Source organism: Anaerolineales bacterium (genome assembly GCA_025808555.1).
Classification (GTDB): Bacteria; Chloroflexota; Anaerolineae; order Anaerolineales; family UBA11579; genus JAMCZK01.
The window spans coordinates 1928381-1983013 of record CP075526.1 but is presented as its reverse complement, the minus strand read 5'-3'; the positions used below and the strand labels follow the sequence as shown (position 1 = coordinate 1983013).

Below are 54633 nucleotides of genomic sequence, written 5' to 3'. Positions count from 1 at the left end.
TATTTTGATTTCACGCGCAGCAGCATCGGCTACCGCTTCACTTCGGAAACCGGCCAGCCGGTTACAGATATGAACACCGGCGAATACTTGCGCCGCGTAGCCATCCGCCTGTGGGAATATGTTGGCGACGCGCAAATGCGCCAAAGCCTGTGGAATATCTGGCTCAATAGCGACTTCACCAGTTACCTCGAAGGCAAGGGCCAGAACCCCAGCCTTGAAGCCTGGTCGCCCGGGCGCACCATGCGCGTCTACATCCGCAAGGATGTGGCCGCCCAGATCTGGGACTATGGCGTGCAGGGCGTGACCAGCGAAGATGTGCTGGCCGACCCGTACGAAGGCAAGGGCCGTGCCCTGGCTCCGCAGTTCACCATCGGCGGTTTCGGCAGCGAGCCGGGGCAATTCATTGCCCCGCGCAACGCCGCCGTGGCGCCGGATGGCACGCTGTACGTGGCCGACACCGGCAACCACCGCATCCAGCGCCTGGCGCCGGATGGCAGCGTGCTCAGCGTCTGGGGCAGCTTTGGCGATGTAGCCAGCGGCAACCTGGACGGCGGCGTCTTCAATGAGCCTTGGTCGGTAGCCGTCTCGCCGGACGGACAGTCAGTGTATGTGGCCGACACCTGGAACCATCGCCTCCAGCAGTTCACCGCTGATGGCCAATTTGTGCGCACGTGGGGCTACTTCGGGCAGGATGAGAGCGCTGGCGCCCTGTGGGGCCCGCGGGATGTCATCGTGCTCTCAGACGGCAACGTGGTCGTGACCGACACGGGCAACAAGCGCCTGCGCATGTACGATGCGCAGGGCAACCATGTGGCCGACTATGGCGAGTTCGGTTTTGAGCCCGGCCAGTTTGATGAGCCCGTGGGTCTGGCTTATGATGCCGCTCTGGAGCGCGTATATGTGGCCGACACCTGGAACCAGCGCGTACAAGTGCTGGAGTATCGTGATGGCCGCTTTATCCCGATCACCCAATGGGAAATCGCCGGCTGGTATGGCCAATCCTTGACCAACAAGCCCTACCTCAGCGTGGGCAAGGGCAGCCAGGTCTTCATTGCTGACCCGGAAGCAGGCCGCGTGTTGGTTTACAACTCGGATGGCACGCTGGCTTACTTCTTCGGCGGCTATGACCAGGAGGCCGCCAACATTCTGGTAGCCCAAGGCGCAGCGGCCGACCCCAACGGCGGGGTCTGGGTGGTCGACAGCCAGAACGCCACCATCATGTGGTTTCCTGAACAATAGCTTGAGCTAAACTAAAAAAAAGACGCTGCAGTCGCAGCGTCTTTTTTTATTCCGAGTCTTTGATGTGCAAACTGTGGAAAGCGCGGTGCAGCATGGGCGAAATGATGATGCCAGTGGTGAAGGCAAACACCAGCCCGGAAACCAGCGCATACGCCGTGGCAAACAGCTTCCCCGCGTCCGAGGTAATAGCATCCACTGGCCCCATACCCGACAGGATCATGGACGCATTCAGCAGCGCGTCCAGCATAGGCAGATTCGCCAGCCAGTGATAACCCAGCGTGCCCAGCAGCAGGAATAGGGCCATCACACCCAGCGCCAGCAACACATGCCGCCCCACCCTGATCAAAAACAGCCTATGTGGCAGCAACGGCTGGCTGCGGTGCTCATAGCGAAACATCCAGCCATTATATGCCCGCTCATCAGGCGCCAAAATTGGCGCAGACTGCCCTCTGTTATAATGCCCCCGTTTTGGCGGCTAAGCCGCTGCATCCTTAAATCCGCTCTCTTTCGAAGGAGCATTTCCCTGATATGAAGCTGCACGAGTTCGACTCCAAGAAGATCTTTGCCCAATATCGCGTGCCTGTGCCCAAGGGCAAAATTGCCAAAACACCCAAAGAGGCTGGCGAAATTGCCAAGAAGCTGGGCGGCGCAGTCGTCGTCAAAGCCCAGGTTTTGGTGGGCGGCCGCGGCAAAGCCGGCGGTGTGAAAGTGGTCAAGACCGCCAAGCAGGCCCAGGACGCCGCCAAGCAGATCCTCGGCATGGACATCAAGGGCCTGCCGGTGCGTAAAGTTCTGATCGACCCCGCCATCGGCATCGCCAGCGAGATCTACCTCGGCATCACCAATGACCGCGCTGCCCGCCAGCCGGTGATGATCGCCTCGGCCGCCGGCGGCGTAGACATTGAAGAAGTGGCCGCCACCAACCCTGAAAAGATCATCCGCGTCCACGTTAACCCGCTGCTGGGTCTGCAGGACTACAACATCCGCGACCTGGCCGTAGGCATTGAGCTGGACCGCAACCATTGGGCCGCGTTCCACACCATCTGCAAGGGCTTGTGGGAAGCCTACAAGAATTCTGACGCCACCCTGGCCGAGATCAACCCGCTCGTTATCACCAAGGACAACGAATTACTGGCAATCGACGGCAAGATGCTGATCGACGACAACGCCATATTCCGCCAACCCAAGCTGGCCAAGCTGCGTGACATGGACGAGGAAACCCCCGCCGAAACGCAGGCGCGCAAGAGCGGCCTGACCTACATCCAGCTGGATGGCGAGATCGGCTGCATGGTCAACGGCGCTGGTCTGGCCATGGCGACGATGGACATCATCAAGCTCTTCGGCGGCGAGCCGGCCAACTTCCTGGACATTGGCGGTGGCGCCAATGCTGAGAAAGTGGCGGCCGCCCTGCGCATCATCCTGCAGGACAAGAACGTGAAGGCCGTGCTATTCAATATCTTCGGCGGCATCACCCGCGGCGATGAGGTGGCCAAAGGCATCCTCGCTGCGCTCAAGACGATCAAGACCGACGTGCCGATGGTTGTGCGCCTTGCTGGCACCAACGCCGCCGAAGGCCGCGCCCTGCTGGCCGATGCCAACATGATCACGGCCGAAACCCTGGCCGAAGCCGCCCAAAAAGCTGTTGAGGCGGCCAAGCGCTAAGCGCTGGCAGTCGAAAGGAAATTACGAATGGGAATTCTGGCTGATAAAAATACCCGCGTGGTCGTCCAAGGCATCACGGGCAACGAGGGTCTGTTCCACTCCCAGCGCATGCTGGAATACGGTACCCAGGTCGTGGGCGGTGTGCGCCCCGGCAAAGGTGGCGAATGGGTGCTTGACGGCAAAGTGCCGGTGTTCGACTCGGTCAAGGTCGCCGTTGACGCTACCGGCGCTGATTGCAGCATGATCATCGTCCCGTTGGCTGCCGCCGCAGACGCCATGCTGGAGGCCGCTGACGCTGGCGTACGCCTCATCGTGTGTCTCACCGAGGGCATCCCCCTGCAGGACATGATGCGCGTGCGCGCCTATCTTGACTCCAAGGGCGTGCTGCTCATCGGCCCTAACTGCCCGGGCCTGCTTACCCCCGGCCAGACCAAGATCGGCTTCATCCCCGGCGACAACGCCATCCCCGGCAACATCGGCGTGGTCTCCCGCTCCGGCACGCTGACCTACGAGGTGCTGTACGCCCTCAAGCAGGTTGGCATGGGCTCCAGCACCACGGTGGGCATTGGCGGCGACCCGGTCAAGGGCCTCAACTTTATCGACATCCTGCAGATGTTCGAGGAAGACCCGCTGACCGACAAGGTCGTGATGATCGGCGAGATCGGCGGGAGTGACGAAGAGAAGGCCGCAGAGTACATCAGCAAGCATATGACCAAGCCGGTGGTCGGCTTCATTGCGGGCCGTGCCGCTCCTCCGGGCAAGCGCATGGGTCACGCTGGCGCCATTGTTGAAGGCAGCGCCGGCGGCGCCGAGGAGAAGATCGCCGCGCTCACCAAGGCTGGCGTGCGCGTAGCCGATTACCCTGAGCAGATCCCAGACATGCTCAAATAAGCAAACAAACAAAAAGAGCGGCAAATGCCGCTCTTTTTTGTTTGTGTTTAAAAAACGAGACTACTTCTTACCTTCGATGTAGTCAACCGCGCCACCCACAGTGGTAATGCTCTGCGCGTCTTCATCAGAGATCTCGATGCTCAACTTGTCCTCGAGAGCCATGATGAGCTCCACGATGTCCAGAGAGTCAGCTTCGAGATCCTCACGGAAACGAGCCTCACGGGTGACCTTGGCAGCGTCTACGCCGAGCAGCTCGACGACAGTAGCCTTCACTTGTTCAAATGTATCCGACATGTATGCCTCCAGAAGTTTTGACTGCGTTATTCTACCTTCAGTAGCCGCTAATCAGGCGCTAAATTGACAGCCTAATTTGCGGCTGGTAAACTAGCCATCACTCCACAGGAACACTACTACATGGCGAAAGTTACGGGTACCGGCGCCCGAAAAGCCGACCACATTCGCATCAATCTTGAAGAAGATGTACGCTCTGGCCTCACCACCGGGTTTGAAAAGTATTCCTTCCTTCATAACGCCCTGCCTGAGCTGAATCTGGATGAAGTAGACCTGTCTGTGCAGGTCTTCGGCAAGCAGCTCAAGTCCCCCATCCTCATCTCATCCATGACCGGCGGCACCGACGAGGCTGGCAAGATCAACCAGGCCCTGGCCGAAGCCGCTCAGGAAACGGGCATCGCCCTCGGCTTGGGCAGCCAGCGCGCCGCCATTGAGGACCCCACCCTCGAGACCACCTTCCGCGTGCGCAACGTGGCGCCAGACATTCTGCTCTTCGCCAACGTCGGCGCCGTGCAGCTCAACTATGGCTACGGCCTGAACCACCTACAGCGCGCTGTGGATATGGCCGAGGCCGACGCGCTGATGCTGCACCTTAACGCCGTGCAAGAGGCCGTGCAGCCGGAGGGTGATACCAACTTCGCCGGTCTGCTCAAGAAGATCGAGATCATGTGCAAGCAGCTGCCCGTGCCGGTTGTGGTCAAAGAGGTCGGCTGGGGCATCTCCGGCGAGTTAGCCAAGCAGCTGGCCCGCGCCGGCGTGCAGGCCATTGACGTGGCTGGCGCCGGGGGCACCTCGTGGAGCCAGGTTGAAATGCACCGCGCCAAGAATCCCAGCCAGGCCCGCTTGGCCGCCGCTTTTGTGGATTGGGGTATCCCCACATCCGAAAGCATCATGCAAGTTCGTCAGGCCGTGAAGACCATGCGCATCTTCGCCTCCGGTGGGCTGCGCAGCGGCGTGGACATTGCCAAGGGCATCGCCCTCGGCGCCGAGCTGGGCGGCATGGCCGGCCCCTTCCTCAAAGCGGCGGTCAAGTCCAGCAAAGCGGTAGTCGAGACCATCAACGAAGTCAGCCGTGAGCTGCAGGTGGCCATGTTCGCCGCCGGAGCCGGCAGCATCAGCAGCCTGCAAGCCGTGCCGCTCATCTACCGCGGCGAGTAACTCCCCTCGTTCCATTCAATATGGCGCAACGCGTTCAGCTGGGTCTATAATCCAGCTCTATGTCGCTTGCCTCATACCAAGACGAACTGCTCCCTGCCATCGAAGACGCGCTGCAGACCGCCGTGCAGCCCGCACGCCTCACCAACTCACAATCCCCGCAGGAATTACAGGCCATGCTGCGCTATCACATGGGCTGGGAAGGCGAAGGCGCCGGCCCCAAGGCCAGCGGCAAGCGCGTCCGCCCCACCCTGGTACTGCTCAGCGCCGCCGCCGCCGGCGCTGATTGGCGTGCGGCCCTGCCGGCCGCGGCCGCGGTCGAGATCTTGCATAACTTCTCGCTGATCCATGACGACATTCAGGACAACAGCGAGCAACGCCGCGGTCGCCCCACCGTGTGGGCCAAATGGGGCATGCCCCAGGCTATTAACGCCGGCGATACCCTCTTCGCCCTGGCCCACATGGCCCTCGAAGGGCTGTCGGAAACCACCTCTGACCAGGCCTACATCCAGGCCGCCCGCTTGCTCCCACGCACCAGCCTGCAGCTCACCCAGGGCCAGTATCTCGATCTGGCCTATGAGTCCATGCCCAACATAACCACCGAAGATTATTGGCCCATGATCTGGGGCAAGACCGGCGCATTGATCGCCGCCTGCGTGCGCATGGGCGCCCTGGTGGGCGGCGCCGAGGGCACCGCGCTCAAAGCCTACATGGTCTTTGGCGAGAAGCTGGGCCTGGCCTTCCAAGTGCATGATGATCTGCTCGGCATCTGGGGCAATCCGGATGCGATGGGCAAATCTGCCCATACCGACCTGCTCAGCGGCAAGAAATCGCTGCCGGTGTTATATGCGCTCCAAAAAGACGGCGAGTTTGCCCACGGCTGGCGCGCCGGTGTCACCTCGCAGAATGTTGACGCCCTGGCCGAGCAACTGGAAGCCGAAGGCGCTCGCGAATACACCCAGCAGCAGGCCGAGAAGCTGACGCAGGAAGCCATTGACGCCCTGCACGCCGCCAAGCCACAGGCCGAGCCGGGTGCGGCGCTGGCCGAGCTGGCTGAAGAGCTGGGCCGCCGCGAGATATAGCCAGCCCCTGTTTGATTTTTGCATGAGTTTCATGCGTCCTCATAACGAGCATTTTGCCTCCTCGTTCCCTGCCACAGGAGGCAGCCATGACAATGACCTTGGATTCGCACGAGAAGTTGTTCATTCATGAACTGAAGGATCTCTACAATGCAGAGAACCAGTTGATCGAAGCGCTTCCCAAAGTGATCAACGCCGTCAACAAGCAGGAAGTCAAAGATGCCCTCTCTTCCCACCTTGCAGAAACGAAAGAGCACGCCAAGCGAATTGAAGGCATCTTCAAAACGCTCGACTGGGAAGCCGGCGGCGTGAAGTGTGTGGGCATGGAAGGCCTCGTCAAAGAAGGCGACGAGATCATGAAAGAGAAGGAGTTACCCAAGGATCTCCTTACCGAGGTTTTGGTCACCGGTGGGCAGAAGATCGAGCATTACGAGATCGTTGCCTACAAGTCGGCCATCAAAGCCGCTGAGGAACTGGGGCACACCCAGACCGCTTCGATCCTGGCGCAATCCCTGCGTGAGGAACAAGCTGCTCTTGAAAAGCTCCAGCAGCTCGCCTAGTACTTGCCTGTAAGAAAAAAAGAGCGCCCCGTTCGGGGCGCTCTTTTTTAATGGACGGCAATGTTGTTGTTTACGCCAACATTGGCACGTACGAAACCTCAAACAGCACACGGCCGAACAGCAGCGAGATGATCAGCAACACCACAAAGATGGTGAAGATCAACTGCGCAATGTTGGCCGCCGTCACTTCAACGCCACGGAAGCCCAACAAACCGGCAATGATGGCGATGACAAGAAAAGTGAGTGCCCAAGTTAACATGATTACCTCCGTTGGTAGTGGATTGTTACCACCGACAACGGCTTCCCACGGGATGTATCACTGACATAAACGAAAGGCACTGGCTTTCGCCAGTGCCTTTAACTTTTCTCTAAGAAAATTACTATTCCCTACTCGTAGGCAGGGATCTCGACCTCACGCCCGCCCACGCTGACGCGGTGATACGGCAGCCACACCACGCCAAAGGTGCTGACATAGATATCTTTGCGCGCCGCCGCGATCGGGATCTGGCTGATCTTGTCAGCTACCGCATCCCAACGCGCATCAATTGCTTCCAGCGCCTGCTGCACTTCATCCCCCATCGCTTCCATCTCCTTCTCCAGGCTGGTGATGGTGGCCTTGCTGTCTTCCACGCGGGCCTTCGCCTCGCTGGACATGCGATGCTTGGTCAGCGAGGTGGTCAGGCGCCGGCTTCTGCCGGCAAACAGGCCAATGACATTCTCCAGATGCGTGCCCATCGCCTCTATATTTCGCTGGTTGGCCTTCTGCTCATCCTGGCCCAGGTCGCGGCGCTCTTTTTCCAGCTTCTTCTGCAGGTTCTTGATCTGGGTCTCGAACTTTTGCTTGGCCTTGTCAACTTCCTGGTTGCTCTTGCTCTGCGCTTCCTGCGCGCACAACGCCGCAAATTCCTCGCGGGTCAATTCCGGCCCGGCATATAACTTCAGCTCGTCATTGGCCCACACCTGCACTTCGCTGGCCCGGTACACCCAGTCGGCGAAATCGCGCTCCATGATCTTGAGCTGCGCACCGTCGGCGAGAGTCCCGCTCAGGTCAGCATATACAGCTTCATCGTCCTGCGGGCGGCCCTCTAGGCTGCGCTCCTCCACCGGGTCATGCTCAAAATCTTCCCAGCGCAGGTTGCGCGCCGGCACATCCGTCACCAGGGCGGCTTTGTAGGTTTCCAGGTCGAGGTTGTACTTGCGCTGCAGAATGCGCACTTGCGCCTGCGCCAGAAGGGCTGGGTGGTACGCCAGGCCGATGCGCTTGGCATCCGCCGGCAGGCTGCGGCGGCTGAGCTGCGCCGCCGCCTCCAGGCCCAGCGCGGCGGGCATGAACAGCTCTTGCACACCAGAGGGGACGATAGGCCGGTGGCCCAGGGCGCCAGTTTGTGAATTCATTTGCGGCTCCTCTTTTGAAGATGATGACGGCTTGCCAGCCTTGGCCGCCGGAGCGGCGCCTGAGGCCAGCTTGTTGAGCGCAGGGATCTGGCTGCGCGTCAGCGGGCCAGCCAAATAGTTCATGGCCCATCGAGTATAGAAGATGACGGGCTGCTTCTCATGCACATTGTGGAGCAGGAACACGCGCTTATCCAGCGCGGAGATCTGCTTGTCGTAGTCAGAGCGCTTGAACGCGCCGGGGGCTGCGCCCTCCAACCCATCCAGCAGGCGCTCCTTGTCGCGGTCGGTTTGCAGCTTGCCAATGAACCACGAGCCTGCGTTGGAGAGCGCCTTGTAGTCGACATCCACCGGATTTTGCGTGGCCAGCAACTGCCCCACGCCAAAGGCGCGCGCCTGCTTCAGCATGCGCAGCATCGGCGCCTTGCTGGGCGGCTCTTTCACCGGCGGCAGATAGCCGTGGATCTCGTCGAAGTACACCAGAGCGCGCAGCGAGCCGGTGCCGCGCTGGTTGCGCATCCAGGTTTCCACTGCCGAGTACAGCAGCGTAATGAAGAACATACGCTCCGCATCCGAAAGATGCGAGAGCAGGAAGATGCTGTGGCGCGGCTTGCCGTCCTTGGTGAACAGCAGCTTCTCGATCTCCAGCGGCGTGCCCTCCAGCCAGGTCTGGAAGCTGGGCGCGGCCAGAATATTGTTCAAGCGCAGCGCCAGCGCACCGCGGTCTTTGGCCGGGAAGAACTGGTCCAGATCCAGCACGCCCAGCTTGCTGAGGGGAGGGTTCTGCACCTGGCGGATCAGGTCGCCCAGGCTCAGATCGCGCCCGGCCGCCCAGGCTTGCTCGAACAAATTCGCCAGCAGGATATGCTCGCGGGATTTCACCGGGTCTACATCATCAAAGCCCACCAGGCCCAGGATGGCCGTGGCAGTCGAAGCGATCCGCTCGCGGATGGCTTCGCGGTGCTCGTTCCAGTCCTCTTGCGGTGCCTGCAGCGAAGCCAGGATGCTGACCGGGTAACCAGCATCTGAGCCCGGCGTGTACACCGCAAACTCAGCCGAGTCCGTCAGGGCCTGAATGCGCTCCGGCCCAATGCCCCAGTCAGCCAGGCCTTTGCTCCACAGCTGGGCGGTAGCCGCCGCGGCCGTTTGCACGTCCTGCCCGGCCCGCTTGGCTTCGTCAGGGTTGATCCAGGGCTCAAAATCCGCCGGCTGCAGATTGGGGAAGTGCAGCAGTAGGTTGGTGATGTCACCTTTGGGGTCGATCATCAACGCTGGGATGCCCTGCAGCGCAGCCTCTTCCAGAATACCGATGCACAAGCCGGTCTTGCCAGAGCCGGTCATGCCGAAGACCACACCGTGCGTGGTCAGGTCAGCCGGGTCGTAAAGCACCGCTTCGTCGGTGGTTTGGTTCTTCTTTAGATCGTGGACTTTACCAAGGTAGAACTTGCCCTTGGTATTCAGCACATCTGCAGCCTTGGTCTTGCTGGGCGCAGTCTTTTTGGTTGCCGCTTTTTTAGTAGACGTTTTCTTGGTTGCTTTCTTTGCCATAAGCGAATAATAACATCGGCCTCAGACAAACTCCATAAAAACCTGGTTGCCTAGCAGGCGGCCTTGGTGCGTCAGACGCAGTGCGCCCGACGCGGTTTCCAGCAGACCGCGCCGCTGCAGCACAGAAATGCTGCGCCCATACGTCTGCTCCAGCGTGCTGCCAAAGCGTTCGGCAAAGCCCGCCTGCGATACGCCCTCGCGCACCAGGCGCAGGCCCATCATCATCGTCTCGCCCATCTCTCGCCGGGCGTCCACGCGTTCGGCGCTGGCCGTCACCGGCGTGCGCGGGTACTCCAAGGCCGGCGGCTGCGCCGCGGCTTCGCGCATGCGCTTGATGTAAGCCGCCGGGGCCAGCACATTGGCCGTGCGGTGGCCGGCCAAAAAGCCATGCGCCCCTGCCCCCAACCCTGCGTAAGGCAAATTGCGCCAGTATTGCAAGTTATGGCGGCAAACCCGCGGCTGCCCATCGCCGCCCAATTTTGCCCAGTTGGAGATCTCGTACTGCACGAAACCGGCGTCCGCGAGCATGCGGTCAGCCAGCTCATACATCTCAGCGGCTGCATCCCCATCCGGCAGGGCCAGCAGGCCGCGTGCATCCAGTTCCCTGAACGGCGTGCCGTGCTCAATGCTCAACGCATACAGCGAGAGGTGCTCAGGCGCCAGGCTGGTCGCCAGCTCCAGGTTGCGCTGCCAGCTGGCCAGGCTCTGCCCGGGCAGGCCAAAGATCCAGTCCAGGTTCAGGTTGTCGAAACCGGCTTGCCGCGCCCACTTGACCGAATTGACCACATCCACAAAGTCGTGCTCGCGCTCCAGTACCAACAGCTCGTGCGGGCTGGCCGACTGCACGCCCAGGCTGATGCGGTTGAAGCCCGCTGCCCGCAGGCCAGCCAGGTACTCCGGGCTGAGCGTGCCGGGGTTAGCTTCCAGCGAGATCTCGGCATCCGCGGCGACATCATAGGCGTCTTGCAGCGCCTGTAACAGGCGCTGCATCGCTTCCAGCGGCAGCAGCGAAGGCGTGCCGCCGCCCAGAAAGATCGTGTGCACCGGCAGCCGCTCGCCCGCCTCCCTGGCCAGCCAATACGCCTCAGCGATCAGCGCATCCGTGTACGCCGGGATGAGGTTATCCAGGCCTGCATAGGTATTGAAATCACAATAGCCACACCGGTGGCGGCAAAAGGGAATGTGCAAATACAAGCTGGTGGGCTGCATCACAAACAGTATAACCAGTGCGCATTTTGAAAGCAGCGATTTGTATCCTTATGCGCCTGTTCGCTGCCATCTTCGCTACTCATCCATTATTCATTCGGTCAACCCACCCCTTGATATAATCGCCCGAGTTTATGGCAACCGACAAACCTCGCTCCACCCCCACCAAAATTTGCCCCAGCTGTGGCACCCGCGTCAGTGAGAATGCGCCCCGCTGCCTGGTGTGCGGTCACCAGTTCGTGGCTGGTAGCACGCCTATTACTAAAAAGGCCGCCAAGGCAGACGCACCCATCGGCGGCCGCACCAGCCTGCCTGAGCTGCGCCTCAGCCTGCCGATCGCCATCGGCTTGCTGGTGCTCCTGCTCCTGGTCGGCAGTGGCGTAGCCTACGCCGCCCTCTCACAGACCGGGCGCCTCTTGGCGCCTGAAGTCGAGGGCACCGCCACCGCTACGCCTACCGTCACGGCTACCGAAACGCCGGAGACGCCCACTGCCACCTCCACCCCTGAGCCTACCTACACTCCCCTGGCTTATACAGTGCAGCAGAACGATACTTGCGGTGGCATTGGCTTTGCCTTCAACGTCAGCGCTGCCTCGATCATTTTACAAAACTCGCTGGATGCGAATTGCAGCCTGTTCATCGGCCAGGCGCTGCTCATCCCCCAGCCTACCTTCACCGCCACGCCGCAAGCCACCGCCACCCTGGGCGAGATGGAAGCCACCATTGCCGCCTGCGATGTGCAGAGCTATGTGGTGCAGGCTGGCGAATCGCTCAGCCTGATCGCGGTCACCTACGGCGTGCCGATGGAAGCCATCATGAGCTGGAACAACCTGACCTCAGACGGCACCTTTGAAGGCCAGCGCCTTGCCATCCCGCTGTGCATGCGTACTTTTGTGGGCGTCTCCACGGTGACCCCCACCGTAGCCCCGCCTTATCCGGCCCCTGAGCTGCTGCTCCCGGTGGACGGCGACGCCTTCACCTCCAGCAGCGACACCATTGCGCTGCAGTGGGCTTCCGTGGGCGCGCTGCGCAACAACGAGTACTATCAGGTCACCATTGTGGATGTGACCAGCGGCCGCAACCTGCATATCACTGACGAAGTGAAAGACACCACTTTCTCGGTACCCACCTCCTTCCGCCCCACCGATGGCCGCCCGCATATCTTCCGCTGGTACGTGGTCACCGTGGCGCAGATCGGCGTGGATGCAGACGGCCTGCCCGTCTACATCCAAGGTGGCCCGGCAAGCCTGGTGCGCACCTTCACCTGGAACGGCAGCGGTGCTCCGGCCCAGTCAACGCCTACTCCGTAGTCACATCAAAACAAAAAAGCCCGCTCAATGAGCGGGCTTTTTTTATCTTTGTAGTCTGGGCAGCTTATTTGCGCTTGTTCATCGGCACAAAGTCGCGTTGATCCTCGCCCAGGTAGACCTGGCGCGGGCGGGCAATCTTCTGCTCATCGTCCAACAGCATCTCCTGCCACTGTGCCAGCCATCCCACGGTGCGTGGGATGGCGAACATCACCGGGAAGAACGCCACCGGCAGGCCCATGGCCTGGTAGATGATGCCCGAGTAGAAGTCCACATTGGGATAGAGCTTGCGCGAGATGAAATACTCATCGCTCAGGGCGATCTGCTCCAGCTCGACGGCGATGTCCAGAAGCGCATTGCGGCCGGTCACCTTGAAGACGTCCTCGGCTACCTGTTTGATGATCTTGGCGCGCGGGTCATAGTTCTTGTAGACGCGGTGGCCGAAACCCATCAGGCGGCCTTCGCCCTTCTTCACTTTTTCAACAAAGCTGGGAATGTTCTTGACGTCGCCGATCTGGCTCAGCATGCGCAGCACAGCCTCGTTGGCGCCGCCGTGCAGCGGGCCGTACAGGGCCGCTGCCGCGCCGGCCATGGCGGAGTACGGGTCCACCTTGCTGGAGCCGATGGCGCGCATTGCATTCGTGCTGCAGTTCTGTTCATGGTCTGCGTGCAGAATGAACAGCACGTCCAGCGCGCGCTCCAGGACCGGGTTGGGCTCGTAGTTCTGCTCCATCATCTTGAACATCATGCTCAAGAAGTTGCCCGGGTAGCTCAGGTTGTTGTCAGGGTAAATGAACGGCAACCCGCGGCTGTGGCGGTACGAGAACGCCGCGATGGTGGGCACCTTGGCGATCAACCGCTGGATCTGGATGGTGCGCACGCTGGTGTCGTTGATCTGGTTGGCTTCAGGATAGAAGGTGGAAAGCGCCGCTACGGTGGCGATGAACATGCCCATCGGGTGGGCGTCGTAGCGGAAGTTCTGCATGAAGTGCTTGATGTTCTCGTGGATGATGGTGTGGTGCGTAATATCGTGCACCCACTGGGCCAGCTGGTCCTTGTTGGGCAGTTCGCCGTACAGGATGAGATACGCCACTTCCAAATATGTGCACTTTTCGGCCAGTTGCTCGATCGGGTAGCCGCGATAACGCAGGATACCGTTGTCGCCATCCAGGTAGGTGATCTCGCTCTTGGTGCTGGCTGTGTTCATGAAGGCCGGGTCGTACGTCATCAGACCGAAGTCCTCAGGGCCGGTTTTAATCTGGCGCAGGTCAATGGCTTTGATCGTGCCTTCCCAGATCGGCAGTTCGTACTCCTGCCCGGTGCGGTTATCTTTGATGCTTAGCGTGTCTTTTGCCATGCCTGCTCCGATCCGTGTTTACAGCTTCAGTGCGGCGGTCAGCTCACGCACTTCAGCGGCAGAGTTATCCAGCATTGCTTTCTCTTCGTCGTTCAAGGTGTACTCGATCACCTTCTCCAGGCCCTTGCGGCCAAGCTGGGCCGGTACGCCAAAGAAGATGTCTTTCAGCCCGTACTCGCCGTTCATCCATACTGCGCACGGGGCAATCAGTTGCTTGTCCTTCAAAATGGCCTCGGCCATTTGGGCAACCGCCACCGAGGGTGCGTAGAAGGCGCTGCCCTGCTTCAGCAGGGCCACGATCTCGCCGCCGCCCTTGCGAGTGCGGTCGACGATGGCCGCCAAGCGGTCCGCTGGCATGGTCTCGTTGAGCGGCACACCGGCCACGTTGGAGTGGCGGGTGAGCGGCACCATGCTGTCGCCGTGGCCGCCCAGCACGTAGCAGAAGATGTTCTCCACGCTCACGCCCAGCTCCATGGCTACAAAGGCGCGCATGCGGGCCGAGTCGAGGATGCCGGCCTGGCCGATCACGCGCTCGCGCGGCAGACCGCCGGCCTTCATTGCCACGTAGCACATGGCATCCAGCGGGTTGGTGAGGATGATGTAGATGGCGTTGGGGGAACGCTTGAGGGTCTCTTCAGTGGCTTTCTTGACGATGTCGGCATTGGTGGCCAGCAGGTCGTCGCGGCTCATGCCCGGCTTACGCGGCAGACCAGCAGTGATGACCACAATGTCAGAACCTTCGCTGGCGGCATAGTCGTTGCTGCCTTCGATCTTGACATCCTTGCCGATGACCGGCATGGCCTGGAACAAATCGAGGGCTTTGCCCTGCGGCATGCCCTCGACGACGTCAATTAGTGCAAGCTGGGCCAGCTCACGCTCGGCGAGCCAGTGGGCGGCGGTGGCTCCGGTCATGCCCGCGCCTACGATGGTGATCTTGTGCGACATTCACTTCTCCGCTTAGAGGGAATAATGTTTTTTGATACAACGGGGCGATTATATCACCGCCCCTATCCAGGCTTATCGATACCCAGCAACACAAGCGTCCTCAAAATTTGAGGACGCTTGTACCTTGTGCATCTGTGCAGCGCCAGCCTGCTTATTCGTTGGCCTCCAGGAAGCGGGTGGCCTGGATGCCGGCGGCGGCGCCCATGCCAGCCGAGGTGATCACCTGGCGAAAGTGCGGGTCGGCCACTTCGCCGGCGGCAAAGACGCCGGGCACGCTGGTTTCCATGTAGCGGTTGGCTACCAGGTAGCCGCCCGCGTCCATTTCCAGCTGGCCTTGGAACAACTGCGTGTTCGGCGTATGGCCGATGAAAATGAACACGCCATCGGTGGTGAAGGGCAACTTCTCGCCGGTTTCCACATTCTCCAGCTCGACCGTTTGCACCGTGCCGTTGCCCTCGATCTTGTTCACCACCGTATTGGTGAGGAATTTCATCTTGGGGTTGTCCTTGGCGCGCTGCAGCAGGAGTTCACCGGCGCGGAAATCATCCCGGCGGTGAATGACGGTGACGTTGTTGGCGAAGCGGGTCAGGAAGGCGCCCTCTTCCATGGCGCTGTCACCGCCGCCGACAACCACAATGTCTTTGTCTTTAAAGAAGAAGCCGTCACAAGTGCCGCAATACGAGACGCCGCGACCTGTGAACTCAACCTCACCCGGCACCTGCAAATGGCGCGGGGTAGCCCCGGTGCCGATAATGAGCGTCTCGGCCAGGTATTCGGTGGCGTAGGTAGTGACTTTGAAGGGGCGCTGGCTCAGGTCCACCTTGACGGCGGTATCAAAGACGGTCTTGGCACCAAAATGCTCGGCCTGCTTGCGGAACAGCTCGGTTAGCTCAGGGCCGCCTACTGCATCCGGAAAGCCCGGATAGTTTTCAACCGTGTGGGTGAGGGAGACCTGGCCGCCGTAGTCCTGGCCGGCCAGGACTACCGGCTGCAGCTGGGCGCGGGCGGTGTAAAGGGCCGCGGCCAGCCCGGCTGGGCCGGAACCGAGAATGAGCACTTTGACGTGCTCTTGAGGGAGTTGTTTGTCAGTCTGTGTGGCTTCCATAATGTATAGATGTTGTGAGGTTTGGAAAGATTACATGGATTATACAAGGCTTGTTCATCATCCCTTTCTTTGACCTAAAGGATTCCTCCCTCGCTATCGCTCGGTTCGGAATGACACTGCTCCAGGCAGGTAAAATCACTTGATGAGCACGCCCGCCCCTGCTGCCACCACTACCAGCTACCAGGCCGCCACCCAGACCGCGGCCTGGCACCGCGTGACGCAGCCGGGCGTGCTGCGCCTGAGTGGCGCCACCCGCGTAGACTACTTGCAGCGCCAGACCACCAACGATGTCGGCCTGCTCAGCCCGCAGCGCGCCGTGCCCAGCGTGCTGACCAACCCCAGCGCCCGCATTCTGGAAGTCTTCACCCTCTTGCAGCAGGATGAACATATTCTGCTGCTCACCCAGCCCGGCCATGCGCCGGGGTTGGCCGCCTATTTCAAGCGCCACCTTTTCTTCAACGATCAGGTGACCATCGAAGACGCCAGCGCGGCCTGGACCCAGATCGAGCTTTACGGGCCGCAAGTGAGCGGCGCATTGGCCAGCCTTGGCTTCGCAAGCCAGCCGAGCACACTGGACGAGGTGGTCACCGCCACTTGGCAGGAGCACACCCTCTATGCCATCCAAGACGAAGGCTGCCTGCGCCTGCTGCTGCCGGATGGGCTGTCCCTGCCCACCGAGTGGGCCTCGTTGCCCGAACTGGATCTTGAGACACGTGAGCTGCTGCGCATCGAGGCCGGCCGCCCCGGCGCACCAGAATTCACCGACGCATATACGCCCTTTGAGATCGGGCTGGGCCGCTATGTATCCGATACCAAGGGCTGCTACACCGGGCAGGAAGTGCTGGCCCGCCAGGTGACCTATGACAAGGTCACCCGCGCCCTGGCCCAGCTCAGCAGCCAGCAGCCGCTGACGGCGGGCGAGAGCGTCAGCCTGGATGGCCGTACCATCGGCCAGGTCAGCTCGGCGGCGGTCTCGCCCGCCCACGGGCCGATGGCGTTGGCGGTACTGCGCAAGCCTTTTACCGCCGGCGACCAGGTGACCGCCAACGGCCATCCCGCCACCATCCGCTGATCCGTGCCGGGTTGCGCCCATGGCAGCGATGGGCGGAAAACTTTTAATCATCATCATGTTCATTTGTGTGTGCCCCCAAGTTTGCATCTGAAGTTAAAACATTTGCCTTGATCTGTGGCGGTGAGCTAGCCGACCCTTACGGTAAATGTACTTAATGTATTAATTGTTTTAATTCTTTTAACCTGCACTATCGCTCCGACCTAGATGGCTGGTAAAGGTGGCTAGCTTGCGCGAGTTGGCAGCCCAGCGGGCGGCGAGTATGGGATTCATGGTCTTTTTCATGCGGTGGGTATAGCGCAGTTTTGACGGATGCGAGCAGATTGGGACTTGGCGTCAAGGCAGCCGTGTTTGCTGCGCGAACCTTTTCGCATGGAGGGCGGGTTTGAAACCCGCCCCTACGGCCGCGTTCATCCTGAGCGGGTGGATAAGCCAACACCCGGTCGCAGAGGCCGGGCCAGCGATGGAACTTTGCTGGCATGTCTTCTATGCAGCGCGTGCGATTGATACGCGTAGCAAGGATCCCACGCTGCGCTCTGGATGCACATGGGTATGGATGCGGACGCAGCATGCTACGCTGCATGGGCGCGTACGCCCCTACATGCTCCCTCGAGCACTAGACTTACGCAAAAATACGTTGTTAAAAGGCATTTTTGAAGGATCTTTAGGCCAGTTTAAGTATTTCTAAGCAAAATGCTTGACAAATTCAAATAATTCTGTATACTTCTGCATGATTGAGCAAGCAAAAATAAGGATTTATAAGGTTCGTTTTAGGTTTTAGGAGGCATCATGTATAGCAATTTTCATAGCACCAGTCACACCCCCGCCGGCGAGGCCGCACGTATCGCCGCCCAGCAGGCTCAGGGTCACACCCTGGCCGAGGGCCAGCACTACGTCGTCGCCAGCAGCGTGGTAGACCAGCTGCGCAGCGAGGCTGCCGCCGCCCTGTTCTCGCTGGGTGCGTGGATCAAGCCCCGCAAGCTGGCCCGCCCCACCACCCCGGTGCAGCTGCCGCACGGCAGCGCCATGCAGGCCGCCAACGGCGGCGTGGCCAGCTAAGACGGCCATGCACCACGCACCGAATGCTTGCCCCGTGTGCAGCGGCAAGCTGGTCCTGACCAGCTTGCGCTGCCGCGAGTGCGACACGACCCTGCAGGGGCGCTTCGCCAGCGCTCCCTTCAGCCAGCTCAGCGAAGAGCAACTCGCCTTCGTTGAGCTGTTCGTGCGCAATGAGGGCAAGATCACCCGCATGGAGGCCGATCTCAGTCTCTCCTACCCCACCATCCGCAACCGCCTGATGGAAGTCATCCGCGCCCTCGGCTTTGAGCCGGGTGAAGATGAGTTCGCCGGGCTCAGCGAGGACGAACGCAAACGGATTGTGGATGACCTGGAACGCGGCAAGATCAGCTATGAAGAGGCATTACGCCTAATTCAAGAGGAAGAAGGAAACTAGCTATGGCACGGATGGAACTTGGCAGCAACGACTCCCCGATGATCACCGTCGAAAGCGTGCAGGGCTCCCTGCAGGTGCGCGGCTGGGATGAAGAGCGGGTACGCATTGATGTGCGCAGCGAGCAGGATGTTCAGGTCAACAGCACGCCGGACAGCGTGACCCTAAGCGCCACCAATGACTGTGTGATCCGCGTCCCCAGCGGCAGCACGCTGACGGTGGAGGATGTGACGCGTGACGTTTACATCCAGAACCTGGAGAGCACCGTATACATCAACAACGTCTCCGGCTCGCTGACCCTGCGCAGCACCGGCGACACCAAAGTAGACAATGTCTCCGGCGATCTGACAGCCCGCAACATTGAGGGCAGCCTGAGCGCAGACGAGGTTTCTGGCAATACCACCGTACGGAATGTGGATGGCGACCTGCGGGTTAGCTCGGTGCATGGCAATCTCTCGCTGCGCAACATCGAAGGCGATGTGACCGCCAACGTAGACGGCAACGCCGACCTGCGCCTGGACTCTGACAGCGGCGATGTGCACGTGGAGGCTGGCGGCAACGTATTCTGCAAGCTATCCGACTCGGGTGATGCCGATGTGCAACTGGAAAGCGCCGGCAACAGCATTCATCTGAACACCCCCAGCGGCAAAAACCACATCCAGGCCGAAAGCCATCAATTCACCCTGGGTGATGGCGGCCGTGCAATTCACCTGAAGGCCATCGGCCTTGTGGATTTCCGCAGCCGCGGCGGCGAGGATGGCCTTGAAGACCTGGATATTGATCTTGACCTGGATCTGGACATGATCGAAGTCAACGCCGGCCTGGCTGGCGAGATCACTGACCAGGTCAGCGCCCAGATCGATGCTCAGATGGAGAATGTGAACCAGCAACTGCGCGATCTGCAGAACCGCCTGCGCAACACCACCGACCGGGCTGCACGCCGCGCCCAGCGCCGCATTGATGAAGCGCAGCGCCGCATCAACAGCCGGGTGGTGGTGCGCAATGCCCGCGGCCCAGTGATCGTGCAGCCGAAGAAAGCTGCGCCGATCAGCGAGCAGGAACGCATGATGATCCTGCAAATGGTGCAGGACAACAAGATCAGCGTGGCGCAGGCCGAGATGCTGCTGAACACGATCGAAGGCCGCCAGCCTGCTGCCCCGGTTGCACCGACACCGCCCACGCCGCCAACACCGCCTACGCCGCCAACACCGCCCACCCCGCCGGTAGCCCCGCAGGCCCCTGACCTGCCCGAGGACCGCGATGCCTAATTCACGCGAACGGATGGAAATTCTGCAAAAGCTGGAGCGCGGCGAGATCAGCCCGGCGGATGCCGAGAAAATGCTCTCCGGCCTGATGGATATTCCCCGCCCGGCTCCGCCCACTCGCATGAGCATCCTGGAGCAGGTGGAAGCCGGCACCCTTAGCGCAGACGATGCGGCCGAGGAACTGCTCAAGCAGGCTGGCGGCAAAAACCGCGGCCGCCAACAGAGCCGCGGCGAGAGCCGGCAGCAGGATGCAGAAGCGGACGACTTCGTCAGCTTCACGCCTATCAAGCGCAACAGCGTCATGGGCAGCTTCCTGTTCATCGCCGGCCTATCCGTCACCCTGTTGGCGGCCCTGTGGATGGGCATGATCCTGCAGCGCAGCGGGCTGACCTTCGGGTTCTTTTGTCTATGGTTTCCGTTCGCGGTGGGCCTGGCGGCCCTGGCGCTTGGCTGGGCCGCCCGCAATGGCGATTGGATGCAGCTGAACGTGCGCTCACGCAAAGAGGGCAACCGCAACGTATTCATCAGCCTGCCCCTGCCGCTGAGCATTATTGAGCGCTTCGCCAAACGCGGGGATGCATGGCTGGTGATCAACCGGGATGACAAGAAATCAAACGGAAACGAGGGCTAAACCATGGCTAGCAGCGAAGAACGCATCAAGATCCTGCAAATGATCCGGGATGAGAAGATCAGCCCCGAGGACGGCGCAAAATTACTGGAAGCGCTGAACCGCAGCGCGGGCGGTCGCCCGCCGGCCGCCATGGGCCGCACCCCCGCCCCAGGCGAAGAAGCCCGCAACCTGCGGGTGCGCGTAACCGATATGAACACCGGCAAGGCCAAGGTGAGCGTCAGTTTGCCGCTCTCGCTGGTGGACGCCGGCATCAACATCGCCTCCAACTTTGTGCCCGAGGTGGCCCAGGCCGACATCATGAGCGCCATCCGCAGCGGGGCCATCGGGAAAGTGGTGGACATTGAAGACGAGGAAGACGGCCAACACGTAGAGATCTTCATCGAATAGCCTGAGAGGGCGAACAAAACCAACAAAAAGCAAACCAAACCGCCGTGGACATCCACGGCGGTTTGGTTTGCGGGCTATACTCGCGCCATGGCCGTGCGCAACCCGGATGAAGTCTTCGTCACCCCTGAGCAGCTGCCGGCTGCGTGCAGGGGGCAGCTGCATGCTGAGGCCGTGCGCGGCATTGCGCTGTTCAATGCCGGCGAGTATTGGGAGGCGCACGAGGCGCTGGAAACGGCCTGGAAAGAAGAGCGCGGCCCAGCCCGCCACCTATACAAGGGCATTTTGCAGGCGGGCGTGATGTACTTGCAGATCCAGCGTGGCAACTATCTGGGCATGGCCAAGATGTACGAGCGTTGCAAGAAGTGGCTGCGCCCCTGGCCGCCGGTATGCCGCGGCGTGAACGTAGACCAGCTGCGCGCCGATGTGGAAGCCGCCATCAGTGAAGCACGGCGGCTGGGGCCAGAGCGCCTGGGGGAATTTGATACAGCTCTACTTAAGCCAGTAGAGCTCAGTGACTAGATGCTCACTCGTTGAACCATGCATAGGCTACTTGGGTCGTGGGCTGGCCGGCAAACTCTTCCTGTTTCTCTTCAACCAGCTCGCCGCCCATATGCTCATAGAAGCCGCGGGCTTGCATATTCTCTTTGAGGACCCATAAGAACACGGGGGATTGCTCCCGGCTGCGGAATTCGGCCAGGATGCGCTCCAGCAGCTCACGGCCGGCGCCCAGCCCCTGCGCTTCAGGCAGCAGGTATATGGTATAGATCTTGCCGGCGTAGCCGGATGACGGATTGCCTGGCTGGTCGCCTGTGTGCGGGCCGCCGGCGGCGAAACCGATGATTTGCTCGCCATCCAGAGCTACGAAGAGAAAGTGCGTCTCCGCCCGCTCTGTGAGCATGCGCCGCCACATCTCCTCGCGGCTTTCGACTGAGAGAGCATCCAGGAACTCATCCGGCAGCATGCTGCGATGGGCGCTGCGGAAGCTGGCGACATGCACGCGGGCTATTTCGGCTGCTTCCGCGGGATGAGCCGCGCGCACACTCATGGGGCCTGCCCCTGCAGGATGGCATCAATCTGCGGGCTGCCCACCAAGGCGCTAAGCCACAGCGGCTGCGCAGGCGCGTGCCGCTCTGGGAGCAGCACACGCTCCCACCATCCCACATCCCACCAGGTATTGAGCTTGTAACCCACTGACTGGAAAGTGGCAAAGTGTCGAAAGCCAAAAGATTCGTGCAAGCCCACGCTGCTTGGATTTGGCAAGGTGATGACTGCGTAGGCCTTGAAGAAGCCCTGGACCTTAAGAATTGCAAACAGCGCGGTATACATAAGCGCTGCCAATCCCTGGCGGAGAGCATCTGGATGGACATATACAGACGTTTCCACTGCCCAGTTATAGCCGGCACGCTGACGGTACTGGCTGGCGTAGGCGTAACCCAAGATGCGGCTCTCATGCTCAGCAACAAGCCAGGGATAACTATTCGAAATGCTTTGGATGCGGGTTTGCATCTCGCCAAGTGCGGGCACTTCAATCTCAAAAGAGGAGGCAGTATTATTCACAATTGGCGCGTAAATTTCTAAAATTGCAGCGGCATCTTCTTTGGTGGCGAGACGAAGAGCTATATTCGGCAATGCTTACACGCCTACTAATACCGCCCGCGCCGGGGCACCGTCAGTCTTATCCAGCTTGAGGGGCAAACACCAGAAGTTGTAGCGGCCCTGGGCCACTTGGGAGAGGTTGAGCCCTTCCACGATGACCACCCCCGCCTTGAGCAAGGCGACATGGGTGGGCTGCGGTTCGGGGAACGGGGCCACAGACAAATAGTCCACGCCCACCAGCTTGACGCCGCGCTTGACCAAGTACTGCGCGGCGCTGACATCTACGCCCACATAATCTTCGTCGAAAGGCTTGTAATCGCCCTTGGCCCAGTGTTTGGAGTTGCGGGTGCGGATGAGCACGCGCTGCGTGCGCGGCGGAATGCCGGCCGCCTCCAAATGCTCAGGCATGATGCGGTCAACGCTATCGTCCAGGTGCACCACATAGGCGCGCCCGATCAGCGTCTTGAGCGACAAACGCTCGACGGTGCTGCCGTCTTTGATGAAGTGATAGGGAGCGTCTACATGCGTACCGGTGTGCACGCCCATCTCGATGCGCGAAACATTGGCGACTGAACCATCTTCGATCTTCTGCACGCGTTCCAGCGTGACTCCCGGGTCGCCGGGCCACACGGGCATGGAAGGATCGATGGTGAGGGTTACATCGTAGGTGCGCATCTGCAGGCAGTATATAGAGGGGCGTTGGCACGCGCCAGTGGAATTAGTGAACAGTTGACAGTCAACAGTTCACAAAGACAGTTTGGAAAGAATGGCGATGAGTTGGACATTGATAGCTAGTAGTTAGCCCGCAAGCTAGCCTTCCAATCCACGCCTTGCAGATACTCCAAGCGCTGGGGGAAACGCGCCGGCATCAGGTGAAACACACGCGGCACCACGTCCAGCTCACAAATGCGGTCAGCGGCCAGATAGTCAAGCCAATAGCTGGAGACCGGAAGGCGTGGCGCGAGGGTGTGCAGCAGGACATTGAGCATGCGCAGATACGAGGGGCGCACGGGCAGCAAGCGGCGCGGCTGGCCGCTCCGCTCCATCACCAGTTCGATGATGCGCTTGTAGGACATGTGCTCCGGCCCGCCCACTTGATAGGTCTGGCCAAGGGTCTGGTCATCTTCCAGACACCAGGCCAGGCAGGTCACCAGGTCTTCCACCCAGATGGGCTGCAAGAGCGAGGCGCCATCGCCCGGCAAGGGGAAGACGCGGGGCACGTAGGCCAGCAACTGCGCCAGGCGCGTGGTGAAGTGATCGTTTGGGCCATACACAATGGCAGAGCGCAGGATGGTGTGCGGGATGGGGCTTTGGCGGATGAACTCTTCGGCGATGCCCTTGGTCTTGAGGGCCGGATAGGCCGCGGCGCGGTCGGCATCCAGGTGGCTGAGGTATACCAGGCGCTGCACGCCGGCATCCTGGGCCGCTTGCAGCAGGCTGCGCGTGCCGTCAATATCGGTGGCGCGCAGATCATCGCCGGGGTCGGCCCAGTCAATGCCGGCCAGGTGGTAGACGGTGTCGACGCCGACGAGGGCGGCGCGCAAGCCGCGCGTATCCGCCAGGCTGCTGATGGCAGCCTGCACGGATACGCCGTGCGGGAGCCGCGGCGAAAGGCTGGATGGGCGAATGAGGGCGCGCACCTGGTGGCCCTCCTGCACCAGGCGGTCAATCAAACGCTGACCAATAAAGCCTGGGCCACCGGTGACTAAAATCATGCTGCGTTTTTACCATATGCACGTATCGAAAGGCGGTTAAACTTGTTAACAATACATTCGCCGTTGCTTTATTCCCCTTTAAAGGCTGTGAATTACGATTATGCCGAAGATGCAAACAGCAAGCACCGTACAACGCGACCCCTTGTGGGTATTGGCCAAAGCCATTTCTGTGCTCACCAGCCCGGCCGTGCTGAGCTTCGCCAGCATGTACCTGATGGGCATTCAGATCAACGATGAGCGCTTCTGGCCGTGGGCGGGCGTGTACGCCGGCTTTGGCTTTGTGCTGCCCCTGCTCTACCTGATCTACCTGATGCGCAAGGGTGAGGTGAGCGACTTCCATATGAAGGAGCGCACCGAACGCATCAAGCCCATGGCGTTCATCTTCATCGTCTTCACGGTTGCCAGCGTGGTGATGTACTTCTCGGATGCGCCGTTTGTCATCCAGGCCTTCACTTACGTGGGCGCGCTGCAGGGCCTGCTGATGCTGCTGATCACGCTCAAATGGAAGATCAGCGGGCACGGCGCGGGGATTGCCGCCTTCGTGCTGCTGCTGTGGGCGCTGCTTGGCCCGGCGGCCGCGCCGCTGTTCCTGCTGGTGCCTTTGGTGCTGTGGGCGCGTGTGCACACTGACCGGCATGACCTGCCGCAGACCGTGATCGGCGCGATCGCAGGTTTTGCCTTCATGGCTGCGGCGCTGGCGTTGATCGCCGCCCGCTGCCCGGGAGCAGGCCTGGCCTGTTTCTAGGGCCACCAACTTAGAGGTTTACCCAATCCGGAGCCCACAGGGCAGAAATTGAAGGATTGGCACGTCTCTTGCATCCATGTCCAGCATGATGTTGGACATAACGGTGCAAGAGAACTCATTTAAAGGGCTAGCCAGCCGCGGGCGCCTAGGGGTGCATTACTTCCCGAACACGGCGCACTATCACAGCGCAGACCTGCTCACCTGGCTGCCCAAGATGCAGGCCATGGGCGCCAATTGGGTTGTGCTGCAAGCCACGGCTGAGCGCGCCATCCCCGAAGACTTCATTCGCAGTCTGGCACAGGCTGGGATTGAGCCGGTGCTGCACTTCCAACTGGCGCTGGACGGCGCCGCGGATGCCAGCGCGCTACAGGGCATGTTTGAAGCATATGCCAAGTGGGGCGTACGCTATGCCGTACTGTTCGACAAGCCCAACCTGCGCAGCCAGTGGCCTGCCACTGGCTGGACGCAGCGTGGGCTGGTGCCGCGCTTCCTGGAACTGTTCGTTCCGCTGGCGCAGGCGGCGATCGAAGCCGGCCTGACGCCGGTCTTCCCCCCGCTGGAGCCCGGCGGCGACTATTGGGACACAGCCTTCGTGCGCGGTGCGCTGGAAGAGCTGGACCAGCGCGGTGAGGAAGTACTGCTGGCCAATCTGGCTTTGGGCGCATACGCCTGGGTTGGCGAAAAAGGTTTGAACTGGGGCGAAGGCGGCCCGGAACGTTGGCCCGCCACACTGCCCTACTCCACGCCCGAGAACAGCCAGGACCAGCGCGGCTTCCGCATCTTTGATTGGTACAACGCGGTGACCACGGCGGCGATCGGCCGCAGCCTGCCCATGATTTTAGTGGCCACCGGCATACAGCAACACGGCGAGGCCGACTCCGTAACAACGCAACAATTGATCGAAACCCTGAAGGGTGCCGAGCTGCCCAACAACGTTGTAGCCGCCGGCCTTTGGCTGCTGGCCGCGGATGCGGACAGCCCCGAAGCCGGCCAGGCCTGGTTTGACGCAGAGGGCATGCCCAATGCGATCGCCGACGCGGCCCTGGAGCCGGGCCGCCTGGCCGCACACAGCTTCCCCACTGTCGAGAAGGGAACTGAGTTCGAGTCGCAGATCTCTGCGGTGCAGCACGAGGCTTTAAGCCACAGCCTGCCAGCGGCAGAGCCGCTGGCGGCCAGCGTGCCAGGCACATCGCGCAGCATTCGGCATTACCTGCTGCTGCCGGATGCGTATTGGCCACTGCAGCAGGCGGCTGCCTTCATTGCGCAGTACCAACCAACCATCGGATTTTCATTGGCCGAGGCCATGCTGGCCCAGCGCGTGACGCTGGCTGGCGGGCTGCAAGCTTTCTCTGACAGCACATTGCGTGAACTGATCCAGGCCGGATGCCAGGTAGAGAACCTGCCGGACATGGCCTAGCCACCAAGGGAGCACAAGTATGGAAGACTTCAACCTGGAAACCCAACCCACCAAGACCAAGCTCGGCCCGGTCATCAAGGTCGTAGGCCTGGGCGGCGGCGGCGGCAACGCCGTGGACCGCATGATCGAGCTGGGTCTGGAGAACATTGACTTCATCGCGGCCAACACTGACTATCAGGTGCTGCAGAGGAGCCTGGCGCCCACCAAGGTGCAGCTTGGCCCCCTGCTGACCCGCGGCCTGGGCGCCGGCGGCAATCCTGAGATCGGCCGCCAGGCCGCCATCGAGAGCCGCAAGGAACTTGAAGCCGCGCTGGAAGGCGCCGACATGGTGTTCCTGACGGCGGGCATGGGCGGCGGGACCGGCACCGGCTCCATCGCCATTGCGGGCGAAGTGGCGCGCGAACTGGGCGCGGTGACGATCGCGGTGGTGACGATGCCGTTCAGCTTTGAGATGGGCCGCCGCCTCAAGAACGCGCAGGAAGGCCTGGCCATGCTGCAACCCAACACGGACACGCTGATCGCGATCCCTAATGACCGCCTGCTGTATGTCGCTCCGCAGGACCTTCCGCTGGAAACTGCCTTCCGCATGGCGGATGATGTGCTGCGCCAGTCTGTGCAGGGCATTGCCGAGCTGGTGACCCAGCCCGGATTGATCAACGTGGACTTTGCGCATGTGCGCAACATGATGCTGAAGGGTGGCGGCGCGCTGATGGCGATCGGCCAGGGCACGGGCCAAGGCAAGGCCGTAGCAGCGGTGCAGCAGGCGCTCAATCACCCGCTGTTGGAGAGCGTTTCCCTCAAGGATGCTTCGGGCGTGATCGCCAACTTCAGTGGCGGTGATGACCTGACCCTGTTCGAAGTCGGCGAAGCGCTGGGTTACCTGCGTGAGCTGGTGAACGAGGATGTGGAAGTGGTGATGGGCGTCTCGAGCGATGAGCGCATGACCGAGCGCACTCAGGTGATCCTGGTGGTGACCGGCATCGGGGCCAAGAGCCTGGAAGAAGTGTTGCCCGGCGCCGAGAAGCTGCACCCGGTAGCGGTGACGGCTGCGCCAGCCAAAGTAGTGGCCAAGGCTGCCGTGCCGGCCATGGCCGCGGTAGGCATGCCCGCCGAGATGAATGGGATGGATGTTGTGCCTGACGAGATCGGCGAGGGCGAGACCGAGCCGAGCGAGAGCGCCTTCCAGGCAGGGGTCGAAGCCAAGCCTGTGCGAACCGAAATGATCGCCGAGAGCATGCCGGCCATGCCGGTGGACGTGCTCAACGATCTGGACGTGCCAGCCTTCATGCGCAAGCGCGCCCGCTTCAACTTGCGGGTGGGCGAATAGAGCAAGAGATGGACAACCAGACCATCAAAACGATCACTCAGCAGATCCACCGCCAGTTCCCTGAACTGGCGGGTGAGCAGCCGACTGTGCGCACGCAAGCCAGCGCCAAGAGCGCGGGTGGCGCCACGTATCTGCTGACTTTCAAAGGCCGCGCCGCCGGCGACGGGCCAAACCTGGCGCGCACGGTGCGCGTGGTGGCGGATGGGCGCGGCAAGGTTCTGAAGGTTACTACTTCACGGTGAAATGATGATGACGCAGGTTGGCGAGTGGCTTGAACTCAAAGTATGGCAGCTGGCGGTCAGCGCACTGAGCGCGCTGCGGCCGTTAGGCGCGGCACGCCCGATGGGCAGCCGCGTATTGCGGGCGGCGGCAAACGCGGCCAAGCGGGCCACCGAGCGGGCCATGGATGTGCAAGCCCAGCGTAGCCTACGCGCCGAATACGCCGCGGATGACCTGTATACCGAACCCAGCTGGAACAGCCAGCCCACCCTGCTGGCGCGCCTGACAGAAAGCTGGGTGGTGGTCGCGATGAGTGGTTGGGTGCTGGGTTTATTGATCGGGTTGTGGCTGATGGGAGCGCTGTGATGGGCAAGTTTATGCTCACACGCCGCACACTATTCTTTGCCTTCATAGGCGTTGGCATTCTAAGCGGCCTGCTGGCAGGCAGCCTGGGCAGCGCCCAAGCTGCAGATATTGGCGCGGCCAAGACTCCTATCAAGCAAAACAGGCTGGTTGTGGTTGTGGATGCGATGGACGCCGAGCAGCCTAAGCTGCTGGCGGCCTGGCAAGTGCAGCGCACGCAAAGTGGCACGCTGGAGTGGAGCCCGCTGTACCCTGCCCCACTGCAAAGCGGGTCTGGCTATGCGCAGCCGCATTCGGAGCTGCGATTGGCCAGTACGAGCAGTGAAGCCGTTGCGGCCCTGCCGCCAATTAGTGCGGCTGGTATTGCATTTGACGAGATCTTTGTGCTGGATCAGGCTGCGGTAGAGACGCTGAGCGCTTTGGCTGGCGGCTCGTTCAGCTTGCGCTCGCCAGCAGCGGAGCCACAGGCTGCGCTGCAGGAGCAGGTGCAACTGGTGCAAAGCCTGTGCGCGACGGGGTGGCAAGCAGAGCATCTGGACGCCTGGGTGGCGTTAACGCCAGAACATCTGCAAAGCAGCGTGAGCATCTTTGAATTGATCACCCGCTGGGATGCCTGGGCACAGAATGGGTTCGCCTTGCGCTGCAGCCACCCGTGGGCAACCAACTGAGCTTATGCCTCAAATCTAAAAAGCCTCGAATACTCGAGGCTTTTTTTAGTTCTAGACTGCGCCAGGCTCACCCTGAAGGCGGATATAGGCCCGGTAGGCCTGCAGCGCCTGGTTGACCAGGCTGCTGCGCTCAGCACGCTGGCGGTAATCCCGCAGGTGCTGGCGTTGAGCGCTAAGGCCTACCACGGCGCTGTTGAGCTGCTCAATGGCCGCCTGCTGGCCGGCTTTTTCAGGATTTGAGTTGATAGGAGCCTGCATGGCATACCTCACTATGCCAACAGTATATAGAACACTTGTTCAGTTGTCAAGTGGAGGCAGGGCTAATTTTTGCCATTTACCAACGGGTAACCGGCGTGCTTCCAAGCCTCAATGCCTTCGTCGAGCGCCAGCAGGTTGGTGAAGCCCTTGCGCTCCAGCAGCGAGATTGCAATCGTAGAACGCGTGCCGGCTTTGCAATGCACCAATAGCGGCTCCTGCAGACTGCCCAACTGCTCCGCCGTGGCCGCCGGCAGCAAACCCGCCTCCAGCAGGCGGGCGCCCGGCAGCCGCCCACTATCCCATTCGTGCTGCAGACGCACATCCAGAATGGAGGGTGCGTTCTGCGCATCCACCCAATCCTTAAGTTGTAGAGCAGCAATGTTCTCCACGCGCGCAAGTGGCAGGCCAGCAGCCTGCCAGGCGGCCAGCCCTCCTTCCAAAAACCCGAACACATCGTCATAGCCTACACGGATGAGTTGCAACACTGCCTCATCCAGCTCAGCCGGCGCATCGGCAACGATGATGATGCGCGCCTCGGGCAGCACCCAGCCCGCCCAAGTGCTGAGCGGGGCGAAGACTGGAATGCCAAAGGCTTGCGGAATGTGGCCGGCCAAGAAGAGATCAGCCTCGCGCACATCCAGCACCACCGCACCGGCCTGAACCTCTGACTGCAGCTGGGCCGGAGTGAGCGCCACCGGCTGCGGCACGCCGCCCAACACGCGGGCGCCTGTGCGGTTCACGGCGGGCAGACGCTTGTAGTAGTCGGGAAAGTTACCTAGACCATCGGTGGCGGCACGCACAAACTCTTCCTCATCGTTGATCTGGAAGAAGGGATTGGTCTTGCGTTCGTGACCGATGGTGGACGTGCGCTCGCCGCCGGCGGCCGTGTTGCAGAAGGAGCCTGCGCCATGGGTGGGGTAGACCGGCAGCTCATCGGGCAGCTTGGCAAATTTCTGCATGGTTGCGAACAGGGCGCGTGCGAGCGGGATGGTGTTCTCCTCCCCGTGCAAATCGGTGCGGCCGGTGCCGCCCACGATCAGCGAACCGCCGCTGAACAACGCCAGCGGCTGATCAGTGCCCTTTGCATAGGCTATGAAGCTAATATGCTCGCGACTGTGGCCCGGGCTGCTAACTACGCGCAACTCCAGATCACCCAGCGTGATGACATCCCCTTCGGTCAATGCGCGGTGCGGGAAAATACTCTTGCCTGCAGCACTGGCGGCAATCTCGTATTCGGCAGCCGGGTCTGCGGCGCGCAGGGTGGCTTGCAGCTCATGCACGCCGGAAATGAAATCCGCGTGCAGGTGAGTTTCCAGCCCGTAGCGGATGGCGAAGCCTTGCTCTTGGGCGGCGCGCACGAACTTCTCGACGTCACGCTCAGGGTCGATGACCGCGGCCTGCCTGCTGGCCGGATCGGCGACCAAGTACATGGAATTACCCAGGCTTTGGTTGACGAAGGAAATGATGTGAATACGATCCGGCTGTTTGGTCATAGAACACCTATGTGAAGGATGTCTACCGCGGCAGAAGTGTGCCGATAATACGGGTATCAAAAAGCAACGTCAAGGCGGCAATATCTACAGCAGCTTGACTCCAGTGTTGAATACCGCTATACTTAAATCCTCATAATAATCTGATTAATAAGCATTATCAAATCAGAGTCTTTATGTTGAAAGAAACCACCTCCTTCGACTTTATAAAATACCTTGCCAACGGCAATGGCAGTGACCGCCTGCCCTCGCTCCAGGAACTGAGCGCCGAGCACGGCGTGAGCATTTCGGTTCTGAGAGAGCAACTGCAAGTGGCACGCGCCCTCGGCTTTGTGGAGGTACGGCCGCGCACGGGCATCAAGCGCCTGCCCTACACTTTCGCCCCCGCCGTGCGCGAGAGCCTGTTTTATGCGATGGACCGTGACCGCGCTGCGTTTGACCGCTTCTCAGACGTGCGTCGACATCTGGAGCGCGCCTACTGGTACGAGGCGGTGGAGCGCCTGACACCCGAGGACATTGACCACCTGCGCAAGCTGGTGGACCGTGCCGAAGAGATGCTGCAAGTCGAGCCGATCCGCGTGCCGCATGCGGAACACCGCGAACTGCACCTGGTCATCTACCGCCACCTGGAGAACCCGTTCGTGATCGGCCTACTGGAGGCCTATTGGGAAGCGTACGAGCAAGTGGGCCTGAGCCGTTACACTGGGCTGGCCTACCAGGTGCAGGTTTGGAGTTCGCACCGCCAGATCGTGGAAGCTATTGCCAACCAGGATTTTGAACGTGGCCACCAGCTACTCAATGGCCACTTTGACCTCATCGATAAGCGTGACGAATAACGTCAAACAAGGAGAAGGAATGGCAACACCGCAGGTGCAAGAAACACAACAAACCGGAACAGGCAAAGCTGTGGTCAACGATTTTTCGATGACCGTGGCCACCAAGAACGGCTCGGGCAGCCAGACGTCCAACCTGACGCTGCTGCGCGCCCTGTTCAAGATGGGCATCCCCGTCTCGGGCAAGAACCTGTTCCCGTCCAACATTCAGGGTCTGCCCACTTGGTACACCATCCGCCTGAGCAAGAAGGGTTACCTCGCCCGCCGCGCCGAGCACGAGATCGTGGTGGCGATGAACGAGGACACTTTTGTTGAGGACCTGGCCAGTGTGGCCCCCGGCGGCGCCTTCTATTACGGCGATCACCTGAAATTTGAGGTCAACCGCACGGACATTTCCGTGTACTCCTTCCCCGCCAAGAAATTTGCCAAGGAATCCACCGCCCCGGCCACCCTGCGCGACTATGTTGCCAACATGGCCTATGTGGGCGTGCTGGCGCACATGCTGGACATTGACATGTCCAAGATCCGTGAAGCGCTGGATTACCACTTTGACGGCAAAGAGAAGCCGATTGCCATCAACATGGGCGTGATCGAGGCCGCCTACGAGTGGGCCAAGACCAGCCTCACCAAGACCGACCCCTTCCGTGTAGAGCCGATGGACGAGACCCAGGGCTTCATCATGGCTGACGGCAACACCGCCGGCGCGCTGGGCTCCATCTTCGGCGGCGTGCAGTTCATGGCCTGGTACCCCATCACTCCGGCCTCCAGCCTGGCTGAAGGCGTAAGCCAGAACATCGCCAAGTTCCGCGACAAAGAAGGCCACGACGGCAAGACCTACGGCATCGTGCAGGCTGAGGACGAATTGGCCGCCATCGGTATGGCCGTGGGGGCCGGCTGGTCTGGCCTGCGCTCGCTGACCTCCACCTCCGGCCCCGGCATCAGCTTGATGACCGAGTTCGTGGGCCTGGCTGCCTATGCCGAGATCCCCGTGGTTATTTGGGATATTCAGCGCGTTGGCCCCAGCACTGGTTTGCCCACGCGCACTTCGCAGGGCGACATCATCTCCACCTACTTCCTGGGTCACGGCGACACCAAGCACATCATGCTGCTGCCCGGTTCGGCCAGCGAATGCTTCGAGTTCGGCTGGAAGTCCTTTGACATCGCCGAGCGCATGCAGACACCTGTCTTCGTAATGAGCGACCTGGACCTGGGCATGAACACCTGGATGACCAAGCCGTTCGAATACCCGAACGTCCCGATGGACCGCGGCAAGATTTTGTGGGAAGAAGACCTGGAGAAGCTGAGTGACTGGCAGCGCTACAAGGATGTGGACGGCGACGGGATCCCCTACCGCACGGTGCCGGGCAACAAGCACCCGCGCAGCGCCTGGTTCGCCCGCGGCACCGGCCACAACGACAATGCCAAGTATAGTGAGCGCAGCGAGGACTGGGAGAAGAACATGGCCCGCCTCAAGCACAAGTTTGAGACGGCCTCCAGCTACATGCCCAAGCCTGAGATCACCGGCAGCGGCAACAAAGTTGGCATCATCTCTTACGGCTCCACTGACGCCGCCATTCTGGAAGCGCGTGATTATTTGGCCGAGAACGGTCTGGAGACCGACTATCTGCGCCTGCGCGCCGTGCCTTTCACCAGTGAGGTCAAGGACTTCATTGACAAGCACGAACGGGTATACGTAGTTGAGATGAACCGCGACGGCCAGATGAACATGATCCTGCGCCTGGAGTACCCAGAGCACACCATGAAACTGATCTCACTCGCCAAACATGACGGCATGCCGCTGACCGCCAACTGGGTCAAGGAAGCCGTAGAGCTTCAGGAGAAGTAGCCATGACTGAAACCGCACAAATGCCAAACGTGCAGCTCAACCTGGTTGGGCTGTCCAAGAATGACTACCGCGGCGCCCCCACCACCCTGTGCGCCGGCTGTGGTCACAACTCGATTTCCAACCAGATCATTGCGGCCGCCTACGAACTGAACGTAGTGCCCGAGGATGTGATCAAGCTGAGCGGTATTGGTTGCTCGAGCAAGAGCCCGGCCTACTTCCTGAACCGCAGCTTTGGTTTCAACAGCCTGCACGGCCGTATGCCTTCGGTGGCGACGGGCGCCATGTTCGGCGACCACCGCATGCGCGCCCTGGCCGTGAGCGGCGACGGCGACACCACCAATATCGGCATGGGCCAGTTCAAGCACATCATGCGCCGCAACGTGCCTATGGTCTACATCGTCGAGAATAACGGCGTATACGGCCTGACCAAGGGCCAGTTCTCCGCCACAGCGGAGAAGGGCCTGCGCCTCAAGTACCAGGGCCTGAACCCGTTCACCCCGGTGGACGTGGTGGAAGAGGCGATGGCCTCAGGCGCCACCTTTGTGGCTCGTTCGTTCGCCGGTGATGCTAACCAGGTCAAGGCGCTGATCAAGGCCGCGCTGAGCCACAACGGCTTGGCGATCCTGGACATCATCAGCCCGTGCGTAACCTTCAACAACGAAGATGACTCGCGCCACTCGTACGGCTGGGGCCGCGAGCACCAGGAGCCTCTGCACGACTTCACTTTTGTACCGCGCGAGCAGGAGATCCAACTCGGCGAGTTCCCTGAAGGCACCACCAAGACCGTGACTATGCACGACGGCGCCACCATCGTGCTCAAGAAGCTGGACCGAGAGCACGACCCGACAAGCCGCAGCGCGGCCATGAAGCTGATCGAGGCTGCCCGCACGGAGGCCGTGCTACTGACCGGCCTGATCTATGTGGAACCCAACCTGCCTTCGCTCACGGATGTGGCCGAGCTCTCAGCCACCCGACCGCTAAACCGCATGACGGAAGCCGATCTGCGCCCGGACAAGAGCATGATCGAAAAAGCCAACGCAATGATGTTTTAGGAATATCTGGCAGAGTGCAAGAAATAGGAACAGCCTGCATAAGCAGGCTGTTTTGTGAGAATGCGCGCCCGATCATCCAATATCTGGAGCAACAAGGGCTGGTGCAGCCCGCAAGCACTGCTAACTGAAACAAAAAACGCCACCTTGCAGGTGGCGTTTTTGTCAAATGTCTAGCTACGCTGCACTACAAGCGCAGAGACCGAAGAGAGTTGGAGCAGCTGCTTGGCAACATTGTCTGTAAGCAGCTCCTGCCAGCCGCGGCCTACGTGACTGCCAAAGACCACCAGATCGTAGTCACCTTCGTGAAGCTCAGCCAAAATTTCTTCAACCACAGTGCCGTGGCGCACCTTGGGGCGCGCCGCTACGCCTGCATAAGACTCAAAGAAACCTACCCCCTGCTTGAGCCAGTCCCCCTCCTGGGTACCCTGGGCAATTAGCTCCTCGGCTGTAGCTGAAAGTTCCCAACCGCTTACGCTATAGCTAGCAGCCATCTCTGACATCACATGCAACAGAGTAACTTGGGTGCCGGGGCTCAGGAGCGGGCCTACACTTTTAAGCAGCGAAGGCAGTGTACGCATGGCCTCTTGCCCGCTATGAAGCACCAGCCATTTGCGCGGCGGGCGCACCAGCCCGCGCACAATCAGCACAGGACATGGCGCATTCGCTAAGACGCGCTCACTCGGCGGTGCAAGCAACTGTCCAAAGAACACATCTGGTTTGGCATCGCCCATAATGATGAGATTGCTGTCCGCCTCGTTGGCAAAATGGACAATCTGCTCTGCAAGCAAGCCCAGTCGCATCTCGCTGGTGGCGGAGACACCCAGAGCCTCGGCGCGTGCTTGCATAGCCTGCAATGCTGCGTGGCCTTGCTGGCGTTCGCCTGGCCGCGCAATGACATACAGCAAAGTGCAGTCTGCGCCGCTATCTTTTGCCAGCGCCAACCCACACTGCAACGCAGAGTCGTCAGTCTCAGCGCTATGGTAGTTTGAAATCAAGATATGCATACGACCTCTACAAAAGCAGCAAAAGCAAAGGTGCGGTAAAGATAACAGCAATAAAGACTGCCAGATTACGATTGCTGTTTACAAGCCAGTTTACAAATCTGAGCACCCATTGCTCGTAACTGGAATAGAAAAGTGCCAAAATGACGACAGACACCATAGAGATACTGAGCATCTCTACCAAAACCACAGTGAATGCACGCGGGTTAACCAGCAGCACGGCAGCCAACAAGGTGTCTATAAACGTAGTAATGTTGGCTCCCATAATGTAAGGGATCACATTCTCGCGGCGCACCAGACCGCGCTGGCTTAGTGGCACCAAGATAGATATAGATACGCTGACTGACATAGAGATCATTGTGATGAATGAACCTAAGACAAACATCACAATCGGCTTGTACGTCAAACGAGACAGTTGGCCCACGCGGCTATTCTTTATGGTTTCGGTAGGGAGTAAATCGTCAAAGAGACGGAAGCTAAGCAGGATCACACCGAGACCCACTACAAACAACATCCAGCCGGGCAACCAGGCATCAAGCAAATGCACCACCGGATCAAACAGACTGTCTATCACAGAGGAGAGGATTGCACCACTTTGCAACTGAACCGCATCCAGCCGGTGGCTAGACAGCAGCAGGTAACCAGGAAGCAAGGCGACCAAGTACGTAGATCCCGTGACGCAGAACGATACCAGACCCATGCCCAGGCTCTCGGCGCGGTTACGGCCGCGCAAGACGTAGACGAAGCCAATAAGCAAAACAATCAGGCTGGCTCCCAGACGGCTACCGGTAATCATGGCGAAGGCATCAATATCGCGCACAATGCCAGCATCAAAAAAGGTCAGCGCCGCCGCGGCCACCGGGGAGCCGCTCATGACACCGTAAGCAAGCAGCCAACCGAAGCCAAGGCTGTTGGCAAAGTTCTCTAGTGCAAATACACTTTGGATAAATGGGCCCAGCGCCTGTGCCCCAGCTTTCATAAGGCTGATAGCAAGGATGAAGAGCCAAAGACTTACAAAAAAGAGCGCCAACTGCCCTGCTGAACGGGCAAGCTTGGCGCGCCACTGGGACACGGCCACAATAGGATCTGGTTTGCTATTCAATGACATACATTATACGCAAGCCGGAGTAACTGCTAAAGCAATGGTAAGGCGCGCCCGCGCCTTTAAAAGCTCAAGCCAGCGTTATAATGAGCCTCCACGCGGGTGTCGCCAAGTGGTAAGGCACTTGCTTCCCAAGCAAGCATTCGTGGGTTCGAATCCCATCACCCGCTCTATCAACGATGAGGCACAAAAACTGAATAGTTTTTTGCAATTATGTGCAACCACTCCCGCTTTTGCGGGTTATAAACTCCATGTTGAAAGAACGCCGAGCCAAAATCGTAGCCACGCTGGGGCCTTCCAGCCAGGATAGTGCCACGCTGGAGCGCATGATCGCTGCGGGCATGAGCGTGGCGCGCCTCAACTTCTCGCACGGAACGCACGCCGAGTATGAGCAGCTGATCCAGCGGATACGCGCCGCTGCTGAGAAGTTGGATGCGCCTGTGGCCATCCTTCAAGACCTGCAAGGCCCCAAGATCCGCGTGGGCGACCTGGCCAATGGCAGCGTCATCCTGACCCGCGGCGATTGGATCACCCTCAGCACTATTGACGACAACCTGGGTTCAATTCCAGTGGACTTTGCTGATCTGCCTCGCTTTGTCAAAAAGGGTGGCCGCATCCTGCTGGATGATGGGCGCCTGGAGCTGCGTGCAGAGGAAGTGACCGACACCGCCATTCAGGCTGAAGTCATTATCGGCGGCACCTTGAAGTCCAATAAGGGCATCAACCTGCCTGGCGCCTACATTGATGTGCCGGGGCTGACGACCAAAGACGAGCAGGACCTGGCCAAAGGCTTGGAACTGGGCGTAGATATGGTTGCGATCTCTTTTGTGCGCACCGCTGAAGATGTGAAGCGGGTACGCGCCTTCATCAACCAGCACGCCCCTGCCCCAGACCGCATGGATGTACCCATCATCGCCAAGCTGGAGCGCAGCGAAGCCCTCGAGAACCTGACTGAGATCGTGGCGGCGGCCAGCGGAGTGATGGTGGCGCGCGGCGATCTGGGTGTGGAGCTGCCGCCCGAGTATGTGCCGATCGCGCAGAAGCAGATCATTGACGCCGCCAACCAGGCGGGCAAGATCGTGATCACGGCTACGCAGATGCTCGAGTCGATGATCCTCAATCCACGCCCCACTCGCGCCGAGGCATCCGATGTGGCCAACGCCATTTTTGACGGCACGGACGCCGTCATGCTCTCGGGCGAAACCGCCATGGGCAGTTACCCGGTGGAAACGGTGCGGATGATGGAAGCCATCATCCACGAATCGGAGCTACACCAGTACAAATGGGGCCATTGGAAAGGCAGCGAGCCCTCGTTGGAGCGCGAAGACGCCATCTCCATCACGCGGGCGGCGCGTGAACTGGCTCAGGATGTTAATGTAGCCGCGATCACCGTATTCACTGAATCGGGCCGCACCGCCCTGCTGATGTCCAAAGCCTTCCCGCGTGTGCCGATCCTGGCTTTGACCCCGGAGCGCAAGACGTACAACCGCATGGCAGTGTATGCCGGCGTGGTGCCGATCATGGTCGCACTCTCGCATAGCATTGATGAAATGTTGGAAAGTATTGAAACGAACACCCTGGGCCTGCATGACCTCAAACCGGGCCAAAAGGTTGTCGTCATCTCTGGCTATCCTATCGGCGACATGCGCCAGCCCAACCTGGTGATGCTGCATACCCTGGGCCAGGACCGCAACAAGCAATACAAGCGCGAAACCCCAGCAAAATAAAAAACAACCCTGGTGATACCAGGGTTGTTTTTTTTTACCAGCCGATTCGCTTGCGATTGATCGGAATGCCGGGCGAAGCAAGACTGCGCGAGAGCGAATAGCCGGCATAAGCTGCTACAGCTCCGAGAGCGATCAGGATCAAGCCTTGCATCATCAATGGCCCACTGACAAAGTCCAGCGCGCCGCCAGCCACGGCCCCACCCAGCGCAGCCGCGGCGCCACCCCCGCGTAGCAGAGGGCCGGCAAAAAAGGCGTCTACAAATTGCAACGAGAAGATCTCCAACGCGAGGCCAAAGACAAAGGTAAGGAGCCCAGCCAACAGGAACGGGACACCGATCCAGACCAACGCTTGTTTCAAATCGCGCCCAGCCATCAAGCCTGCCAGCACTCCAAGGCCGGCAATGGCCAGCCAGCCCCACAAGAATGCACGGCGTAACTGCACCAGCCCATCCTTGAGTTGGGCCAGCTCCTCCGGCGCGCCGGCCAGCTGGCCAAGCGCGCCCACATCCACCGAGGATGGCGCCTGGCTCAGGCTGACCTCAAAGATGGTGCCGGCATTGTCGATCAGGGCAGAGTACACCGGCTCCGGCGGGCGGCAGCCACTTATCTGCCCCAGCAGGGTCTCAAAAGACTGCAACGCGCCAAGCACCATGCCAGCTACCTGGCTGCCGCTGCATTCAGGCAGCGCCTCCAGCACAACACCCAGCACCGGCCCGGCATTCTGCTGAATGTTTGTTTTCCAGCCCTCAAGCTCCACACGGATCTCCGGCAGGGCTGCATCGCCATCAAGCCAATCGGTGTAACCGTTGACCACGTCATCAACCGTATCATCGACCAGATTTGCAGGAATGGTGAGGGCTGTGATGGCGCGCCAATCGTCTTCGCTGAGCTCAGACAGGGTGTTGCGCACAAATGCGCCGGTGAGCGTATCCTGCCCGTCTTCCGACAGGAATATCTGGCGGGTGAGCTGCTGAGCCAAGGCTGAAGCCATCTGACCGCTGACAAGATGCTCGCGTACCATTGCCTTGGTTGCTTCAGCATCAAAAACGAGCGTAGCCAGCTCTCGGAAAGCCAGGCTGACTGGAAGAAGAAAAACAAAGATCGTGAGTGCGATCAGGCCAAGGGGACGTAAAACGAATTGACGCAAAACACTGCCTCCGCGAGCAGGCTGCCCAGGCAGCCCACAGACTAGTTGATTCTATCGGGCTGAGCCGCCATCCACAAGCAGAGCAAAATGAGAGCAGCGCCAGCCGCGAATTGCAGGGTGAAGGGCTCACCCAGCAGGCCGATACCCAGCCCAGCCCCCACTAAGGGCTGGGCAAAGAAGGTGAGAGCAGCCATGCCGGCAGGCAGCACGGCGAAGGCCTTGTTCCACAAATAGGCTGCAACCGCAGTAGAGATGACGCCCAGATACACAATTCCCAGCGCCACGCCAGGAGTGGCTGCACCCACAGTCTGAGTACGCAACTCCAGCGCGGCTGCGGGCAGTGCCACCAACAAGCCGCCGATGAAGGAGATCAGCGTGAAGGCCAAGGGATCGACTTGCTGGGTGGATTGCCGCACCAAGACGGAATACAGCGCCCAGGTCACTGCGGCGCCAACCAACAGGAGATTCCCTACTCCCAGCTCTGAATCTAGACGAACTTGGAAGGGGTCAATGATCATCAGCACACCCGCAGTGGAAAGGAGCAAAGCGGCGACCTGGCGCCAGCCAATGCGCTCGCGCAGCAGCAGCCAGGCGAACAGGAACACGAAAGCCGGCGTTGCCGCAGTAATGACCGCCCCGTTGGCTGCGGTGGAAAGCTGCGTGCCGGCAAACTGGAAGCCCAACGAAACGCCATAGCCCAGCGTGCCCACCGCCAACAACCGCAGCCACTGGCCGCGGCTTAGCTGCGGCCAGGCACGCTGCCAGCTGACCCAGGCGGCCAGACTGGCAATCCCCAGCAGCAAACGCAGAGTTAGCAAGGTGAAAGGCGGCACAACCTCCAGCACCACTTTGCTGACCACATACATACCGCCCCAGATGGCGGCAGCCAGCAGGCCAAATAGAATGCCGGTGCGACGTTGCAAAGAATTCATCAGACTTGAGTTCTCAGTAGAGGGTGCGTGCAATTCTACTTGCTGTGGCTGGCTGAGCTGAGCGTAGCGTGCAGTGCTTGCAGCGCCGTAATGGCCTGCCCCAGGCGCGTGCCAGGCCAGGTGAGCAAGCTGCCATCCACCAGGTGAATGCGCTGGGCAGGCAGCTGGTCGCCCAGCGCATCCGCCAGACGCTGCGCGTCTGCTGCAGTAAAAGCATACGGCTCAGAAGGCAGCAGGGCCGCCTCTGGCTGCGCAGCGGCAATCTCGGCGGTGGTTACACGCGGATAGCGCGTGTCGCGTCCCGCGGCGGGCTTGGGGGTTGCGCGGCCCAGGTCGGCCGCCAGCGGATAGCGGCGCTCACGCTGGGCGAATACATTGTCAAAGCCACACAGGGTCAGCACATCATGCGTGAAGGTGTGCTGGTTCAGGGTCATCCACCACTGCGGATCACCCTCCTCGTACCACACGGGCACAAAGGTGCGCAACGGTTGCAGCGCCAGCCGCCGGGCGGCGGCGACTTGCTCCGCTAATTGGGCCACGCGTTGCTGCGCCGTCAGGCGGCCAAACAGGGCGGCAATGCCGGCGAGATCCGCCAGCGCCTGCTCCACTGTCTGCGGAAAGTGCAGCACCACATTCACGCCCGCCGCCCGCAGGCCTTCGACGGCGGTCTGGGTATTCTCTTCCTGGTTGGCAAAGACCACATCCGGCTGCAAGGCGATGATGGCGGGCAGGTTTGGGTTCTTTGTGCCGCCGATGCGCGGCAAGCCTGCCAGAGCCTCAGCGGGATATATGCAATAATCCGTGATGCCCACGACGCTGTCGCCGAGGCCAAGCTCGAACAAGCTCTCTGTAATGGATGGCACAAGAGAAACAGCCCGCATAGGCTAAGTATACAAGGGCGTCTTAGCGCAGCCGAGTTTTGAAATTAGCTGGCACTAATCTGATACTTAAACTGGCTGCCTATACTGGTTAAAACCAGAGGAGGTTTTGCAATGAATTCGCCCATTTTCAAACGCATTGCTCTCGCTACCATCCTGCTCTTGCTGTTGAGCGCCTGCGGCGGCGCACCCGCCGCCACCACAGAGCCGCCTGCGGCCACCGACCATGTGGACCAACCCACCGAAGCTCCTACGCAAGCGTCAGCCCCTACCGAGGCGGAGGAAGAGAGTGAAGACAGCGGCGGCGACACTGTCACCATCGCCAACTTCTCCTTTGGCCCCGGCACGCTCACTGTAAAGGCCGGCACCACTGTGACCTGGCGCAACAATGAGGATGCGCCGCACACGGTAACCGCTGACGACGGCAGCTTTGGCAGCAACACGCTAGGCCAAGGCGATAGCTTCAGCTTCACCTTTGACACTCCGGGCACGTATGACTACCATTGCCAGTTCCATGGCGGTGCTGGCCATGCCGGCATGTCGGGCACGATCGTGGTTGAAGAGTAACGCAGACTACGCTAACAGGTAAAAAAACGCCCGCGGTTGCGGGCGTTTTTGTTAGTCGTCAGTCTTTTTCTGCTTGTCGCCGTAGTTGGCTTTGCCGCAGTCGCAGCCGCCGTTTTCGTGGCGGTCGCACGGCGCTTCGCTCTTGCGGCGCAGGGCCTCCAGCTCGTCCCATGGCTCGATCTCGTGCTTGAGGAACTCGGCGCGCTTGCCCTCGGGTAGCGACACCAGCACGGCCTGCTTCAGGGGCACCACGTCAATCACTTTGCCGCGGCCCAGGGGCGTTTGTACTTCCTTGCCGCGCTTGGGCAGGGTCTTGCGCGCCTCGACATATTGCTCGTATTCGTAGATCAGGCAGCAGCGCAAGCGCCCACACATGCCGGTGATCTCGCCAGGGTCGAGCGAAATGCCCTGCGCCTTGGCCATCTTAATGGAGATGGGGCTGAAGTCGGTCAGGAAGGTAGAGCAACAGCGGCTCTCCAGGCCACAGGCGCCCATGCCGCCCAGGATTTTGGCGACATCCCGCGGGCCAACGCGGCGCATCTCAATATTTGTGTTCGTGTAGAGCTTGAGCATCTCCTTACGCAGCCTGCCCAAGTCCATATCCTTGTCTTCTTCAGTGTTGTACAAGAAGGTCAGCATCTTGCGGTCAAAGCTAAACTCAGCTTTTACGATCTTGACGCCCTTGTAATTGAGCTTGGACGCCGCCGCCCGCGCCTCGATCATGGCTTCCACTTCTTTTTTCTGAATATTCTTATGGACTTCCAGATCGCCCTGCGAGGCTTTGCGCTCGATCGGCTTCCAGGTGCCCTGTTGCGGCGGTGCGGGTGGCTCCTCGAGGCGCTGCACCACCTGGCCGATCTGGATACCGCGGCTGGTCTCTACAATGGCGTAGTCGCCCGGCTTGAGCTCAGGCTCTTTGCTGGCGTCAAAGTGGTACAGCTTGCCGATCTTTTGAAAACGGATGCCGACGATGAGCGGGTTTTGCACCTGCTCCAACGGCTGTGGCGAATCAGTCATATTGTTATCGCTGGGATGCGTACATCCTCAGCGCACCTTTCCTCGAAACTAAACAGGCTAGAAGATCGCCCTGTTTTTATGTCACTCGATTTTAATCGAGAACGCCTGGCTTTGCGCAGCCAAAGCGGCAACCGAAGTGCGCAGGGCAATATCTGCGGCAATCTCGGTGAGGGCACGCGCCGCCGCGGAATCCGGGTGGCTGATCACGATCGGCTTGCCGCTGTCGCCGCCCGCACGCACCTGCGACTCCATGGGTACCGCGCCAATGAACGGAACACCAAACTCGGCAGCCAGCGCTTCGCCGCCACCCTTGCCGAAGACTTCCATACGCTTGCCATCCGGCAATTCCAGATAGCTCATGTTCTCGACCACGCCCATCAGCGGCACGCGCAGCTGGCGGAACATCTCAGCCCCGCGGCGGGCATCATCCGTGGAGACTTGCTGCGGCAGCGTGACGATGACCCCGCCGCTGAGCGGCGTGGTCTGCGCCATGCTGAGCTGCACATCGCCAGTGCCGGGCGGCATGTCCACGATGAGATAGTCCAGCTCGCCCCACTCCACATCATTAATGAATTGGCGAATGGCGTTGTGCAGCATGGGGCCACGCCAGACCATGGCCTGCTCCGGCTTGACCAGAAAGCCGATCGACATCATCTTCACCCCGTAGGCTTCGGCGGGCAGCAGATGGCCGCTGGCGTCTGGCGGCGCCGGCAGGTGCTTGACGCCCATCATGGTGGGTACATTGGGGCCATACACGTCAGAGTCCAGCAGGCCGACGCGGGCGCCGGCTTTGGCGAGCGCGGCGGCTACGTTGACGGAGACGGTGCTCTTGCCTACCCCGCCCTTGCCCGAGGCAATGGCAACGGTGTTCTTGACGCCGGCGGCGGAGCCTGCACGCGGGCGCCCGTCGCCAGGCACCTGTAGGGCGAAATCAAGCGCGATCTTCTTGGCGCCGGCTTTCTCCAGCGCTTTGCGCACATCCTTGTCGATCTCAGCCTGGAATGGATGGCTGGGGCTAATGAGCCCCAGGGTCAGAGCAACGCTATCGCCCTTGACATCAAGTTGCTGCACAGCATTGAGCAGGACAAAGTCTTTTTGAGTGGCCGGCTCCTTGACCTTGGCAAGCGCGGCCAATACAGTTTCGTTGGTGATCTCTTTGGACATGAGGCATATTATAAAGGCTGCTGTATACTGGATTCATGGGCAGCTATTATTCCGACACGCATCCTGCTATCGAAGCGATGCAAATTCGGACATTACGCGAAACACCTGGCTGGCGCAAGATGCAAATGGTGGCTGCGCTTACCCGCGCCTCCCGCCAACTGGCGCTGGCGGGTTTGCGCCAGCGCCACCCGGATGCCAGCCCTGCCGAACTGCAACGCCGCCTGGCAGGCCTGTTGCTGGGCGAGGAATTGGCTACCCGATATTATGGCAAGCACCCAGACAGACTTTGACCCAATTTCAATCACACTGCGGGTCACACAAGCGCTAGACGCTCTTCAGATTCCATACTTCATTACGGGGTCATTGGCTAGAGCTTTCATGGCATGGTACGCACCACACAAGATGCCGATATTGTGGCGAAGTTGAAAATGCAAGATGCCAAACCATTGGTTGCCGCCTTGCAGAAAGATTTTTTTATTGATGAGCAGATGGTTACGGGTGCCATCGTCAGCCGTTCCAGTTTCAATATCCTGCATATAGGCACAATGTTCAAGGTTGATATTTTCATCCCCAGCGAGCGCAAATTTACTCAACAACAGTTTGCACGCAGCAAAACGGCGGCGCTATCGCTGGAGCATGCTGTACAGGCGGTAGTTGCCAGCCCAGAAGACACTATCCTGGCCAAGCTAGAGTGGTACAAGCAGGGCGGTGAAGTTTCCGAACGTCAATGGCGGGACATTCTTGGGCTCATTGCAGTGCAACGCGATCTTCTTGATATCAACTATTTAAAACAAACAGCAGCGCAATTGGGTTTAACCGCGCTGCTGGCAAAGGCATTTGAGAGCTAGTTTGTCTACTCTGCTTCAGCCAGATCTTTTCCCGCCTTCTCGATCTGCTTGAGCAAGCCTTTCTCTCCACCACGAAAACGGCGCACATTATCCTGCGAGCATTCGGTGCAGCCCTTCATGGCGCGGAACGAGTCGGCGTTGCAATTGTGGCAGCCATTGACGCGTGCCATGGCCAGCACAAACACCACCGCATCCTCACCATCCGGGCCGGCCTTATAAGCCTTCTCGGCCGCGGCGCGCCACCCCACCCCGTGCAGATCACGGATGGCGGGGGTGACGCGGAGCGGAAAGAGCAGTTCAGTATCTTCGTTGTACATAGTGCCATTTACAACGAAGCGAGGCATAACCTCGCTTCGTTTATTCCATGGTCAGTTTGCTGCTTACTGCGCCGGAGTCGCTGGGGGATTGCCTGCAGCGGCATCGGCGGGTTTGGCAGCAGCGGCCGCAGCCTTGGCGGCCGCGGCGGCAGCCTTCTTGGCGGCTTCCTCCGCCTTCAGAGTCTCCTCACGATTGAAGTTCGTGGGGCGGATACCAGCGTAGTAGCCAGCCGGCTTGGAGAGCTTCTCTTTGTTGAAGATGTGCTCTGCGTGGCGGTCAAACGAGGCCATCTCGTAATCATGATCCATCTTGATGGCGTCAAACGGGCAGTACTCTGCACAGTAGCCACAGTTCATGCAGATGTCCACATCGATGAAGAAGTCCACCGGCTCCGGCACGGGGCGCTTGGTCACGGGGTCTTCCGTGCGCACGATCCAGATGCACTGCGGAGGGCACACTTTGGCGCAGATGCCGCATGAAGTGCAGCGATCCTGCTTGTTGCCATCCGCGTCTACATCGTAAATCAGGAAGGGAACAAAGCGGAACTCTTCAGGCACCGGAAGCTTCTCCTCAGGGTACTGAACCGTGAAGATACCCTTGGTGTCCTTGCTGCGGCGATGCTGGATGCCTTCTTTGGAGAAGTAGCGGTTGCGGCCCAGCCACTTGATGTCTTCGACATAGGAGTCGATGAAGTGGGTCAGGGTCACCCACATGCCTTTGAGAATACCGAGTCCGTACATAGTCTTTATCTCCAGCCTGCCTTAGCGGTCTACTTCGCCAAGCACAATGTCAATGGAACCGAGGTTGACCACTACGTCGGCCACCTTTTGGCCTACGCACATCTTCTCAAGCACGGTCAGGTTGATGAAGCTTGGGGCGCGCACGTGGTAGCGGGCCGGGTTGCCCTTGCCGTTGGACACAATGTAGTAGCCCAGCTCACCCTTTGGCCCTTCTACGCGGCCGTAAGACTCCCCGGCGGGCACACGCACCTGATAGGGGTTCTTGCCATTCATCACTTCGCCGCCAGCCGCCCCACCCGGCAGGTCCGTTATCGCCTGCTTGAGGATGTCGAGGCTCTGGCGCATTTCGTCCAGGCGGATCATGTAGCGGTCATACACATCGCCATGCTGGCGCACCGTAACTTCAAATTTGAAGCGGTCATAGATGCTGTAAGGATCGGCGCGGCGGATGTCGTACGGCACGCCGGAGGCACGCAGCACGGGGCCAGCGGTGGAGAAGGCGATCGCCTCCTCGGGAGTGATGACGCCAACGCCTTCGGAGCGGCTACGCACCAGCTCGTTCTCGGAGAGGTAAATGTCCAGCTCGTCGATCTTGCGCGGCAGACGCTCGAACACCAGATCCTTGATCTTGCCGTAAATGCCCTCAGGCAGATCACGCGCTACGCCGCCAAAGCGGAAGTAGTTGCACATCATGCGCGAGCCGGTCGTGGCTTCGAAGATATCCAGGATGAGCTCGCGCTCCTGGATGGCGTACAGTGACGGAGTGAAGAAGGCACCCAGGTCATTGAGCAGGAAGCCGACCGCCCACAGGTGGTTGCTGATGCGGGTCAGCTCAGCCATGATGACGCGCAGGTACTCGGCACGCTCCGGGGGAGCAGCTTTGTCGCCCATCAGCTTCTCAACCGCCAGGGCGTAGCCGAAGTTGTTGCTCATGGAGGAGAGATAGTCGAGGCGGTCGGTGAACGGCATGTTCATCGTCCACGTGTTGCGCTCGCCGATCTTCTCGTGGTTGCGGTGCAGATACCCCATCACAGGCTTGAGCGCCACGATGGTCTCACCGTCAAGGCGCACCGCCATGCGGAACACGCCGTGAGTGGAAGGATGCTGCGGGCCGAGGTTGACCACCACCTGTTCGGTGTCAATGTCCTCACTATATTCGCGGGCGGCCCGCTCCAGCACTTCATAGAGCTTGGGGTCGTCGGTTTCCTTGAAACCTACAGGGTCAAAACCCTGCGGATACTTGTTGTTCTTATTGAAGGGGTTGCGGTCCTCAATGCGATAGACCTGGCCTTCGGGCCAGCGGTTCTTGAAAGGCTTGACCTCTTCTTCGAAGTAAGCTTCTTTCCAATCCTTGCGCATGGGGTAGCCGGCGAAGCCCTCCCACATGAGGATGCGGCGCTGGTCTGGGTGGCCTTCAAAGTTCACGCCATACAGGTCATACGCCTCGCGCTCCTGGAAGTCTGCGCCGGGATACAGCGGGGTCAGCGAAGGCACAGTGGAGTTCTCACGCGGGGTCTGTACTTTGATCTCCAGCGCGCCGCCGCCAGTGGACTTGTAGAAGTGGTAAACCACCTCGATGAAGTTCTCGGCGTTAGGCGCATCGGAGTAATAATCCACCGCGGTGACGGAGGACAAATAGTCGTATCCCATTTCGTCGCGCAGGGCGGTGGCCACTTCCGTCAGCTTGCTGGTCTCGACCAAAAAGCCGGTATAGCCGGGGCGCGCCTCTGCCTTTACGGCATCCGGAAAGCGCGTTTCAAGTTCGTGTTTCTCAACAGGGGCGGCAGTTGTTGTAGCTTCAGTCATGCTTGCCTCTTAGCTGGCCGCTTCGGCGGCGGGTGCAGGCGCAGCGGGGGCGGCCGGCGCGGCCGGCTTCTTGCTGGTTTCCTGCTTGATGAGTTCGTTGTCACGCGGGTCGATCAGGTCCGGACCCAACAGCGGCACCGGGATGGCAGGGATGTCATCCTTGCCGTACCAGCGCACCGTAGTAATGGATTCGGAGTCGATCTTCTCTTGCAGCTTCATCAGGCCGTGCAGCAACGCTTGCGGGGTCGGCGGGCAGCCGGGAACGTACACGTCCACCGGCACGTACTGATCGACACCCGAGACTACGTTGTAGCCTTCTTTGAACGGGCCACCACCGGAGGCACAGGCGCCCATGGCGAGCACATATTTGGGCTCAGGCATCTGGTTGTAGAGGCGCACGATCTGCGGGATCATTTTCTTGGTGACGGTGCCCGACACGATCATCAGGTCAGACTGGCGCGGGCTGGGTCGCATGACTTCCATACCGAAGCGGGCCAGGTCATAGCGGCTGGCGGCGGTGCAGATCATCTCAATGGCGCAGCAGGCCAGGCCGAACATCATCGGCCATACGGAGTAGCGGCGGCCCATGTTCCAGATCTTGTCCAGGGTGGTCACGGCCACATTCTGGCGCAATTCCGGCGGCACTTCGTAGCCGGCGCTATTTACGGTGGGATTGGTGTCAGTCATCTACGTTCATCTCCACTAGCGTTTGTTCACTACCCGATTCACACCGGGTTGATCTCTTCGAACCATTCCTGGTAAATGGCGGCCAGGATCTCATCGTTGGCCAGCTCGGGGTCATCCGCAAAGCCTGGCAGAGCGATGCTCCACTGAAAGATGTCACCCAGCGAGACGCCTTCAAGGGTCTCCTGCGGGTAGCGCTCTTTCAACGCCAACACAATCTCATATATGGCGTCCCAGTACAGTTGGCGGGCCATTGCTCCCGATTGTTCTTTCGTTCACATTATACATGGTTGAACATTTGAGTCAACGCCCATGAATAAAGTAAATATTTATTTGCTAAAATAAGCATGTGCAAGCAACCCGTCAAAACATCCTTGACTATCTCGACGCACGCGGCAGCGCCAGCGCCCAGCAAATGGCACAAGCCTTCGGCATGAGCACCCAGAACCTGCGGCGCCACTTGCGCATCCTGGAGCAGCGCGGCCTAATCGCCGTCAGCCAGCCCGCTGCCAGCGGCCGCGGGCGGCCGCAGCTCACCTACTCGCTGACTGCCCAGGCCCAGCCAGACCATCTTGCAGGGCTCAGCCGAGCCCTGCTGCAAGGCCTGCGGCCGGCCAGCCTGCGCCCGCTGGCCCAGCGCCTGCTGGGCCAGCCCGGCGGCCTGCAATCCCAGCGCCCTGCCCGCAACACCAGCCAGCGGCTGGTGGCGGCCATGCGCAAGCTGGAACCTATGGGCTACCGCCCCCGCTGGGAGGCGCGGCCCGGCGGCCCGCAAGTGGTGCTGGGACACTGTCCGTTTGCCGCGATCATTGAACAGCACCCGGAACTGTGCCAGGTGGATGCCCACATGCTTGAAGAGCTGCTGGGTGCCGACCCGGAGCAAGCCAGCAAGCTGCAACCTGGCCCTCAAGGGACACCTCAGTGCATATTTAGAATCAAAGAGCGCCGCACATAGCGGCGCCCTTTAATTTTAGAAATCCTGGCTACGGGAAAAGCGAGGGCAAGCCAAGCCCAATGCTCACACCGCCATTGCCCCCACCCACGCCAATCTGAAGCACGTCGAGAACATTTAGATTCAAATCCTGACCTTCGTCACCCTGTTCATTGCCCACCTGCAAGTTCAACTCAAGACCGTTTTCGCCATTATCAACGTCAACGCCAAGCTGGCTTCCCACTACCGGCAGTTCGGCGCCCACATTCAACGATAGGTCACCGCCTTCGGTGCCCAAGCCAGCATCCACACACGCCAACCCTTCACAGGCGCCCGCGCCTTGCGTGGCGATCGCGGTGGGCTGCACAGTAGTGATGCACAGCAACCCCAACAGGCAGCCCATGCTGCCAGTTTGTGTCGGGTTGGCTGTGGCCGTTGCTTTGCCCAGGTCTAGATTCACAAGTTGAGCATTACCCATACCTGCATTCACGCTCAGACACAGCACGCCCAGCAAGCAGCTATTGCCCGAGGTGCCGGCCGGGTTGTTGCCCGGCGGTTGCTGCGGGCCGCCAGTGGTGGGCGACGGGCCGCCATCGGGTGGCTCGCCGTTCACTACCGGCGGCTGGTTGGGACTACCGGTGAACACAATCAGCGGAGGCTGGCCTTCATCTTGGGACGGGCCAAAACTGATGCTGAAATATGGCGAAGTGATCTGCAGGTTGCTTGCAAATGCAGCAGCAACGCACAAGGCTGGCACCAGCAGTAACGTGAACAGCAACGCAATCCAGCGCCAGAATAAAAACTTTCGTTCGTTCATGAAGCCCCTCCTCAGCGCTTTACTGATTTCATTGTATGAAGCCGGACGCAGGAAAGAATTAACAGCTTTGAAAATAGACAAAGGTCTAGCCAGCGTAGACCTTGTCATCTCGCTCACCGCGCATTCATTTAGCGCAAAAGCAAAGTGGTAGCATTTGTAATCAGCGTCACTATGCGTACTCTGCTTCGCTGGCTTTCCCTAGCCTCACTGCTACTCATCAGCGCCGCCCCCGGTTTTGCTCCCGAGCCCCAAGGCTCGCCGAGTGAAGTGGTGGCGCTTATCAACGCTTACCGCGCCGAATTCGGCTTGCCGCCCTACGAAGAGAGCCCTCTGCTTTATCAATTGGCCCAGGGCCAGGCTGATTACCTTGCTTCCACACAAGGCGCCACCGGCGGCGACATCCACACCGGTCCCGGCGGATCACGCCCGCGTGACCGTGCCTACGCGGCCGGTTACGGCGGCGGCTCCACCATCTTCATCTCCGAGATCGCCAAGTACGGCATGGGCGAGACTGCCCAGAGCGCAATCGCCTGGTGGAAGCAGTCACCCAACCACAACCCCACTATGATCGCGTCTACTTACATCCATATTGGCTGTGGCGTTGCCAATGATGGCACCACGCGCTATTACTTCGTATGCGTGACCGGCTATAGCGCCGGCGGCGTGGCTGCGCCCAGCGGCGCGGGCACGCCTGCTGCCAGCAGCGGGCAAAGCAGCCAGCCGCCAGCCCAGATCATGATCCCCGTCACCAAAGCCGAGCCGCAGCCAGACGGCTCGATCATGCATATCATTCGTACAGGCCAAACTCTGTGGACTGTTGCCGCTGTCTACGAAGTGCCACTGCAGCAGCTTCTGGAGTTGAACGGCTTCAGCGAATGGGAAGTGCTCCATCCAGGCGACGAAGTGATCGTGGCGCCAGCGGGCAGTGTAGCTACGCGTGCGCCCACCGAGGACCCGAACGCGACGCCGAGCGCCACCGCCACCCAGCGCCCCACGGCGACCGCCACAGTCACTGTACTTTCGGCTGCCGATACTGACGCCACGGTGCAAGCCGCCGTGGCCCAGGCTCAGCAAGAATTGCTGCAGCAAGAGAGCGAGCAAAACTCCGCCAATAGCAGCGTGCAATTGGTAGTAGGCATTGCGATGATCAGCATCCTTAGCGTGGTAGTGGCCAGCTTCTTCATTCAACGCCCGGCTAGTGAACCAGAGCCAGACGAGAACGACCCCTTCGCACCGATCACTTAATCCCTGCTGCTGACGCCCTGCCTGTTAGAATCTGGCCGGCATGCCCCCCTCCCAAAACGATCGCAAACAGCAATTCCTGGCCGGCGCGCGGGATACCTTCCCGCTGCTGGTCGGCGCCTGGCCGTTTGGCCTCATCTACGGCGCGCTGGGCATCGCCAGCGGGCTGAGCCCGCTGGCGACGGCGGCCATGTCAGCCGTGGTATTCGCCGGCTCAGCCCAATTCATTGCGGTGAGTTTGGTAGCGGCGGGTACGCCGGTGCTGGTGATCGCGCTCACCACGTTCGTAGTCAACGCGCGTCACATCCTGTATGCCGCTACGCTGGCGCCGCAGCTTAAGGGTCTGAGCACTCGCTGGCTGGCCCCATTGGGTTTCTGGCTCACTGACGAATCTTTCGTGGTTGCCGCCAAAGGCTTTGAAGAGCGCAAAACGCTTGAAGAGCGTAAGTGGTATCTGCTTGGCAGCGAGATCGCCATGTTCCTCAACTGGCAGATCGCCACTTGGGTTGGCATCGCTGCTGGCCAGGCCATTCCAGACCCGGCCAGTTGGGGGCTGGAATTTGCGCTGGTGGTCACTTTCCTGGGCATGCTGGTGCCCATGCTCAAGGGCCGGCCAGAGCTGATCTCGGTCCTGGTGGCAGCTGCGACCGCCCTGCTGGCGATCAACCTGCCGCACCGCAGCGGCCTGCTGCTGGCCGCCGTGCTCGGCATCCTGGCTGGTTTGCTGGCCGAGCGAGCCTGGCCACGGAAGGAGCCGGCATGAATGAGTTATGGCTGCTGGTGGGCATGGCCCTGGCCACCATGGCGACGCGCATCCCAGTGCTCATTACTCTGAGCCGCCGCGAGCTGCCCGAGGGTGTGCGGCGCGCCTTGCACTACGTGCCGCCGGCGGTGCTGGCGGCGATCATTACGCCGATCGTGTTGCTGGACGAAGGCCAGCCGTATCTAGCGCTGGACAATGCCATGCTGCCAGCCAGCCTTATCGCGATCCTGGTTTCCTGGCGCACCAAGAATCTGTTGCTCACGATCGTAGTGGGCATGGCGGCCTTCCTGATATGGCGCGCGTTTTTATAGCGGAGGCAACATGACCTATACACCGCCGAACAAAACGACCTTGGATTGGCTGCTGGATGCTGACCCTGCCATCCGCTGGCAAGTCCTGCAAGACATCGCCGACGCTCCTGCCGAGATTGTGGCAGCCGAGCGCGCTCGAGTGGCGCACGAGGGCTGGGGTGCGCATCTGCTCAGCCTGCAGCAGCCAAATGGTGACTGGGGCGGCGGCGCCTGGGTCTACCAGAGTTGGGCGTCTACTTTCGAGACCTTGATGCTGTTGCGCGAGATGGGGCTTGACCCGCGCAGTGAGCCCACTCGCAAAGCGATCGAACTGGTGCGCGAGCATAGCAACTGGGGCCAATATCACAACCACGCGCCATTCTTTGAAGGCGAGAGCGAGCCGTGCATCAACGGCCGCGTGCTGGCCATCGGCGCTTATTTCGGCGCGGCCAGCCCGGCGCTGGCCGAACGGCTGCTAAGTGAACAGCTACCAGACGGCGGCTGGAACTGCGATGCACCGGAAAGCAAACACTCGTCCTTCAACACCACGATCTGCGTACTGGAAGGCCTGTTTGCTTACGAGCGGGCCACTGGCGACAGCCGTATCGCAGCCGCCCGCCAGCGCGGCGAAGAATTCCTGCTGCAGCGCCAACTTTATAAGTCATTGCAAAGCGGCCAACCCATCCAACAAGACCGCAAGAGCGGCAAGGACTGGCGCATCATCACCTTCCCGACTCGCTGGCATTACGACATCCTGTGGGCGCTGGACTATTTGCACAGCACAGGCGCCGCTCCCGATCCACGCGCCGCCGAAGCGGTGGCATTGGTTGCCAGCAAACAAACTGCCGAAGGCGTCTGGCTGCTGGAAAGCTACCATGATGGCGCCGAGCACTTTCGTATGGAAACCCTGGGCCAGCCAAGCCGCTGGCTTACGCTGCGGGCGCTGCGAGTATTGCGCTGGCATTCCCTGGCTTCTTAGCTTCAAAAAAGTAGCGCTTGCTCTCGCTGTTCTTTTGGCGTATATTAGTAACCAGTCGGTTACATATTGGAGGACAATATGCTCAGTAAACATTCCGCCCAGGAACTCAAGATAGAGTTCGAGATCTTCATCAACGCCGCTCCCGCCAAAGTCTGGAGCCTGATGGCAAGCGTGGAGGGTATGAATCAGTGGCTGGCGCTCAGCCTGATCTTTGAACATAAGTTGGGCGGTCGCTTTGAGATGAAGGGTAATTTGCCAGGTGAAGGGCCTTATCGCTTCACGGGAGAGGTGGTCACGCTGGAGCCGGAGCGCGAGCTGGCCTTCACCTGGAAGCACGACCCGGAGCAAGGCACGCCCTGGCCGGTCAGCACCTTGGTAACGCTGCAACTGCAAGCAGAAGGCGGCGGCACTCGCGTCACGCTGACCCACACCGGCTTTGAAGCTCTGGGTGACATTGGCAAGAGCCAATACGAAGGCCACATCCAAGGCTGGACGATTGCAGAAAACCTGAATGACCTGAAGAAAGCTGTGGAGGCAAGCTAAATGCCCAGCAGCACAGATGGAGCGGCTTTCCAGGCCATATCAGATGGCACGAGGCGCCGCATCCTCGACGCGCTGCTGGCCACCGGCCCGTTGCGGGCCGGTGAACTGGCGCAGCGCTTTCCGCGCATCAGCCGGCCTGCGGTCAGCAAGCACCTGCGCGTGCTGCGTAGCAGCCGCCTGGTGCTTGCTGAGCGGCGCGGCCGCGAGCTGTGGTACCGGGTAGACCCGGCACCGCTTGCCGGAGTGGAACAATGGGTGCAAAAATACGCTGCCTTTTGGGAGGAGAGACTGCAAGCATTGAAAGATGCGGCAGAAGCTCAAAGCCCTAGGCAGTAAAACGAAAACAGAAACCAGACAACCAAAAAGCGCTCACAAGAGTGAGCGCTTTTTGCTTCAAGTTGGACTTGTGGCTGGTTTATTCCACCGTCACGCTCTTAGCCAGGTTGCGTGGCTGGTCAACATCCAGCCCGCGTAAGCTGGCGATGTGATAGGCCAGTATCTGCAGCGGAATCACGGCTGCCACCGGCGAAAGCAGTGGATGCGTCTTGGGGATCCAGAGCACATGGTCCGCCAGCGCCGGAATCAGTGTGTCACCCACCGTGGCGACCGCCACCACTTTGCCGCCGCGCGCCTTGGCCTGCTCGATCTGGCTGATCATCTTCTCGTACAGGTCATCCTGCGGGGCAACCACGATCACGGGCATATCCTCATCTACCAGGGCGATCGGGCCGTGCTTCATCTCGCCCGCAGGATAGCCCTCAGCATGGATGTAAGACAACTCCTTCAGCTTGAGCGCGCCTTCGTACGCGGTGGAAACATTGATACCGCGGCCGAGATACAGGCAGTGCGTGATGTCTTTGATGGCTTTCGCCACCTCTTCCACTTCAGCCTCACGTTCCAGGCAGGCCGATACCCACTCCGGAATATGGCTGAGCTCCGCTACCAGGGCGCGGCGGGTATTGTCATCTAGCGTACCGCGCATTTCGCCCAGCAAAATGGCCAGCATGTACAAATTGACGATCGGCGCGGTGTACGCCTTGGTGGAAGCCACACCGATCTCCGGCCCTGT

General features: G+C 60.3%; 62 protein-coding genes and 1 tRNA gene (2 of these 63 only partly in view). 35 read left to right on the top strand and 28 right to left on the bottom strand.

Going from position 1 to position 54633, the window contains the following annotated elements:
* A protein-coding gene (locus KIT08_09910) for a TIGR03663 family protein (protein ID UYN89400.1) crosses the window boundary here: on the top strand, positions 1-1239 show its 3' end. The gene continues 2232 nt to the left of window position 1, outside the view; the window shows 1239 of its 3471 coding nt (coding positions 2233-3471); the start codon falls outside the window, past its left edge; it ends in the stop codon at positions 1237-1239.
* Between the two features lie 46 nt (positions 1240-1285).
* Here KIT08_09910 and KIT08_09905 read toward each other — a convergent pair whose 3' ends face one another.
* The gene (locus KIT08_09905; protein ID UYN89399.1) at positions 1286-1636 is read right to left on the bottom strand and encodes a hypothetical protein; all 351 of its coding nucleotides are present in this window, start codon (positions 1634-1636) and stop codon (positions 1286-1288) included.
* Positions 1637-1767: 131 nt separating this feature from the next.
* Between KIT08_09905 and sucC the strand changes: the two genes are divergently transcribed.
* Positions 1768-2901 carry an ADP-forming succinate--CoA ligase subunit beta gene (gene sucC / locus KIT08_09900; GenBank protein UYN89398.1) on the top strand — a complete coding sequence of 378 codons (1134 nt, stop codon included), beginning with the start codon at positions 1768-1770 and terminating at the stop codon, positions 2899-2901.
* A 27-nt stretch (positions 2902-2928) separates the two neighbouring features.
* A complete protein-coding gene (sucD, locus tag KIT08_09895; GenBank protein ID UYN89397.1) occupies positions 2929-3792 on the top strand; it encodes a succinate--CoA ligase subunit alpha in 864 nt (287 codons plus the stop codon).
* A 60-nt stretch (positions 3793-3852) separates the two neighbouring features.
* Here sucD and acpP read toward each other — a convergent pair whose 3' ends face one another.
* A complete protein-coding gene (gene acpP, locus KIT08_09890; GenBank protein UYN89396.1) occupies positions 3853-4086 on the bottom strand; it encodes an acyl carrier protein in 234 nt (77 codons plus the stop codon).
* 120 nt (positions 4087-4206) lie between these two features.
* On the opposite strand from acpP, the gene fni reads away from it, so the two are divergent.
* The 3 genes from fni (at position 4207) to KIT08_09875 (ending at position 6877) form a co-directional block, all read left to right on the top strand.
* The gene (gene fni, locus KIT08_09885) at positions 4207-5241 is read left to right on the top strand and encodes a type 2 isopentenyl-diphosphate Delta-isomerase (protein ID UYN89395.1); all 1035 of its coding nucleotides are present in this window, start codon (positions 4207-4209) and stop codon (positions 5239-5241) included.
* A gap of 59 nt (positions 5242-5300) precedes the next feature.
* A complete protein-coding gene (locus KIT08_09880) occupies positions 5301-6320 on the top strand; it encodes a polyprenyl synthetase family protein (GenBank protein ID UYN89394.1) in 1020 nt (339 codons plus the stop codon).
* 86 nt (positions 6321-6406) lie between these two features.
* Complete coding sequence (locus tag KIT08_09875; protein UYN89393.1) at positions 6407-6877, top strand: ferritin-like domain-containing protein; 471 nt, start codon at positions 6407-6409, stop codon at positions 6875-6877.
* Positions 6878-6947: 70 nt separating this feature from the next.
* Here KIT08_09875 and KIT08_09870 read toward each other — a convergent pair whose 3' ends face one another.
* The 3 genes from KIT08_09870 to hemW all read right to left on the bottom strand — a co-directional run bounded on the left by KIT08_09870 (position 6948) and on the right by hemW (position 11026).
* On the bottom strand, positions 6948-7136 hold the full coding sequence (locus KIT08_09870) for a DUF1328 domain-containing protein (GenBank protein ID UYN89392.1): 189 nt from the start codon (positions 7134-7136) through the stop codon (positions 6948-6950).
* 128 nt (positions 7137-7264) lie between these two features.
* On the bottom strand, positions 7265-9817 hold the full coding sequence (locus tag KIT08_09865) for a DUF87 domain-containing protein (protein UYN89391.1): 2553 nt from the start codon (positions 9815-9817) through the stop codon (positions 7265-7267).
* A 21-nt stretch (positions 9818-9838) separates the two neighbouring features.
* Complete coding sequence (hemW, locus tag KIT08_09860; GenBank protein UYN89390.1) at positions 9839-11026, bottom strand: radical SAM family heme chaperone HemW; 1188 nt, start codon at positions 11024-11026, stop codon at positions 9839-9841.
* 131 nt (positions 11027-11157) lie between these two features.
* Here hemW and KIT08_09855 point away from each other — a divergent pair, with 131 nt between their 5' ends.
* Positions 11158-12333 (top strand): LysM peptidoglycan-binding domain-containing protein, encoded by a 1176-nt coding sequence (locus KIT08_09855; protein UYN89389.1) that lies wholly within the window; start codon positions 11158-11160, stop codon positions 12331-12333.
* A gap of 64 nt (positions 12334-12397) precedes the next feature.
* Here the strand turns inward: KIT08_09855 and KIT08_09850 are convergent, their stop codons facing one another.
* The 3 genes from KIT08_09850 to trxB form a co-directional block, all read right to left on the bottom strand.
* The gene (locus KIT08_09850; GenBank protein ID UYN89388.1) at positions 12398-13687 is read right to left on the bottom strand and encodes a citrate synthase; all 1290 of its coding nucleotides are present in this window, start codon (positions 13685-13687) and stop codon (positions 12398-12400) included.
* Positions 13688-13705: 18 nt separating this feature from the next.
* Positions 13706-14632 carry a malate dehydrogenase gene (gene mdh, locus KIT08_09845; GenBank protein UYN89387.1) on the bottom strand — a complete coding sequence of 309 codons (927 nt, stop codon included), beginning with the start codon at positions 14630-14632 and terminating at the stop codon, positions 13706-13708.
* A gap of 151 nt (positions 14633-14783) precedes the next feature.
* On the bottom strand, positions 14784-15737 hold the full coding sequence (trxB, locus tag KIT08_09840) for a thioredoxin-disulfide reductase (GenBank protein UYN89386.1): 954 nt from the start codon (positions 15735-15737) through the stop codon (positions 14784-14786).
* A 142-nt stretch (positions 15738-15879) separates the two neighbouring features.
* On the opposite strand from trxB, the gene KIT08_09835 reads away from it, so the two are divergent.
* The 7 genes from KIT08_09835 (at position 15880) to KIT08_09805 (ending at position 21058) form a co-directional block, all read left to right on the top strand.
* Positions 15880-16809 carry a hypothetical protein gene (locus KIT08_09835; GenBank protein UYN89385.1) on the top strand — a complete coding sequence of 310 codons (930 nt, stop codon included), beginning with the start codon at positions 15880-15882 and terminating at the stop codon, positions 16807-16809.
* A 786-nt stretch (positions 16810-17595) separates the two neighbouring features.
* Positions 17596-17865 carry a hypothetical protein gene (locus KIT08_09830; protein UYN89384.1) on the top strand — a complete coding sequence of 90 codons (270 nt, stop codon included), beginning with the start codon at positions 17596-17598 and terminating at the stop codon, positions 17863-17865.
* Between the two features lie 7 nt (positions 17866-17872).
* Positions 17873-18259 (top strand): DUF2089 domain-containing protein, encoded by a 387-nt coding sequence (locus KIT08_09825; GenBank protein UYN89383.1) that lies wholly within the window; start codon positions 17873-17875, stop codon positions 18257-18259.
* A gap of 2 nt (positions 18260-18261) precedes the next feature.
* On the top strand, positions 18262-19524 hold the full coding sequence (locus KIT08_09820) for a hypothetical protein (GenBank protein UYN89382.1): 1263 nt from the start codon (positions 18262-18264) through the stop codon (positions 19522-19524).
* Positions 19517-20152, top strand: coding sequence for a hypothetical protein (locus KIT08_09815; protein UYN89381.1), 636 nt, complete (start codon positions 19517-19519; stop codon positions 20150-20152). Before KIT08_09820 ends, KIT08_09815 begins: the two co-directional genes overlap by 8 nt.
* A 3-nt stretch (positions 20153-20155) precedes the next feature.
* A complete protein-coding gene (locus KIT08_09810) occupies positions 20156-20539 on the top strand; it encodes a hypothetical protein (protein UYN89380.1) in 384 nt (127 codons plus the stop codon).
* An 87-nt stretch (positions 20540-20626) separates the two neighbouring features.
* The gene (locus KIT08_09805) at positions 20627-21058 is read left to right on the top strand and encodes a DUF309 domain-containing protein (GenBank protein ID UYN89379.1); all 432 of its coding nucleotides are present in this window, start codon (positions 20627-20629) and stop codon (positions 21056-21058) included.
* A gap of 4 nt (positions 21059-21062) precedes the next feature.
* Here the strand turns inward: KIT08_09805 and KIT08_09800 are convergent, their stop codons facing one another.
* The 4 genes from KIT08_09800 to KIT08_09785 all read right to left on the bottom strand — a co-directional run bounded on the left by KIT08_09800 (position 21063) and on the right by KIT08_09785 (position 23850).
* Complete coding sequence (locus KIT08_09800) at positions 21063-21584, bottom strand: GNAT family N-acetyltransferase (GenBank protein ID UYN89378.1); 522 nt, start codon at positions 21582-21584, stop codon at positions 21063-21065.
* Positions 21581-22168: an N-acetyltransferase gene (locus KIT08_09795; protein ID UYN89377.1), complete on the bottom strand. Its 588-nt coding sequence runs from the start codon at positions 22166-22168 to the stop codon at positions 21581-21583. Before KIT08_09795 ends, KIT08_09800 begins: the two co-directional genes overlap by 4 nt.
* Before the next feature lie 3 nt (positions 22169-22171).
* A complete protein-coding gene (locus KIT08_09790) occupies positions 22172-22810 on the bottom strand; it encodes a cyclase family protein (protein UYN89376.1) in 639 nt (212 codons plus the stop codon).
* A 116-nt stretch (positions 22811-22926) separates the two neighbouring features.
* Positions 22927-23850 carry an NAD-dependent epimerase/dehydratase family protein gene (locus KIT08_09785; GenBank protein ID UYN89375.1) on the bottom strand — a complete coding sequence of 308 codons (924 nt, stop codon included), beginning with the start codon at positions 23848-23850 and terminating at the stop codon, positions 22927-22929.
* Positions 23851-23959: 109 nt separating this feature from the next.
* On the opposite strand from KIT08_09785, the gene KIT08_09780 reads away from it, so the two are divergent.
* The 6 genes from KIT08_09780 to KIT08_09755 all read left to right on the top strand — a co-directional run bounded on the left by KIT08_09780 (position 23960) and on the right by KIT08_09755 (position 28589).
* Entirely contained in the window at positions 23960-24595 is a 636-nt protein-coding gene (locus tag KIT08_09780; GenBank protein UYN89374.1) for a hypothetical protein, read from the top strand.
* 103 nt (positions 24596-24698) lie between these two features.
* Entirely contained in the window at positions 24699-26012 is a 1314-nt protein-coding gene (locus KIT08_09775) for a hypothetical protein (GenBank protein UYN89373.1), read from the top strand.
* A gap of 19 nt (positions 26013-26031) precedes the next feature.
* Positions 26032-27339 (top strand): cell division protein FtsZ, encoded by a 1308-nt coding sequence (gene ftsZ / locus KIT08_09770; protein ID UYN89372.1) that lies wholly within the window; start codon positions 26032-26034, stop codon positions 27337-27339.
* Between the two features lie 8 nt (positions 27340-27347).
* Entirely contained in the window at positions 27348-27581 is a 234-nt protein-coding gene (locus KIT08_09765) for a hypothetical protein (GenBank protein UYN89371.1), read from the top strand.
* A gap of 4 nt (positions 27582-27585) precedes the next feature.
* The gene (locus tag KIT08_09760; GenBank protein ID UYN89370.1) at positions 27586-27924 is read left to right on the top strand and encodes a hypothetical protein; all 339 of its coding nucleotides are present in this window, start codon (positions 27586-27588) and stop codon (positions 27922-27924) included.
* The gene (locus KIT08_09755) at positions 27924-28589 is read left to right on the top strand and encodes a hypothetical protein (GenBank protein ID UYN89369.1); all 666 of its coding nucleotides are present in this window, start codon (positions 27924-27926) and stop codon (positions 28587-28589) included. Before KIT08_09760 ends, KIT08_09755 begins: the two co-directional genes overlap by 1 nt.
* A 51-nt stretch (positions 28590-28640) precedes the next feature.
* On the opposite strand, the gene KIT08_09750 is transcribed toward KIT08_09755, so the two are convergent.
* Both KIT08_09750 and KIT08_09745 read right to left on the bottom strand, forming a co-directional pair.
* Positions 28641-28859 (bottom strand): hypothetical protein, encoded by a 219-nt coding sequence (locus KIT08_09750; protein UYN89368.1) that lies wholly within the window; start codon positions 28857-28859, stop codon positions 28641-28643.
* 50 nt (positions 28860-28909) lie between these two features.
* Positions 28910-30340, bottom strand: a complete 1431-nt coding sequence (locus KIT08_09745) for a hypothetical protein (GenBank protein UYN89367.1) — start codon at positions 30338-30340, stop codon at positions 28910-28912.
* A 173-nt stretch (positions 30341-30513) separates the two neighbouring features.
* Here KIT08_09745 and KIT08_09740 point away from each other — a divergent pair, with 173 nt between their 5' ends.
* From KIT08_09740 to KIT08_09730, 3 genes are read left to right on the top strand one after another with little or no spacing between them, the layout of a single operon-like run.
* Positions 30514-31173, top strand: coding sequence for a FadR family transcriptional regulator (locus KIT08_09740; protein ID UYN89366.1), 660 nt, complete (start codon positions 30514-30516; stop codon positions 31171-31173).
* A gap of 19 nt (positions 31174-31192) precedes the next feature.
* Positions 31193-33016, top strand: coding sequence for a 2-oxoacid:acceptor oxidoreductase subunit alpha (locus tag KIT08_09735; GenBank protein ID UYN89365.1), 1824 nt, complete (start codon positions 31193-31195; stop codon positions 33014-33016).
* A gap of 20 nt (positions 33017-33036) precedes the next feature.
* The gene (locus KIT08_09730) at positions 33037-34068 is read left to right on the top strand and encodes a 2-oxoacid:ferredoxin oxidoreductase subunit beta (protein UYN90807.1); all 1032 of its coding nucleotides are present in this window, start codon (positions 33037-33039) and stop codon (positions 34066-34068) included.
* A gap of 170 nt (positions 34069-34238) precedes the next feature.
* On the opposite strand, the gene KIT08_09725 is transcribed toward KIT08_09730, so the two are convergent.
* Together KIT08_09725 and KIT08_09720 are read right to left on the bottom strand one after the other, a co-directional pair.
* Entirely contained in the window at positions 34239-35072 is an 834-nt protein-coding gene (locus tag KIT08_09725; protein ID UYN89364.1) for a universal stress protein, read from the bottom strand.
* Between the two features lie 7 nt (positions 35073-35079).
* Complete coding sequence (locus KIT08_09720) at positions 35080-36171, bottom strand: hypothetical protein (GenBank protein UYN89363.1); 1092 nt, start codon at positions 36169-36171, stop codon at positions 35080-35082.
* A 98-nt stretch (positions 36172-36269) separates the two neighbouring features.
* Here KIT08_09720 and KIT08_09715 point away from each other — a divergent pair.
* Positions 36270-36341: transfer RNA gene (locus tag KIT08_09715), tRNA-Gly, on the top strand.
* A gap of 84 nt (positions 36342-36425) precedes the next feature.
* The gene (pyk, locus tag KIT08_09710) at positions 36426-37898 is read left to right on the top strand and encodes a pyruvate kinase (protein ID UYN89362.1); all 1473 of its coding nucleotides are present in this window, start codon (positions 36426-36428) and stop codon (positions 37896-37898) included.
* A 34-nt stretch (positions 37899-37932) separates the two neighbouring features.
* On the opposite strand, the gene KIT08_09705 is transcribed toward pyk, so the two are convergent.
* The 3 genes from KIT08_09705 to KIT08_09695 form a co-directional block, all read right to left on the bottom strand.
* Positions 37933-38919 (bottom strand): hypothetical protein, encoded by a 987-nt coding sequence (locus KIT08_09705; GenBank protein ID UYN89361.1) that lies wholly within the window; start codon positions 38917-38919, stop codon positions 37933-37935.
* Positions 38920-39086: 167 nt separating this feature from the next.
* On the bottom strand, positions 39087-39977 hold the full coding sequence (locus tag KIT08_09700; protein ID UYN89360.1) for a DMT family transporter: 891 nt from the start codon (positions 39975-39977) through the stop codon (positions 39087-39089).
* Between the two features lie 35 nt (positions 39978-40012).
* Positions 40013-40858 (bottom strand): ABC transporter substrate-binding protein, encoded by an 846-nt coding sequence (locus KIT08_09695; GenBank protein UYN89359.1) that lies wholly within the window; start codon positions 40856-40858, stop codon positions 40013-40015.
* A 111-nt stretch (positions 40859-40969) separates the two neighbouring features.
* Here KIT08_09695 and KIT08_09690 point away from each other — a divergent pair, with 111 nt between their 5' ends.
* Positions 40970-41422: a cupredoxin family copper-binding protein gene (locus KIT08_09690; protein ID UYN89358.1), complete on the top strand. Its 453-nt coding sequence runs from the start codon at positions 40970-40972 to the stop codon at positions 41420-41422.
* A 51-nt stretch (positions 41423-41473) separates the two neighbouring features.
* Here the strand turns inward: KIT08_09690 and KIT08_09685 are convergent, their stop codons facing one another.
* Positions 41474-42439: a hypothetical protein gene (locus KIT08_09685; GenBank protein ID UYN89357.1), complete on the bottom strand. Its 966-nt coding sequence runs from the start codon at positions 42437-42439 to the stop codon at positions 41474-41476.
* An 81-nt stretch (positions 42440-42520) separates the two neighbouring features.
* Positions 42521-43603, bottom strand: a complete 1083-nt coding sequence (locus tag KIT08_09680; GenBank protein ID UYN89356.1) for an Mrp/NBP35 family ATP-binding protein — start codon at positions 43601-43603, stop codon at positions 42521-42523.
* 35 nt (positions 43604-43638) lie between these two features.
* On the opposite strand from KIT08_09680, the gene KIT08_09675 reads away from it, so the two are divergent.
* Positions 43639-43893 carry a hypothetical protein gene (locus KIT08_09675; GenBank protein UYN89355.1) on the top strand — a complete coding sequence of 85 codons (255 nt, stop codon included), beginning with the start codon at positions 43639-43641 and terminating at the stop codon, positions 43891-43893.
* Positions 43894-43986: 93 nt separating this feature from the next.
* Positions 43987-44451 carry a hypothetical protein gene (locus KIT08_09670; GenBank protein UYN89354.1) on the top strand — a complete coding sequence of 155 codons (465 nt, stop codon included), beginning with the start codon at positions 43987-43989 and terminating at the stop codon, positions 44449-44451.
* Between the two features lie 5 nt (positions 44452-44456).
* Here the strand turns inward: KIT08_09670 and KIT08_09665 are convergent, their stop codons facing one another.
* The 5 genes from KIT08_09665 to iscX form a co-directional block, all read right to left on the bottom strand.
* Positions 44457-44768 carry a hypothetical protein gene (locus KIT08_09665; protein UYN89353.1) on the bottom strand — a complete coding sequence of 104 codons (312 nt, stop codon included), beginning with the start codon at positions 44766-44768 and terminating at the stop codon, positions 44457-44459.
* Positions 44769-44831: 63 nt separating this feature from the next.
* Positions 44832-45509: a 4Fe-4S binding protein gene (locus tag KIT08_09660; GenBank protein UYN89352.1), complete on the bottom strand. Its 678-nt coding sequence runs from the start codon at positions 45507-45509 to the stop codon at positions 44832-44834.
* 21 nt (positions 45510-45530) lie between these two features.
* Positions 45531-47315 (bottom strand): NADH-quinone oxidoreductase subunit D, encoded by a 1785-nt coding sequence (locus KIT08_09655; GenBank protein ID UYN89351.1) that lies wholly within the window; start codon positions 47313-47315, stop codon positions 45531-45533.
* A gap of 9 nt (positions 47316-47324) precedes the next feature.
* Complete coding sequence (gene nuoB / locus KIT08_09650) at positions 47325-48002, bottom strand: NADH-quinone oxidoreductase subunit NuoB (protein UYN89350.1); 678 nt, start codon at positions 48000-48002, stop codon at positions 47325-47327.
* Between the two features lie 38 nt (positions 48003-48040).
* Positions 48041-48253: a Fe-S cluster assembly protein IscX gene (gene iscX / locus KIT08_09645; protein ID UYN89349.1), complete on the bottom strand. Its 213-nt coding sequence runs from the start codon at positions 48251-48253 to the stop codon at positions 48041-48043.
* 95 nt (positions 48254-48348) lie between these two features.
* On the opposite strand from iscX, the gene KIT08_09640 reads away from it, so the two are divergent.
* The gene (locus tag KIT08_09640; GenBank protein UYN89348.1) at positions 48349-48954 is read left to right on the top strand and encodes a helix-turn-helix domain-containing protein; all 606 of its coding nucleotides are present in this window, start codon (positions 48349-48351) and stop codon (positions 48952-48954) included.
* 28 nt (positions 48955-48982) lie between these two features.
* Here the strand turns inward: KIT08_09640 and KIT08_09635 are convergent, their stop codons facing one another.
* On the bottom strand, positions 48983-49747 hold the full coding sequence (locus tag KIT08_09635; protein ID UYN89347.1) for a hypothetical protein: 765 nt from the start codon (positions 49745-49747) through the stop codon (positions 48983-48985).
* 171 nt (positions 49748-49918) lie between these two features.
* On the opposite strand from KIT08_09635, the gene KIT08_09630 reads away from it, so the two are divergent.
* From KIT08_09630 to KIT08_09605, 6 genes are all read left to right on the top strand, one after another.
* On the top strand, positions 49919-50992 hold the full coding sequence (locus tag KIT08_09630; GenBank protein ID UYN89346.1) for a LysM peptidoglycan-binding domain-containing protein: 1074 nt from the start codon (positions 49919-49921) through the stop codon (positions 50990-50992).
* 40 nt (positions 50993-51032) lie between these two features.
* Complete coding sequence (locus KIT08_09625; GenBank protein ID UYN89345.1) at positions 51033-51752, top strand: AzlC family ABC transporter permease; 720 nt, start codon at positions 51033-51035, stop codon at positions 51750-51752.
* Positions 51749-52063, top strand: a complete 315-nt coding sequence (locus tag KIT08_09620) for an AzlD domain-containing protein (GenBank protein UYN89344.1) — start codon at positions 51749-51751, stop codon at positions 52061-52063. Before KIT08_09625 ends, KIT08_09620 begins: the two co-directional genes overlap by 4 nt.
* Positions 52064-52073: 10 nt before the next feature.
* Entirely contained in the window at positions 52074-53021 is a 948-nt protein-coding gene (locus KIT08_09615) for a hypothetical protein (GenBank protein UYN89343.1), read from the top strand.
* A 78-nt stretch (positions 53022-53099) separates the two neighbouring features.
* Complete coding sequence (locus tag KIT08_09610; GenBank protein ID UYN89342.1) at positions 53100-53564, top strand: SRPBCC domain-containing protein; 465 nt, start codon at positions 53100-53102, stop codon at positions 53562-53564.
* Entirely contained in the window at positions 53565-53900 is a 336-nt protein-coding gene (locus tag KIT08_09605) for a winged helix-turn-helix transcriptional regulator (GenBank protein ID UYN89341.1), read from the top strand.
* Positions 53901-53979: 79 nt separating this feature from the next.
* Here KIT08_09605 and glmS read toward each other — a convergent pair whose 3' ends face one another.
* On the bottom strand, positions 53980-54633 hold the 3' end of the coding sequence (glmS, locus tag KIT08_09600) for a glutamine--fructose-6-phosphate transaminase (isomerizing) (GenBank protein UYN89340.1). The gene runs 1188 nt beyond the window's last position; the window shows 654 of its 1842 coding nt (coding positions 1189-1842); its start codon lies beyond the right edge, outside the window; its stop codon occupies positions 53980-53982.

What these genes read in the sequence shown, in the direction of transcription:
- KIT08_09905 (UYN89399.1), bottom strand. Translation starts at nt 1,636, where the DNA reads ATGTTTCGCTATGAGCACCGCAGCCAGCCGTTGCTGCCACATAGGCTG.
- sucC (UYN89398.1), top strand. Translation starts at nt 1,768, where the DNA reads ATGAAGCTGCACGAGTTCGACTCCAAGAAGATCTTTGCCCAATATCGC.
- sucD (UYN89397.1), top strand. Translation starts at nt 2,929, where the DNA reads ATGGGAATTCTGGCTGATAAAAATACCCGCGTGGTCGTCCAAGGCATC.
- acpP (UYN89396.1), bottom strand. Translation starts at nt 4,086, where the DNA reads ATGTCGGATACATTTGAACAAGTGAAGGCTACTGTCGTCGAGCTGCTC.
- fni (UYN89395.1), top strand. Translation starts at nt 4,207, where the DNA reads ATGGCGAAAGTTACGGGTACCGGCGCCCGAAAAGCCGACCACATTCGC.
- KIT08_09880 (UYN89394.1), top strand. Translation starts at nt 5,301, where the DNA reads ATGTCGCTTGCCTCATACCAAGACGAACTGCTCCCTGCCATCGAAGAC.
- KIT08_09875 (UYN89393.1), top strand. Translation starts at nt 6,407, where the DNA reads ATGACAATGACCTTGGATTCGCACGAGAAGTTGTTCATTCATGAACTG.
- KIT08_09870 (UYN89392.1), bottom strand. Translation starts at nt 7,136, where the DNA reads ATGTTAACTTGGGCACTCACTTTTCTTGTCATCGCCATCATTGCCGGT.
- KIT08_09865 (UYN89391.1), bottom strand. Translation starts at nt 9,817, where the DNA reads ATGGCAAAGAAAGCAACCAAGAAAACGTCTACTAAAAAAGCGGCAACC.
- hemW (UYN89390.1), bottom strand. Translation starts at nt 11,026, where the DNA reads ATGCAGCCCACCAGCTTGTATTTGCACATTCCCTTTTGCCGCCACCGG.
- KIT08_09855 (UYN89389.1), top strand. Translation starts at nt 11,158, where the DNA reads ATGGCAACCGACAAACCTCGCTCCACCCCCACCAAAATTTGCCCCAGC.
- KIT08_09850 (UYN89388.1), bottom strand. Translation starts at nt 13,687, where the DNA reads ATGGCAAAAGACACGCTAAGCATCAAAGATAACCGCACCGGGCAGGAG.
- mdh (UYN89387.1), bottom strand. Translation starts at nt 14,632, where the DNA reads ATGTCGCACAAGATCACCATCGTAGGCGCGGGCATGACCGGAGCCACC.
- trxB (UYN89386.1), bottom strand. Translation starts at nt 15,737, where the DNA reads ATGGAAGCCACACAGACTGACAAACAACTCCCTCAAGAGCACGTCAAA.
- KIT08_09835 (UYN89385.1), top strand. Translation starts at nt 15,880, where the DNA reads ATGAGCACGCCCGCCCCTGCTGCCACCACTACCAGCTACCAGGCCGCC.
- KIT08_09830 (UYN89384.1), top strand. Translation starts at nt 17,596, where the DNA reads ATGTATAGCAATTTTCATAGCACCAGTCACACCCCCGCCGGCGAGGCC.
- KIT08_09825 (UYN89383.1), top strand. Translation starts at nt 17,873, where the DNA reads ATGCACCACGCACCGAATGCTTGCCCCGTGTGCAGCGGCAAGCTGGTC.
- KIT08_09820 (UYN89382.1), top strand. Translation starts at nt 18,262, where the DNA reads ATGGCACGGATGGAACTTGGCAGCAACGACTCCCCGATGATCACCGTC.
- KIT08_09815 (UYN89381.1), top strand. Translation starts at nt 19,517, where the DNA reads ATGCCTAATTCACGCGAACGGATGGAAATTCTGCAAAAGCTGGAGCGC.
- KIT08_09810 (UYN89380.1), top strand. Translation starts at nt 20,156, where the DNA reads ATGGCTAGCAGCGAAGAACGCATCAAGATCCTGCAAATGATCCGGGAT.
- KIT08_09805 (UYN89379.1), top strand. Translation starts at nt 20,627, where the DNA reads ATGGCCGTGCGCAACCCGGATGAAGTCTTCGTCACCCCTGAGCAGCTG.
- KIT08_09800 (UYN89378.1), bottom strand. Translation starts at nt 21,584, where the DNA reads ATGAGTGTGCGCGCGGCTCATCCCGCGGAAGCAGCCGAAATAGCCCGC.
- KIT08_09790 (UYN89376.1), bottom strand. Translation starts at nt 22,810, where the DNA reads ATGCGCACCTACGATGTAACCCTCACCATCGATCCTTCCATGCCCGTG.
- KIT08_09785 (UYN89375.1), bottom strand. Translation starts at nt 23,850, where the DNA reads ATGATTTTAGTCACCGGTGGCCCAGGCTTTATTGGTCAGCGTTTGATT.
- KIT08_09780 (UYN89374.1), top strand. Translation starts at nt 23,960, where the DNA reads ATGCAAACAGCAAGCACCGTACAACGCGACCCCTTGTGGGTATTGGCC.
- ftsZ (UYN89372.1), top strand. Translation starts at nt 26,032, where the DNA reads ATGGAAGACTTCAACCTGGAAACCCAACCCACCAAGACCAAGCTCGGC.
- KIT08_09765 (UYN89371.1), top strand. Translation starts at nt 27,348, where the DNA reads ATGGACAACCAGACCATCAAAACGATCACTCAGCAGATCCACCGCCAG.
- KIT08_09760 (UYN89370.1), top strand. Translation starts at nt 27,586, where the DNA reads ATGATGACGCAGGTTGGCGAGTGGCTTGAACTCAAAGTATGGCAGCTG.
- KIT08_09755 (UYN89369.1), top strand. Translation starts at nt 27,924, where the DNA reads ATGGGCAAGTTTATGCTCACACGCCGCACACTATTCTTTGCCTTCATA.
- KIT08_09745 (UYN89367.1), bottom strand. Translation starts at nt 30,340, where the DNA reads ATGACCAAACAGCCGGATCGTATTCACATCATTTCCTTCGTCAACCAA.
- KIT08_09740 (UYN89366.1), top strand. Translation starts at nt 30,514, where the DNA reads ATGTTGAAAGAAACCACCTCCTTCGACTTTATAAAATACCTTGCCAAC.
- KIT08_09735 (UYN89365.1), top strand. Translation starts at nt 31,193, where the DNA reads ATGGCAACACCGCAGGTGCAAGAAACACAACAAACCGGAACAGGCAAA.
- KIT08_09730 (UYN90807.1), top strand. Translation starts at nt 33,037, where the DNA reads ATGCCAAACGTGCAGCTCAACCTGGTTGGGCTGTCCAAGAATGACTAC.
- KIT08_09725 (UYN89364.1), bottom strand. Translation starts at nt 35,072, where the DNA reads ATGCATATCTTGATTTCAAACTACCATAGCGCTGAGACTGACGACTCT.
- KIT08_09705 (UYN89361.1), bottom strand. Translation starts at nt 38,919, where the DNA reads ATGGTACGCGAGCATCTTGTCAGCGGTCAGATGGCTTCAGCCTTGGCT.
- KIT08_09700 (UYN89360.1), bottom strand. Translation starts at nt 39,977, where the DNA reads ATGAATTCTTTGCAACGTCGCACCGGCATTCTATTTGGCCTGCTGGCT.
- KIT08_09695 (UYN89359.1), bottom strand. Translation starts at nt 40,858, where the DNA reads ATGCGGGCTGTTTCTCTTGTGCCATCCATTACAGAGAGCTTGTTCGAG.
- KIT08_09690 (UYN89358.1), top strand. Translation starts at nt 40,970, where the DNA reads ATGAATTCGCCCATTTTCAAACGCATTGCTCTCGCTACCATCCTGCTC.
- KIT08_09685 (UYN89357.1), bottom strand. Translation starts at nt 42,439, where the DNA reads ATGACTGATTCGCCACAGCCGTTGGAGCAGGTGCAAAACCCGCTCATC.
- KIT08_09680 (UYN89356.1), bottom strand. Translation starts at nt 43,603, where the DNA reads ATGTCCAAAGAGATCACCAACGAAACTGTATTGGCCGCGCTTGCCAAG.
- KIT08_09675 (UYN89355.1), top strand. Translation starts at nt 43,639, where the DNA reads ATGGGCAGCTATTATTCCGACACGCATCCTGCTATCGAAGCGATGCAA.
- KIT08_09670 (UYN89354.1), top strand. Translation starts at nt 43,987, where the DNA reads ATGGTACGCACCACACAAGATGCCGATATTGTGGCGAAGTTGAAAATG.
- KIT08_09665 (UYN89353.1), bottom strand. Translation starts at nt 44,768, where the DNA reads ATGTACAACGAAGATACTGAACTGCTCTTTCCGCTCCGCGTCACCCCC.
- KIT08_09660 (UYN89352.1), bottom strand. Translation starts at nt 45,509, where the DNA reads ATGTACGGACTCGGTATTCTCAAAGGCATGTGGGTGACCCTGACCCAC.
- KIT08_09655 (UYN89351.1), bottom strand. Translation starts at nt 47,315, where the DNA reads ATGACTGAAGCTACAACAACTGCCGCCCCTGTTGAGAAACACGAACTT.
- nuoB (UYN89350.1), bottom strand. Translation starts at nt 48,002, where the DNA reads ATGACTGACACCAATCCCACCGTAAATAGCGCCGGCTACGAAGTGCCG.
- iscX (UYN89349.1), bottom strand. Translation starts at nt 48,253, where the DNA reads ATGGCCCGCCAACTGTACTGGGACGCCATATATGAGATTGTGTTGGCG.
- KIT08_09635 (UYN89347.1), bottom strand. Translation starts at nt 49,747, where the DNA reads ATGAACGAACGAAAGTTTTTATTCTGGCGCTGGATTGCGTTGCTGTTC.
- KIT08_09630 (UYN89346.1), top strand. Translation starts at nt 49,919, where the DNA reads ATGCGTACTCTGCTTCGCTGGCTTTCCCTAGCCTCACTGCTACTCATC.
- KIT08_09625 (UYN89345.1), top strand. Translation starts at nt 51,033, where the DNA reads ATGCCCCCCTCCCAAAACGATCGCAAACAGCAATTCCTGGCCGGCGCG.
- KIT08_09620 (UYN89344.1), top strand. Translation starts at nt 51,749, where the DNA reads ATGAATGAGTTATGGCTGCTGGTGGGCATGGCCCTGGCCACCATGGCG.
- KIT08_09615 (UYN89343.1), top strand. Translation starts at nt 52,074, where the DNA reads ATGACCTATACACCGCCGAACAAAACGACCTTGGATTGGCTGCTGGAT.
- KIT08_09610 (UYN89342.1), top strand. Translation starts at nt 53,100, where the DNA reads ATGCTCAGTAAACATTCCGCCCAGGAACTCAAGATAGAGTTCGAGATC.
- KIT08_09605 (UYN89341.1), top strand. Translation starts at nt 53,565, where the DNA reads ATGCCCAGCAGCACAGATGGAGCGGCTTTCCAGGCCATATCAGATGGC.